The 54,480-nt window shown below is 72.3% G+C and carries 57 protein-coding genes and 1 pseudogene (1 of these 58 cut by a window edge); 27 read left to right on the top strand and 31 right to left on the bottom strand.

The genetic code is table 11. The features are described 5' to 3' along the window. Window positions 1-84 precede the first annotated feature (84 nt). Window positions 85-1,152: a methyltransferase domain-containing protein gene (locus tag ACFZDC_RS28775; RefSeq protein WP_391328481.1), complete on the top strand. Its 1,068-nt coding sequence runs from the start codon at window positions 85-87 to the stop codon at window positions 1,150-1,152. A gap of 7 nt (window positions 1,153-1,159) precedes the next feature. Here the strand turns inward: ACFZDC_RS28775 and ACFZDC_RS28770 are convergent, their stop codons facing one another. Next, window positions 1,160-2,092 (bottom strand): lysylphosphatidylglycerol synthase domain-containing protein, encoded by a 933-nt coding sequence (locus ACFZDC_RS28770; RefSeq protein ID WP_391328479.1) that lies wholly within the window; start codon window positions 2,090-2,092, stop codon window positions 1,160-1,162. 103 nt (window positions 2,093-2,195) lie between these two features. On the opposite strand from ACFZDC_RS28770, the gene ACFZDC_RS28765 reads away from it, so the two are divergent. After that, window positions 2,196-2,396: a hypothetical protein gene (locus tag ACFZDC_RS28765; protein ID WP_391328477.1), complete on the top strand. Its 201-nt coding sequence runs from the start codon at window positions 2,196-2,198 to the stop codon at window positions 2,394-2,396. Window positions 2,397-3,019: 623 nt separating this feature from the next. Beyond that, complete coding sequence (locus tag ACFZDC_RS28760) at window positions 3,020-3,664, top strand: VTT domain-containing protein (RefSeq protein WP_391328475.1); 645 nt, start codon at window positions 3,020-3,022, stop codon at window positions 3,662-3,664. Window positions 3,665-3,744: 80 nt separating this feature from the next. Here the strand turns inward: ACFZDC_RS28760 and ACFZDC_RS28755 are convergent, their stop codons facing one another. Beyond that, window positions 3,745-4,272 carry a DapH/DapD/GlmU-related protein gene (locus tag ACFZDC_RS28755; RefSeq protein WP_391328473.1) on the bottom strand — a complete coding sequence of 176 codons (528 nt, stop codon included), beginning with the start codon at window positions 4,270-4,272 and terminating at the stop codon, window positions 3,745-3,747. Window positions 4,273-4,382: 110 nt separating this feature from the next. On the opposite strand from ACFZDC_RS28755, the gene ACFZDC_RS28750 reads away from it, so the two are divergent. Then, window positions 4,383-5,147, top strand: coding sequence for a DapH/DapD/GlmU-related protein (locus ACFZDC_RS28750; protein WP_391328471.1), 765 nt, complete (start codon window positions 4,383-4,385; stop codon window positions 5,145-5,147). Between the two features lies 1 nt (window position 5,148). Here the strand turns inward: ACFZDC_RS28750 and ACFZDC_RS28745 are convergent, their stop codons facing one another. Beyond that, window positions 5,149-6,006, bottom strand: a complete 858-nt coding sequence (locus tag ACFZDC_RS28745) for an EamA family transporter (RefSeq protein ID WP_391328469.1) — start codon at window positions 6,004-6,006, stop codon at window positions 5,149-5,151. 115 nt (window positions 6,007-6,121) lie between these two features. Here ACFZDC_RS28745 and ACFZDC_RS28740 point away from each other — a divergent pair, with 115 nt between their 5' ends. Further along, window positions 6,122-6,694, top strand: coding sequence for a cupin domain-containing protein (locus tag ACFZDC_RS28740; protein ID WP_391328467.1), 573 nt, complete (start codon window positions 6,122-6,124; stop codon window positions 6,692-6,694). 43 nt (window positions 6,695-6,737) lie between these two features. Continuing rightward, window positions 6,738-7,295: a YbaK/EbsC family protein gene (locus ACFZDC_RS28735; protein WP_391328465.1), complete on the top strand. Its 558-nt coding sequence runs from the start codon at window positions 6,738-6,740 to the stop codon at window positions 7,293-7,295. 2 nt (window positions 7,296-7,297) lie between these two features. Here the strand turns inward: ACFZDC_RS28735 and ACFZDC_RS28730 are convergent, their stop codons facing one another. Further along, the gene (locus tag ACFZDC_RS28730; protein ID WP_391328463.1) at window positions 7,298-8,368 is read right to left on the bottom strand and encodes a cation diffusion facilitator family transporter; all 1,071 of its coding nucleotides are present in this window, start codon (window positions 8,366-8,368) and stop codon (window positions 7,298-7,300) included. Between the two features lie 69 nt (window positions 8,369-8,437). On the opposite strand from ACFZDC_RS28730, the gene ACFZDC_RS28725 reads away from it, so the two are divergent. Continuing rightward, entirely contained in the window at window positions 8,438-8,803 is a 366-nt protein-coding gene (locus ACFZDC_RS28725; protein WP_391328461.1) for a metalloregulator ArsR/SmtB family transcription factor, read from the top strand. Between the two features lie 185 nt (window positions 8,804-8,988). Here ACFZDC_RS28725 and ACFZDC_RS28720 read toward each other — a convergent pair whose 3' ends face one another. The 3 genes from ACFZDC_RS28720 to ACFZDC_RS28710 form a co-directional block, all read right to left on the bottom strand. Continuing rightward, the gene (locus tag ACFZDC_RS28720) at window positions 8,989-10,212 is read right to left on the bottom strand and encodes a 4-hydroxybenzoate 3-monooxygenase (RefSeq protein ID WP_391328459.1); all 1,224 of its coding nucleotides are present in this window, start codon (window positions 10,210-10,212) and stop codon (window positions 8,989-8,991) included. 75 nt (window positions 10,213-10,287) lie between these two features. Next, the gene (locus ACFZDC_RS28715) at window positions 10,288-11,925 is read right to left on the bottom strand and encodes an amino acid permease (RefSeq protein WP_391328458.1); all 1,638 of its coding nucleotides are present in this window, start codon (window positions 11,923-11,925) and stop codon (window positions 10,288-10,290) included. A gap of 203 nt (window positions 11,926-12,128) precedes the next feature. Further along, window positions 12,129-12,536 carry a CoA-binding protein gene (locus ACFZDC_RS28710; RefSeq protein WP_391328455.1) on the bottom strand — a complete coding sequence of 136 codons (408 nt, stop codon included), beginning with the start codon at window positions 12,534-12,536 and terminating at the stop codon, window positions 12,129-12,131. A gap of 144 nt (window positions 12,537-12,680) precedes the next feature. Here ACFZDC_RS28710 and ACFZDC_RS28705 point away from each other — a divergent pair, with 144 nt between their 5' ends. The 5 genes from ACFZDC_RS28705 to ACFZDC_RS28685 all read left to right on the top strand — a co-directional run bounded on the left by ACFZDC_RS28705 (window position 12,681) and on the right by ACFZDC_RS28685 (window position 19,021). After that, window positions 12,681-13,514, top strand: a complete 834-nt coding sequence (locus tag ACFZDC_RS28705) for a hypothetical protein (protein ID WP_391328453.1) — start codon at window positions 12,681-12,683, stop codon at window positions 13,512-13,514. Beyond that, entirely contained in the window at window positions 13,511-14,065 is a 555-nt protein-coding gene (locus tag ACFZDC_RS28700; RefSeq protein ID WP_391328451.1) for a histidine phosphatase family protein, read from the top strand. The genes ACFZDC_RS28705 and ACFZDC_RS28700 overlap by 4 nt, the downstream gene beginning before the upstream one ends. 48 nt (window positions 14,066-14,113) lie before the next feature. After that, window positions 14,114-14,740, top strand: a complete 627-nt coding sequence (locus ACFZDC_RS28695; RefSeq protein ID WP_391328450.1) for a YigZ family protein — start codon at window positions 14,114-14,116, stop codon at window positions 14,738-14,740. Window positions 14,741-14,870: 130 nt separating this feature from the next. Next, entirely contained in the window at window positions 14,871-16,034 is a 1,164-nt protein-coding gene (locus ACFZDC_RS28690) for an exonuclease SbcCD subunit D C-terminal domain-containing protein (protein WP_391328448.1), read from the top strand. Next, window positions 16,031-19,021, top strand: coding sequence for an AAA family ATPase (locus ACFZDC_RS28685; RefSeq protein WP_391328446.1), 2,991 nt, complete (start codon window positions 16,031-16,033; stop codon window positions 19,019-19,021). Before ACFZDC_RS28690 ends, ACFZDC_RS28685 begins: the two co-directional genes overlap by 4 nt. Window positions 19,022-19,026: 5 nt before the next feature. Here ACFZDC_RS28685 and ACFZDC_RS28680 read toward each other — a convergent pair whose 3' ends face one another. After that, a complete protein-coding gene (locus tag ACFZDC_RS28680) occupies window positions 19,027-19,473 on the bottom strand; it encodes an Lrp/AsnC family transcriptional regulator (RefSeq protein ID WP_020938649.1) in 447 nt (148 codons plus the stop codon). Window positions 19,474-19,567: 94 nt separating this feature from the next. Between ACFZDC_RS28680 and ACFZDC_RS28675 the strand changes: the two genes are divergently transcribed. Together ACFZDC_RS28675 and ACFZDC_RS28670 are read left to right on the top strand one after the other, a co-directional pair. Beyond that, window positions 19,568-20,044 carry a rhodanese-like domain-containing protein gene (locus tag ACFZDC_RS28675; RefSeq protein WP_391328443.1) on the top strand — a complete coding sequence of 159 codons (477 nt, stop codon included), beginning with the start codon at window positions 19,568-19,570 and terminating at the stop codon, window positions 20,042-20,044. 24 nt (window positions 20,045-20,068) lie between these two features. Continuing rightward, the gene (locus tag ACFZDC_RS28670; RefSeq protein WP_391328441.1) at window positions 20,069-20,584 is read left to right on the top strand and encodes an Imm21 family immunity protein; all 516 of its coding nucleotides are present in this window, start codon (window positions 20,069-20,071) and stop codon (window positions 20,582-20,584) included. Between the two features lie 18 nt (window positions 20,585-20,602). Here ACFZDC_RS28670 and ACFZDC_RS28665 read toward each other — a convergent pair whose 3' ends face one another. The 4 genes from ACFZDC_RS28665 to ACFZDC_RS28650 form a co-directional block, all read right to left on the bottom strand. Then, window positions 20,603-21,832: a cytochrome P450 gene (locus ACFZDC_RS28665; protein ID WP_391328439.1), complete on the bottom strand. Its 1,230-nt coding sequence runs from the start codon at window positions 21,830-21,832 to the stop codon at window positions 20,603-20,605. 34 nt (window positions 21,833-21,866) lie between these two features. Next, window positions 21,867-23,258: an FAD-dependent oxidoreductase gene (locus ACFZDC_RS28660; protein ID WP_391328437.1), complete on the bottom strand. Its 1,392-nt coding sequence runs from the start codon at window positions 23,256-23,258 to the stop codon at window positions 21,867-21,869. Continuing rightward, complete coding sequence (locus tag ACFZDC_RS28655; protein ID WP_391328435.1) at window positions 23,248-23,490, bottom strand: 4Fe-4S domain-containing protein; 243 nt, start codon at window positions 23,488-23,490, stop codon at window positions 23,248-23,250. Before ACFZDC_RS28655 ends, ACFZDC_RS28660 begins: the two co-directional genes overlap by 11 nt. A 178-nt stretch (window positions 23,491-23,668) precedes the next feature. Further along, complete coding sequence (locus ACFZDC_RS28650; RefSeq protein ID WP_391328433.1) at window positions 23,669-24,346, bottom strand: hypothetical protein; 678 nt, start codon at window positions 24,344-24,346, stop codon at window positions 23,669-23,671. A gap of 161 nt (window positions 24,347-24,507) precedes the next feature. Between ACFZDC_RS28650 and ACFZDC_RS28645 the strand changes: the two genes are divergently transcribed. Next, entirely contained in the window at window positions 24,508-25,350 is an 843-nt protein-coding gene (locus ACFZDC_RS28645) for an SDR family oxidoreductase (RefSeq protein WP_391328431.1), read from the top strand. A gap of 9 nt (window positions 25,351-25,359) precedes the next feature. Here the strand turns inward: ACFZDC_RS28645 and ACFZDC_RS28640 are convergent, their stop codons facing one another. Both ACFZDC_RS28640 and ACFZDC_RS28635 read right to left on the bottom strand, forming a co-directional pair. Continuing rightward, window positions 25,360-27,051: a DUF885 family protein gene (locus ACFZDC_RS28640; protein WP_391328429.1), complete on the bottom strand. Its 1,692-nt coding sequence runs from the start codon at window positions 27,049-27,051 to the stop codon at window positions 25,360-25,362. A 52-nt stretch (window positions 27,052-27,103) separates the two neighbouring features. Next, window positions 27,104-27,586 (bottom strand): AsnC family transcriptional regulator, encoded by a 483-nt coding sequence (locus ACFZDC_RS28635; protein ID WP_391328427.1) that lies wholly within the window; start codon window positions 27,584-27,586, stop codon window positions 27,104-27,106. Between the two features lie 60 nt (window positions 27,587-27,646). Here ACFZDC_RS28635 and ACFZDC_RS28630 point away from each other — a divergent pair, with 60 nt between their 5' ends. Beyond that, window positions 27,647-28,846 carry a PLP-dependent transferase gene (locus ACFZDC_RS28630; RefSeq protein WP_391328425.1) on the top strand — a complete coding sequence of 400 codons (1,200 nt, stop codon included), beginning with the start codon at window positions 27,647-27,649 and terminating at the stop codon, window positions 28,844-28,846. 58 nt (window positions 28,847-28,904) lie between these two features. Here ACFZDC_RS28630 and ACFZDC_RS28625 read toward each other — a convergent pair whose 3' ends face one another. From ACFZDC_RS28625 to ACFZDC_RS28610, 4 genes are all read right to left on the bottom strand, one after another. Then, on the bottom strand, window positions 28,905-30,353 hold the full coding sequence (locus ACFZDC_RS28625) for a GNAT family N-acetyltransferase (RefSeq protein WP_391328423.1): 1,449 nt from the start codon (window positions 30,351-30,353) through the stop codon (window positions 28,905-28,907). Between the two features lie 426 nt (window positions 30,354-30,779). After that, window positions 30,780-30,968, bottom strand: a complete 189-nt coding sequence (locus ACFZDC_RS28620) for a hypothetical protein (RefSeq protein WP_391328421.1) — start codon at window positions 30,966-30,968, stop codon at window positions 30,780-30,782. A gap of 518 nt (window positions 30,969-31,486) precedes the next feature. Further along, a complete protein-coding gene (locus tag ACFZDC_RS28615; protein WP_391328419.1) occupies window positions 31,487-33,073 on the bottom strand; it encodes an alkaline phosphatase D family protein in 1,587 nt (528 codons plus the stop codon). A gap of 108 nt (window positions 33,074-33,181) precedes the next feature. Beyond that, window positions 33,182-34,609, bottom strand: coding sequence for an aminotransferase class I/II-fold pyridoxal phosphate-dependent enzyme (locus ACFZDC_RS28610; protein ID WP_391328417.1), 1,428 nt, complete (start codon window positions 34,607-34,609; stop codon window positions 33,182-33,184). Between the two features lie 47 nt (window positions 34,610-34,656). Here ACFZDC_RS28610 and ACFZDC_RS28605 point away from each other — a divergent pair, with 47 nt between their 5' ends. Further along, a complete protein-coding gene (locus ACFZDC_RS28605) occupies window positions 34,657-35,616 on the top strand; it encodes an EamA family transporter (protein ID WP_391328415.1) in 960 nt (319 codons plus the stop codon). A 64-nt stretch (window positions 35,617-35,680) separates the two neighbouring features. Here ACFZDC_RS28605 and ACFZDC_RS28600 read toward each other — a convergent pair whose 3' ends face one another. Further along, window positions 35,681-36,511 (bottom strand): alpha/beta fold hydrolase, encoded by an 831-nt coding sequence (locus ACFZDC_RS28600; RefSeq protein ID WP_391328413.1) that lies wholly within the window; start codon window positions 36,509-36,511, stop codon window positions 35,681-35,683. Window positions 36,512-36,615: 104 nt separating this feature from the next. Beyond that, entirely contained in the window at window positions 36,616-37,269 is a 654-nt protein-coding gene (locus ACFZDC_RS28595; RefSeq protein WP_391328411.1) for an NAD(P)-binding domain-containing protein, read from the bottom strand. Between the two features lie 120 nt (window positions 37,270-37,389). Here ACFZDC_RS28595 and ACFZDC_RS28590 point away from each other — a divergent pair. Together ACFZDC_RS28590 and ACFZDC_RS28585 are read left to right on the top strand one after the other, a co-directional pair. Continuing rightward, window positions 37,390-38,294 (top strand): annotated as a pseudogene (locus ACFZDC_RS28590) (sigma factor-like helix-turn-helix DNA-binding protein). 239 nt (window positions 38,295-38,533) lie between these two features. Beyond that, window positions 38,534-39,295, top strand: a complete 762-nt coding sequence (locus ACFZDC_RS28585) for a GntR family transcriptional regulator (protein WP_391328409.1) — start codon at window positions 38,534-38,536, stop codon at window positions 39,293-39,295. A 134-nt stretch (window positions 39,296-39,429) separates the two neighbouring features. On the opposite strand, the gene ACFZDC_RS28580 is transcribed toward ACFZDC_RS28585, so the two are convergent. Both ACFZDC_RS28580 and ACFZDC_RS28575 read right to left on the bottom strand, forming a co-directional pair. After that, complete coding sequence (locus ACFZDC_RS28580) at window positions 39,430-40,587, bottom strand: ROK family protein (protein ID WP_391328407.1); 1,158 nt, start codon at window positions 40,585-40,587, stop codon at window positions 39,430-39,432. 98 nt (window positions 40,588-40,685) lie between these two features. Further along, window positions 40,686-41,192, bottom strand: coding sequence for a LuxR C-terminal-related transcriptional regulator (locus tag ACFZDC_RS28575; RefSeq protein WP_391328405.1), 507 nt, complete (start codon window positions 41,190-41,192; stop codon window positions 40,686-40,688). Here ACFZDC_RS28575 and ACFZDC_RS28570 point away from each other — a divergent pair. Both ACFZDC_RS28570 and ACFZDC_RS28565 read left to right on the top strand, forming a co-directional pair. Next, window positions 41,116-41,358 carry a hypothetical protein gene (locus ACFZDC_RS28570; protein WP_391328508.1) on the top strand — a complete coding sequence of 81 codons (243 nt, stop codon included), beginning with the start codon at window positions 41,116-41,118 and terminating at the stop codon, window positions 41,356-41,358. The two genes, ACFZDC_RS28575 and ACFZDC_RS28570, sit on opposite strands and share 77 nt — an antisense overlap. Before the next feature lie 41 nt (window positions 41,359-41,399). Next, window positions 41,400-41,843, top strand: a complete 444-nt coding sequence (locus ACFZDC_RS28565; RefSeq protein WP_391328403.1) for a hypothetical protein — start codon at window positions 41,400-41,402, stop codon at window positions 41,841-41,843. Here the strand turns inward: ACFZDC_RS28565 and mug are convergent. The 3 genes from mug to ACFZDC_RS28550 all read right to left on the bottom strand — a co-directional run bounded on the left by mug (window position 41,804) and on the right by ACFZDC_RS28550 (window position 44,674). Next, entirely contained in the window at window positions 41,804-42,391 is a 588-nt protein-coding gene (mug, locus tag ACFZDC_RS28560; protein WP_391328506.1) for a G/U mismatch-specific DNA glycosylase, read from the bottom strand. The genes ACFZDC_RS28565 and mug overlap by 40 nt on opposite strands. Beyond that, complete coding sequence (purB, locus tag ACFZDC_RS28555; RefSeq protein WP_391328401.1) at window positions 42,388-43,830, bottom strand: adenylosuccinate lyase; 1,443 nt, start codon at window positions 43,828-43,830, stop codon at window positions 42,388-42,390. Before purB ends, mug begins: the two co-directional genes overlap by 4 nt. A gap of 415 nt (window positions 43,831-44,245) precedes the next feature. Beyond that, the gene (locus ACFZDC_RS28550) at window positions 44,246-44,674 is read right to left on the bottom strand and encodes a hypothetical protein (protein ID WP_391328399.1); all 429 of its coding nucleotides are present in this window, start codon (window positions 44,672-44,674) and stop codon (window positions 44,246-44,248) included. Window positions 44,675-45,233: 559 nt separating this feature from the next. Here ACFZDC_RS28550 and ACFZDC_RS28545 point away from each other — a divergent pair. The 3 genes from ACFZDC_RS28545 to ACFZDC_RS28535 all read left to right on the top strand — a co-directional run bounded on the left by ACFZDC_RS28545 (window position 45,234) and on the right by ACFZDC_RS28535 (window position 46,615). Beyond that, window positions 45,234-45,476, top strand: coding sequence for a hypothetical protein (locus tag ACFZDC_RS28545; RefSeq protein WP_391328398.1), 243 nt, complete (start codon window positions 45,234-45,236; stop codon window positions 45,474-45,476). Between the two features lie 97 nt (window positions 45,477-45,573). Continuing rightward, window positions 45,574-45,981: a hypothetical protein gene (locus tag ACFZDC_RS28540; RefSeq protein ID WP_391328504.1), complete on the top strand. Its 408-nt coding sequence runs from the start codon at window positions 45,574-45,576 to the stop codon at window positions 45,979-45,981. Between the two features lie 148 nt (window positions 45,982-46,129). After that, complete coding sequence (locus ACFZDC_RS28535; RefSeq protein ID WP_391328397.1) at window positions 46,130-46,615, top strand: hypothetical protein; 486 nt, start codon at window positions 46,130-46,132, stop codon at window positions 46,613-46,615. 12 nt (window positions 46,616-46,627) lie between these two features. On the opposite strand, the gene ACFZDC_RS28530 is transcribed toward ACFZDC_RS28535, so the two are convergent. Beyond that, window positions 46,628-46,840 carry a helix-turn-helix domain-containing protein gene (locus ACFZDC_RS28530; protein ID WP_391328395.1) on the bottom strand — a complete coding sequence of 71 codons (213 nt, stop codon included), beginning with the start codon at window positions 46,838-46,840 and terminating at the stop codon, window positions 46,628-46,630. A gap of 766 nt (window positions 46,841-47,606) precedes the next feature. Between ACFZDC_RS28530 and ACFZDC_RS28525 the strand changes: the two genes are divergently transcribed. After that, window positions 47,607-48,296 (top strand): acyltransferase family protein, encoded by a 690-nt coding sequence (locus tag ACFZDC_RS28525; RefSeq protein ID WP_391328393.1) that lies wholly within the window; start codon window positions 47,607-47,609, stop codon window positions 48,294-48,296. Between the two features lie 39 nt (window positions 48,297-48,335). Beyond that, window positions 48,336-48,908, top strand: coding sequence for a hypothetical protein (locus ACFZDC_RS28520; protein WP_391328392.1), 573 nt, complete (start codon window positions 48,336-48,338; stop codon window positions 48,906-48,908). Window positions 48,909-49,592: 684 nt separating this feature from the next. Here ACFZDC_RS28520 and ACFZDC_RS28515 read toward each other — a convergent pair. From ACFZDC_RS28515 to ACFZDC_RS28500, 4 genes are all read right to left on the bottom strand, one after another. Beyond that, entirely contained in the window at window positions 49,593-50,381 is a 789-nt protein-coding gene (locus ACFZDC_RS28515; RefSeq protein ID WP_391328391.1) for a GDSL-type esterase/lipase family protein, read from the bottom strand. 67 nt (window positions 50,382-50,448) lie between these two features. Then, on the bottom strand, window positions 50,449-51,462 hold the full coding sequence (locus ACFZDC_RS28510) for a CNNM domain-containing protein (RefSeq protein WP_391328390.1): 1,014 nt from the start codon (window positions 51,460-51,462) through the stop codon (window positions 50,449-50,451). Beyond that, window positions 51,459-52,814, bottom strand: coding sequence for a CNNM domain-containing protein (locus ACFZDC_RS28505; protein WP_391328388.1), 1,356 nt, complete (start codon window positions 52,812-52,814; stop codon window positions 51,459-51,461). The genes ACFZDC_RS28510 and ACFZDC_RS28505 overlap by 4 nt, the downstream gene beginning before the upstream one ends. A 200-nt stretch (window positions 52,815-53,014) precedes the next feature. Next, entirely contained in the window at window positions 53,015-53,434 is a 420-nt protein-coding gene (locus tag ACFZDC_RS28500; protein ID WP_391328386.1) for a GNAT family N-acetyltransferase, read from the bottom strand. A 407-nt stretch (window positions 53,435-53,841) separates the two neighbouring features. Here ACFZDC_RS28500 and ACFZDC_RS28495 point away from each other — a divergent pair, with 407 nt between their 5' ends. After that, window positions 53,842-54,381 carry a manganese efflux pump gene (locus ACFZDC_RS28495; RefSeq protein WP_391328384.1) on the top strand — a complete coding sequence of 180 codons (540 nt, stop codon included), beginning with the start codon at window positions 53,842-53,844 and terminating at the stop codon, window positions 54,379-54,381. A gap of 36 nt (window positions 54,382-54,417) precedes the next feature. Here the strand turns inward: ACFZDC_RS28495 and pqqE are convergent, their stop codons facing one another. Beyond that, window positions 54,418-54,480, bottom strand: the 3' end of a protein-coding gene (pqqE, locus tag ACFZDC_RS28490) for a pyrroloquinoline quinone biosynthesis protein PqqE (RefSeq protein ID WP_391328382.1). It continues 1,071 nt past the right edge of the window; only the last 63 of its 1,134 coding nucleotides appear in the window; its start codon lies beyond the right edge, outside the window; its stop codon occupies window positions 54,418-54,420.

Below are 54,480 nucleotides of genomic sequence, written 5' to 3'. Positions count from 1 at the left end.
GCCACTCCTCGGAAGCCACTGAAGACAAGACCCGATAAGCCACATCCGGCCCTCCCGGGCCGCCTAACAACTTACGGAGACCCGATGAGCGACCCCAGCAAGAACAGCGAGCGGACAGCCGCCCTGCGCTCCGCCTACCAGGCCGACCTGGCCGCCGGCACGGACCGCTTCTTCGCGCCCAGGCGCAGCACCTGCCCCTGGTGCGCCTCCGCCCGGCTGACCACCCGCCTGCGCACCATCGACCTGCTCCAGCACAAACCCGGCCAGTTCACCCTCGACCGCTGCACGGACTGCGGCCACACCTTCCAGAACCCCCGACTCACCGACGAGGGGCTCGAGTTCTACTACCGGGACTTCTACGACGGTCTTGGCGAACAGCGCATGAGCGGCACGTTCGGCGGCCGCACCACGATGTACCGGGGCCGGGCGGAGGCGATGGCACCGCACGACCCGAACCCGAAGAACTGGCTCGACGTCGGCACGGGCCACGGCCACTTCTGCGAGGCCGCCCGGACCGTCCTGCCCGGCACCGCCTTCGACGGGCTCGACTTCACCGACGGCGCCGAACTCGCGGCCCGCGAGGGCCGCGTGGAGCACGCCTACCGCGGCGCCTTCCCCGACCTCGCGCCCGAACTGGCCGCCCGCTACGACGTGGTGAGCATGTTCCACTACCTGGAGCACAGCACCGACCCGGACCGCGAACTCCGCGCCGCCCACGAGGTCGTACGCCCCGGCGGCCATCTGCTCATCGAGGTCCCGGATCCGGAGAGCCGGTACGCACGCCTCCTCGGCCGCTGGTGGCTGCCCTGGCTCCAGCCGCAGCACCTGCACCTCATACCGGTCGGCAACCTGCGGCGCCGGCTCACCGAACTCGGCTTCACGGTGATCGCCGAGCAGCACGCCGAGCCGCACGACCCGGTCGACCTCCTCGCCGCCGTCTGGCTGGCCCTCGACCACACCGCCCCGCGTGACGACGCGCCCTGGTTGCCCGAGCCGCCCGGCGGTTTTCGGCGCGCCCTGCGCACCGCGCTCCTCCTCGCGGGCGTGCCCGCCCTGCTCACGGCCACCCTCCTCGACCGGTTCGCGGTACGCCCGCTGTCCCACCGTCTGGGCCTGTCCAATGCCTACCGCCTGGTCGCCCGGCACGAGTGACCGGCGCTCACAGCACCTCGGCGCGGATCAGCGCCGACAGCACCAGGGCGCCCGGCAGCAGCGGCAGCCAGTCGGTCAGCACCCGGTAGCCGATCACGGTCGCGGTGGCCACGGCCGGCGAGGCTCCGAACGCGACCAGCGTCCACACCAGCGCCGCGTCCACCGCGAGACCACCGGGCGCCGGTACGGCTCCGACCGCGGTGCCCGCCGCCAGATGGGCCAGGACCACGTGCTGCCACGGCAGCCCCAGGCCGAGCGAGACCCCCACACAGACGAGCGCACCCGCCTGTAGCAGGGGCATCGCGGCTGCCCCGCCCCACAGGGCCAGCACCCGGCAGGGCCGGCCGTGCACCACCCGCGCATCGGCGAGGGCGGAGCGCAGCAGCCCCGTCACCGGACGCCGTAAGGGCCGCACGACCGTCAGGAGCACCCCCGCCGCGGTGAGCGCACCACCCGCGACGGCGACGGCGGGCACCAGCGCCCGCCCGTCCTGGAGCAGGTCCCCGAGCCGCCGCCATGTGGGCGAGGACGCCAGGAACACCAGCAGCACCAGCGTCTTCGCAGTGGTCCTCGCCAGGGAGTACAGGCCGATCGAGGCGGCCGCCCGGTTGAGCGGCACCCCTCGGGTACGCAGAAAGCGCAGCGTGACGGCGTGCGCGCCCAGGCCACCCGGCAGCGTGTGGTTCGCGGCACCCGCGGCGAACTGCGAGGCCAGCAGCAGCCCCGGCGGCAGCCGGTCCGGCAGCGCACCCTGCCGGACACAGGAGGCCGCCACCCAGGTCAGACAGGTGAAGCCGGCCCCGGCCAGCAGCCACCAGGGGCCGGCGGCGACGAGCCGCGCGGCACCCTCGTACGCCACGGGCCGGTGGGCCAGGGCCCAGCCGCCGGCGAGCAGCAGGGGCGACAGACACAGGGCGAGCCGGACGGGCCGGCCCACCATGAGGGAGCCGCGCCGCACCGGCGCCCCGGACCCGTGACAGGACGGATCGGAGGCCGGGGGGACCGGCGAGGGCAGGGATGCCGGGGAGGCCACGGAAGCTGCAATGACCGGAGTGGGCGGGGACGCCGAGGAGGCCGAGGAGGCGAGAAAGACCGGCGAGGCGGGGGAGACCGGCGAGGGCGGTGAGACCGCCGAGGCCGCGGAGACCGGCGAGGACGGTGAGACCGACGACGGTCGGGAGGCCGGTGACGCCGACGAGGCGGGGGAGACCGGCGATGGCCGGGAAGCCGGGGACGCCGAGTAGGCCGGGGAGAGCGGCGACGGCGGGGAGGCCGAGGGAGCTGGGGAGAGCGGCGACGGCGGGGAGAGCGGCGACGGCCGGGAAGCCGGGGAAGCCGGGGACGCCGGGTAGGCCGGGGGGAGCGGTGACGGCGGGGAGGCCGAGGGAGCTGGGGAGAGCGGCGACCGCGGGGAGAGCGGGGAGACCGGCGATGGCCGGGAAGCGGGGGACGCCGGGTAGGCCGGGGAGAGCGGTGACGGCGGGGAGGCCGAGGGAGCTGGGGAGAGCGGCGACCGCGGGGAGGGCGAGGAGGCCGGGGACACCGGCGAAGGCGGGGACGCCGAGGAAGCCAGGGACGCCAGGGACGCCGGGGGCGTCGGGGAGAGTGAGGACACGGGGACGTGGTCCTTCCGCATCGGGCCCCGGCAGGGGGACCTTGGGGAGGCGGAGCGGCGAAAGCCTCGGGGAGCCTTCCCCTTCCGCATGACACCGGGATGTCCGAAAACCGAAGGCGCGAGGGCGGGACGGTGCCGTAGGGCGCGTGCGCGGGAGCTGTCGTTCACGGCCGACCAGGTAGCCTTCCCATGGGGCGCGCTGCGCAAGCCACGCCCTGGCAGACAGGAACGCCCTCAGGGGAGGAACCGGCGGTGCACGTCCAGGAATGGCTCGACACGGTGCCCGCGGCCGCCGTCTACGCCGTGGTGGGCCTGGTGATCGGCCTGGAGAGCCTGGGCATCCCGCTGCCGGGCGAGATCATCCTGGTGTCGGCGGCGCTCATGTCCTCCCAGCACTCCGGCATCAACCCGATCGTCCTCGGCGTGTGCGCGACCGCCGGAGCCGTCATCGGCGACTCCATCGGCTACGCGATCGGCCGCAAGGGCGGACGACCGCTGCTGGCCCGGCTGGGCAGGAAGTTTCCGAAGCACTTCGGCGAGGGCCATGTCGCCACCGCCGAGCGGTCCTTCGAGAAGTGGGGCATGTGGGCCGTCTTCTTCGGCCGCTTCGTCGCCCTGCTGCGCATCTTCGCCGGCCCCCTCGCGGGCGTCCTCCACATGCCGTACTGGAAGTTCCTGATCGCCAACGTCCTCGGCGGCATCTGCTGGGCGGGCGGTACCACGGCCGTCATCTACTACGTCGGCATCGTCGCCGAGGACTGGCTCAAGCGCTTCTCGTACCTGGGCCTGGCGGCAGCGGTCCTGATCGGCCTGACGTCCGTGCTGATCATCAAGCGTCGGGCCAAGAAGGCCCAGCTCGAACACCGAGAAGCGGAACCTGTGGGCGCCGGGGACTGAAACCCCCCAGGGCCGTGGGGAACTGCGCGATCAGCCCCACGCACGCGCTCCCGCACGCGCACCCACACCCGCGAACGCCCCTACTCGTGCACATGCTGATGCGCCTTGGCCAACTCCGCATACATCGTGCCGTTGAGGGTGATTCCCTGCCGCTCCTCCGCGGAGAGGGCCCGCTTGACCTTCGCCGGAACGCCCGCGACCAACGACCCCGGCGGCACGACCAGCCCCTGCGGAACCAGCGCCTGAGCGGCAACGAGGGACCCCGCCCCGATCACCGCCCCATTCAGCACGGTCGCTCCCATCCCGATCAGGCAGTCGTCCTCCACGGTCGCTCCGTGCACCACCGCGTTGTGCCCGATGGAAACCCGCTCCCCGACGCTCACCGGAAACCCGGGATCCGCGTGCAAGGTGCAGTTGTCCTGCACGTTGCTGTTCGCGCCGACCTCGATCCCCTCCACATCTCCCCGCAGGACCGCGCCGTACCAGACACTCGTCCCCGAGCGGAGCGAAACGTCCCCGATCACCGAGGCCGTGGGCGCCACGAACGCCTCCGAGTCGATCCGGGGCTCCTTCCCCCCGATTCCCACGATCAGCGCCTTGTGCGTCATCACCGTCTCCTCGCCATGTCAGTGGTACTCGGCACGGTACGTCAGCAGTGGGGCAAAGATCACAGCAGTGTGCCCTCTCGCCGAAGACAACCGCTGAGTAACGTGACCCCGTGCCGAAGCGCAAGAACACGTTCTCGTCCTGGAGACGGGGCCTCGCCCAGCGGGCCGTCCACGCGGCCTGGTCCTGGGCGCAACGCAGGGGCTCCGTCACGGCTGAGCACCCGGCCGGGTTCCGCTTCGGCGCGCTGGGCACCGGTACCAGGCTGGCCTTCCCGCTCGGCACGGTCTTCGGCGAGCCCTGGATCCACCTCGGTGCCCACTGCATCATCGGCGAGCAGGTCACCCTCACCGCCGGTCTGATGCCGGACCTCGACCTCGGGCCGGAGCCCATCCTGCGCGTCGGCGACGGTGTCGTGCTCGGCCGGGGCAGCCATGTCATCGCCGACACCACGGTCACGATCGGCAGCGACTGCTACTTCGGGCCGTACGTCTACGTCACCTCCACCAACCACTCCTACGACGACCCGCACGAGCCCATCGGCAGGCAGTGGCCGCGCATGGAGCCGGTGGAGATCGGCCCGGGCTGCTGGATCGGCACCGGTGCGGTGATCCTGCCGGGGGCGCGGATCGGCCGGAACGTGGTCGTGGCGGCCGGCGCGGTGGTGCGGGGAACCGTGCCCGACCACTCCGTGGTGGCGGGGGCGCCGGCCCGGGTCGTACGGCGCTGGACTCCCGCCGACGGATGGCAGCCGCCGCTGCGGACCCCGGCTCCGGTGCCGCTCCCGGAAGGGATCACGCCGGAGCAGTTGCGCGCGCTGGCCGATCTCGACGAGGAAGGGATGGAGCGGCTGGCCCGCCTCGAGGCCGACGGCTGATTCAGCCGGTCGCCAGCAGCAGCGTCCCCAGCAGGGCGAGCCCGGCGCCCGCGGCCTGGACCGCGCGTAGCCGCTCGCTGAGGAAGCCGCGCGCGGCCAGCGCGGTGACCACCGGGTACAGGGAGGCGAGCACGGCCGCCACGGTGATCGGGCCGTGCTGGGCGGCGACGGCGTAGGTGCCGTTGGCCGCCACGTCCGCGAGGCCGACGAAGGCCAGTGCCGGCAGCGAGGTACGGGCAAGGCCGCCCTCGGGCAGGGCGGGGGTGCCGCGCCGGACGGCGGTGTACAGGGCCGCGCCGCCCGCCGCGACGCTCGTCACCCGCTGGACGAACAGCGACAGGAACAGGCCGGTGACATTCGTCGAGGCCTCCGTGATCAGCGCGAACACCGTGCCGAAACCCAGCGCCGCGATCAGCGTGAGCAGGATCGTCAGCCGTTGCACCGGCGCGCCGCGCAGCTGCGGGCCGCCCGCGAGGACGACCCCGGTGACGGCGACCGCGATGCCCGCCACCTGCAGTGCTCCCGGGCGCTCGCCGAGCACCAGGCCCACACCGACGGGCACGGCCACGCTCAGCGTGGCCAGCGGGGAGACCACGCCCATCGGGCCCAGTGCGAGTGCCTTGTAGAACGAGAACACGGCCACCGGACCGGCCAGACCGGCCGCTACCGCGAACCACAGCCGCGGGCCCGCCTCGCTCCAGCCTCCGGTCGCGACCACGATCGCGGCGAGCACGGCCGCCGCGATCGCCTGGGAGGTGACCACCACCGTCAGTGCGGGCGTGCGTCGGGTCAGCAGCCCGCCGCCGAAGTCGGCCAGGCCCCACAGGAGGCTGGTGGTCAGGGCGAAGAACGCTGTCACTGAGGGCCTCGCAGTACAGTTCGGTGAACAAGCGGGTGCATCCCACCGTAGTTCCTTTCATTGAACTCTGCCATCCAAAATAGTTGACCTCATCTCCCTGGACATTGGACGGAACGTGTCGGACCTCGACCTCCTGACCCAGTCCCTGGCGCGCAACGTCAAGCACTGGCGCGCGGTGCGCGGCTTCACCCTGGACGTGCTCGCCGTCCGGGCCGGTGTCAGCCGCGGCATGCTCATCCAGATCGAGCAGGCCCGCACCAACCCGAGCATCGGCACCGTCGTCAAGATCGGCGACGCGCTGGGCGTCAGCGTGACCACCCTCCTCGACTACGAGCGGGGTCCCAAGGTCCGCGTCGTCCCCGCCGAGCGGGCCGTACGGCTGTGGCACACCGAGGCCGGCAGCTACAACCGGCTCCTCGCCGGCACCGAGGCCCCGGGGCCGCTGGAGATGTGGGACTGGCGGCTGATGCCGGGCGACCGCAGCCCCTCCGAACCGCACCCCGGCGGCACGGTCGAGCTGGTCCATGTCACCGCGGGCGAGCTGACGCTCACCGTGGACGGCGAGGAGTACCGTGTCCCGGCGGGAGCGAGCGCCTCCTTCGAGGCCAACATCCCGCACGTCTACGCCAATACCGGCGACGTCCCGATGGAGATGGTGATGGCGGTCTCGGTGCCGCCCGTGCAATGAGACGCCGGTTCGGCCGCCGGGCGGCCCTTGTTAGCGTGCGGCCATGCGCGCACCCATCGGAGACTTCGACACCGCCACCCCGGCCCCCGACTGCCTGGACGAGCTGACCGCCCCGGTCGCCGACGCCGTACGCCACTGGCGGGGCAGCGTGCCCGCCGACCGGATCGTCTACGTCGACACCGACCCGCGCTGGGCCGACACGGCCGTCTTCGTGGAGCACTACGGCCGCGAACTGCTGGAGCGGTCGGCGAACTGTGTGGTGGTCGCGGGCAAGCGGGGCGGCGAGACCACCCTCGCGGCGTGCGTGGTGCTCTCCACCACCCGGGTCGATGTCAACGGCGTGGTGCGCCGCCAACTCGGGGCGCGCAAGGCCTCGTTCGCCTCGATGGACACGGCGACCGGCGAGAGCGGCATGGAGTACGGCGGTATCACCCCGGTCGGACTGCCCGCCGACTGGCCGCTGCTGGTGGACGCGGCCGTGGCCGACCTGCCCTACGTCCTGGTCGGCAGCGGGCGCCGGCGCGGCAAGCTGCTGGTGCCGGGCAAGGCGCTCGCGGAGCTGCCCGGCGCGGTGGTGCTCGAAGGGCTCGGGGTCGCCTGAGATCAGGCCGTCAGGTGATGGGCCAGCACCAGATGCGGGTCCGTCGCGCCCGGCACGGGTGCCGGATCGGCGTGCACCAGGGCGGCCGTGAGCCTCGGAACGGCGTGCAGCAGGGCGTGTTCGGCCTCGACGGCGATCGCGTGCGCCTGGCGGACCGTCGCCTCGCCGTCCACCACGACGGCCAGCTCGGCCCGCAGCCGGTGCCCGATCCACCTCAGCCGCAGCTCGCCCACCTCGCGCACGCCCGGCACCGCACGCACCACCCGCTCGGCCCGGTCCACCAGCGCCGGGTCGACGGCGTCCATCACCCGCCGGAACACCTCCCGCGCCGCGTCCCGCAGCACCAGCGCGATCGCGGCGGTGATCGCCAGCCCCACGACCGGGTCGGCGAGCCGCCACCCCAGGGCCGCGCCTCCGGCGCCCAGCAGGACGGCGAGTGAGGTGAAGCCGTCCGTCCGGGCGTGCATGCCGTCGGCGACCAGTGCGGCCGAGCCGATCTCCCGGCCGACCCGGATCTGGTACCGGGCCACCCCCTCGTTGCCCAGGAAGCCGACCAGCGCGGCCACCGCGACCGCCGGCACGTGCTCGACCGGGCGCGGGTCCAGCAGCCGCCCGACGGCCGCCCAGGCCGCGAACGCGGCGGAGGCCGCGATGGTCAGCACGATCGCGAGGGCCGCGAGGTCCTCGGCGCGCCCGTAGCCGTAGGTGAACCGCCGGGTCGCCGCCCGTCGGCCCAGCACGAAGGCGATGCCCAGCGGTACGGCCGTCAGCGCGTCCGCCGCGTTGTGCACGGTGTCCCCGAGCAGCGCCACCGATCCGGAGACCACGACCACTATCGCCTGGGCGAGCGCGGTCGCCCCGAGCACGGCCAGGGACACCCACAGCACGCGCATGCCACGCGCCGAGGACTCCAGGGCGGGGTCGAGCTTGTCGGCACTCTCGTGCGAGTGCGGGGTGAGGAGGTGGGCGAGGCGGTGGCGCAGCCCGGGGGAGGTGTGGGCATGGCCGTGGGGTTCCCGGCCGTGCCGGTGCGTCTGCTCGTCGCCGGGGTGGTGCGTGTGCCGGTCGCTCACGTGGATCCCCTTCCGGTGTCCGGTGTCCGGGAATGGACGCGGCGGCGCCCACGGAGCCATTATGTGCGTATGAGCGCACGCATGCACCTATCACCTGCGCATCATGAGCAGCCGCGCGCACCGGGCGACGCGCAGTTCGCGGTCGCCGCCGATCTCCTCGCCCTGCTCGGCGACCGCACCCGCCTCACCCTGCTGCACGCTCTGACCACGGGTGAGGCCGACGTCACCACCCTCACCGAGGCGTGTGGCGCCGCCCGTCCCGCCGTCAGCCAGCACCTGGCCCGGTTGCGCCTCGCGGGTCTGGTGAAGACCCGCAAGGAGGGCCGCCGCGTGGTCTACTCGCTGCGCGACGGCCATCTGCGCCGCCTGGTCGACGAGGCGCTGAAGGTGGCCGACCACCGCCTCGCCGAGCGTGGCACCGAAGCAGAGAGCTGAGCCGCTCCAGCAGCGCCGGCACCTCGTCCGCACCGCTGGTCACCGCCCCGGGTTCTTCGTGACCTCCGGCCGGACCCCCTGCGCCAGGTCCCTCGCGGTCGTCCTGCTCGCCCTCGCGGGCACCGCCCCCTGCCTCACCCGCCCGGGTCCCGAGGCCGTCACCGTCCGAGGCGCGCGGCGCGGGCTCAGAACGCCGCGGCCGCGCCCAGGTACTGCTCGGCGAAGGCCGCCGCCGACGCGGGCGAGGTGAACAGGCGGCGCAGCCGGGCCAGCGTGGTGCCCGCCCGGAACGGATCGCCCGAGGCGACGCCGTGGTAGACGTCCGACAGCCACTGCGAGAACTCCTGGTAGTCCCACACCCGCCGCAGGGACGCGTCGGAGTAGCCGTCCAGGCCGCTGTCGTCGCCCCGGGTGACGTACGCGACGAGCGCGTCACCGAGCAGGAAGGCGTCGTGCAGGGCGAGGTTCATGCCCTTCGCCGCGATCGGCGCCGTGAGATGGCCCGCGTCGCCGGCCAGCAACAGCCGCCCGTGGACGAGGGGCTCGACGACGTAGTGGTGCATGTCCAGCACCCGCTTCTCGATCAGCCGGCCCTCCATGAGCGGCGGCGCGCCGGCCGCGCCGAGCCGGGTCCGCAGCTCGGCCCAGACCCGCTCGTGCGGCCAGTTCTCCGGGTCGTCGCCGGGCGGGCACTGCAGGTAGTAGCGGGTGACCTCGGGGCTGCGGGCCATGTGCCCGGCGAAACCGTGCGGATGGACGCCGAACAGCACACAGTCGGAGGAGGGCGGGGCCTCGGACAGCAGGGCCAGCCAGCCGATGCCGTCGGCCTGCCGGGCGATCCGCGCCCGTCCCGGCGGTATCGCGTCCCGCGTCACCCCGCGCGCCCCGTCGCAGCCCGCGACGAAGTCGCAGCGCAGCACCCGCCGTTCGCCCGTCTCGGGACAGAGGTACGACACCGCGGGCCGGTCCGAGTCCAGGTCGTGCAGCCGCACGTCGCGCACACCGCAACGGATGTCACCGCCGCGTACGTCGGCGTACTCCCGCACCAGGTCCGTGACCAGCAGGGGCTGGGGATACACATAGTGGTGCCGGCCCGACAGCTCGCCGTAGGAGAACCGGTACCGCTCGCCGCCGAAGCGGAACTCGCAGGCGTCGTGCACCTGGGCCCGCTCCAGCAGGTTGCCCGCCAGGCCGCGCTGCCCGAGGGCACGCACCGCCCATTCCTCGATGACGCCGGCTCTCGGCCGGGTCTCGATGAACTGCCTGCTCTCGGTCTCCAGGACCACACAGTCGACGGAAGCCGCCCGCAGGATGTTGCCGACGGTGAGACCGGCGGGTCCGGCGCCCACGACGACGACCCTACGGCGTTCCTCGGGCGCGGAGCCGGGGCGGGGGGAAGGGGAGATCACCCCCGCATTATGACGGTGTCCCGTCAGCCGCGGCGGAGTTGCCGTGGCTGACGGGACACCGGGAGGAGTGCGGGGTCAGTGCGCCGGAGCGTCGGTGACCACGACCTCCTCGATGCTGCGCTCGATCGCCTCGGGCTTCGACGCGGTGGCCTTGGCCCAGTAGTAGATGCCGAGCGAGAACACCGCCACGACCAGGATGTCCCAGTACAGCGGGATGGTGCCGTCGCCGCCGAAGGTGCTCAGGTACGAGATCACGCCGAGGCCGATCAGGTATCCGGGCAGCCACTGCGCGGCCTTGAAGTCCAGCCGGGGCGCGTCGGGCAGGTTCTTGCGGATCGCGTACCAGGCGTAGGAGCCGAGCAGCACGTAGCCGAGCAGGATCGCGAAGCCGAGCCGCCACAGGGTGTCCCAGCCGGACCAGAAGATGATCAGGTTGGCGACCACGAACGACAGCGGCGAGATGACCTTGCCGAAGGGCAGCCGGTACGGGCGCTCGTGGTGCGGCAGCCGGTCGGCGAAGACGCCGTACGCCAGCGGCGCGCCCGCGTACATCAGGACGCTCGCCGAGGTGATGAAGCTGACCAGCTCCTGCCAGCTCGGGAACGGCAGGAAGCAGATCACACCGGTCACGAACGAGACGATGAGACCGAACCACGGCACACCGCGCGAGTCCGTCTTGGCGAACACCTTGGGCGCGTAGCCGTTCTTGGCCAGGCCGTAGGAGATGCGGGAGGTGGCGGTGGTGTAGATCAGGCCGGTGCCGCCGGGGGAGATGATCGCGTCGGCGTACAGGACGAGGCCGAGCCAGCCGAGGCCCACCAGCGTGGCCAGACCCGCCCAGGGACCGCTGATGCCGGGGAAGTCGAGCTTCGCCCAGCCGTGCGCGAAGGAGCTGTGCGGCAGCGCGACGATGAACACGACCTGGAGCAGGATGTAGATCACCGAGCCGATCGCGACCGAGCCGAGGGTCGCGCGCGGCAGGTCCCGCTTCGGGTTGCGGCTCTCACCGGCCAGCTGGATCGCCTGCTCGAAGCCGAGCAGCGCGAAGATGATGCCGCTGGAGCTGATGGCGGCGAGAATGCCCTTGGCGCCGAACGGCGCGAAGCCCTCGGAGGTGAAGTTGCCCGGGTGGAAGTTGCCGATGGCGATCACGAAGATCGCCGCGAGCGGGACGGCGATCTTCCACCAGGTGGCGGCGCTGTTGGTGTGCGCGAGGACACGGACGCCGAGGAAGTTGACCGCCACGAAGACGGCCATGAGGACGACCGCGACGATGATGCCGCTGGCGGTGAGCGTGCCGTTGGCGCGCTGCAGCCCGTCGGCCCACTGCCAGTGCTTGGCATAGCCGATCATGGCCTCGACCTCGATCGGCGCGACGGTGGCCGCCTGGAGCCAGGAGAACCAGCCGAACGACATGCCGGCCAGGCCGCCGAAGGCGTAGTGCGGGTAGCGGGCCGTGCCACCGGCCACCGGGAACATGCCACCGAGTTCGGCGTGCACCAGCGCCAGCAGCACGATGGCCACCGCGCCGATCACCCACGAGATGATCGCCGCGGGTCCGGCCACCACGACCGCCTTCTCGGCGCCGAACAGCCAGCCGGAGCCGATGATGGAGCCCACGGAGGCCCACATCAGTCCGATCAGGCCGACGTCACGGCGCAGGCCGCCCTGGCCCTTCGTGGTTATCGGCGCTGCATGGTCGACTTTCACCATGTCAAGTGGCCTCTCAGATCGTAAACGCAGGATTAACGAGCAAGGACGCCACAGGCTAGGAAAGCTTTCCGCACCGACAAAAGACTGTTTCCCAAATCTTGACCCAAGAACTTGTGTGACTTGCGCACAGTCTCCGCACAGGTCAGACGGTAGGCCAGAATGTCAATATTCAGCGGTGAAATGTGAGAAGAACGAGAGACAGGCTAGCCGAGACGGGGAATTTCGATCGCTGGGCACCGGTCCATGACCATGTCCAGTCCCGCCTCCCGGGCCCGTGCGTAGGCGGCCACGTCGACGACGTTCAGCTGGAACCAGACCGCCTTCGCGCCCTTCGTCACGGCCTCGTCGGCCACCGCGCCCGCGAGATCGCTGTTGACGAAGACGTCGACCACGTCCACCTCGAAGGGGATGTCCGCGAGCGAGGCGTACCCTTGCTCGCCGTGCACCGTCTCCGCTTTGGGGTGCACCGGCACGATCCGCTTGCCGAACCGCTGCAGCACCTGGGCCACCCCGTACGCGGCCCGGCGCCGGTTCGAGGACAGGCCGACCACGGCCCAGGTGTCACCCCGTTCGGTCAGGATCCTGCGGATCGTCGCTTCGTCGCCGTACACGGCCGCCTCCTCGGGCTGCGCGGGAATCTGTCGTCCCGGCAACAGTGTCCGCCAGGTGCTGATTCCCCCGCGGTGGGCCGCCACGGTGACCGGAATCGGCGCAAGGTGCCTGCGTACGGCCGCCGGCACGCCTACGCTCGGGCCGTGCTGCGCATCCTCGACGCCCGAACCGGTGAGCCCGTCGCCGCCGCGCCCGCCCGCCGCGGCCTGACCCGAATCGAGGCCCATGCCGCGGACCTCGACCTGACGGCGCTGCGGGTGCTCCTCACCGCCGACGTCCTGGTCCGTGCCCTGGAACTCGGCGGCACCCCGGTCTGGACGATGCTCACCGCCCCCCGCCGGCACGCCGAGCTCCGTACGGCCGCGACGACCCTGGCCATCCGCCCCTTCGAGGACGGCCGCGACCTCGCGTCGGGCCTGGGGGAGGCGCAGGTGATCCATGTGGTGGGAGAAGACACGGAGGAGCCGCCCGGGGAGGGCCCCCTGCTGACCGTCGCACCGGCGACGGTCGGCAGGGGGCCGGGGGCGGCGGGGCACGGCGAGCCGGGCGCGGCGTCGGACGCCGCACGCGGCGGCGAGCCCGTCACACCCCCCTCGCCGGACGGCGCACCGCCTGTCGACCTCCCGGCCCTCCTGTCCGACCCCACCGCCCTGCGCCTGTCCCTGCTCTCCGTCCCACGGAACACGCCGGTACGCCTTGACCCCGGAGGGCTGGACGAGGCCGCGCGGACCCTCGCCCGCTGGCGGCGCGCCGTCGCCGGGTGGGCGCGGCAGCCGTCGCGTCCGGTACCCGAGGAGGTGCGGGTGCGGTTGCGGGCCGCGTGGGAGGACGATCTCGACCTGCCCGGGGTGCTGGGCGTCCTGCGGGACGTGGAGAGCGCGCCGGGGCTGCCCGACGGGGCCCGGTTCGAGACGTACGTGTACGCGGACCGCCTGCTCGCCCTGGACCTCGCCCGTGACCTCGGGAGCCTCGCGTGATCGAGCGGGCGGGCGCGGGCCCACTGCGCCGGCTGGTCGTGCTGCGGCACGCCAAGTCCGCCTGGCCCGAGGGTGTCGAGGACCACCGGCGTCCGCTCGCGCCGCGCGGCCTGCGGGACGCCCCGGCCGCCGGGCGTGTGCTCGCCGAGGCCGACGTCCTGCCCGACCTCGTCCTGTGCTCCACCGCCGTACGCGCCCGCCGGACCTGGGAGCTGGTCTCCGCGCAGTGGGGCACGCCACCTCCCGTGCGTTTCGACCGGAGGCTGTACGCGGCCGCCGTACCGGGCCTGCTCGAGGCCGTGCACGAGGTGCCGCGGGAAGTGGAGACGCTGCTGCTGGTCGGGCACAACCCGGGGCTGGAGGAACTGGTCCTGGAGCTGGCCGGGGACGGTCTGGACGACACGCTCGCGCAGGTGCGCGTGAAGTTCCCGACCTCCGCGGTCGCCGTGCTGGTCTGGCGCGGCACCGGCTGGCCGGCCCTCGCCCCCGGCACCGCCCTGCTGACGTCGGTCGCCGTGCCACGCGGGAAGAAGAAAGGGGGGGAGTCGTGACGCGCACCGCGATCAAGGGTGACCCCGGCGCTCGCATAGGCTGACGGGATGCAGGACGAGTACCGCACAGTCGCCCGCGCGGGCGTGCACGAGATCGAGATCAACCGCTCCCGTTTCCTGTGCGCCCTCGCCCCGGCGGCCACCGAGCAGGAGGCCCAGGAGTTCGTCGCGGCCGTCCGCAAGGAGCACGCCGACGCCACGCACAACTGCTGGGCGTACGTCATCGGCGCCGACGCGTCCGTCCAGAAGGCCAGCGACGACGGAGAACCGGGTGGCACCGCCGGCGTGCCCATGCTCCAGATGCTGCTGCGCCGCGAGATGCGGTACGTCGTCGCCGTCGTCACCCGCTACTACGGAGGCGTCAAGCTCGGCGCCGGCGGCCTCATCCGGGCCTACGGCGGAGCGGTCGGCGAGGCCCTGGACGCCGTGGGCACCCTCACCCGGCGCCGCTTCCGACTGGCCACGGTGACCGTCGACCACCAGCGCGCGGGCAAGGTCGAGAACGACCTGAGGTCCACCGGACGCGAGGTCCGGGACGTCCGCTACGGCGAGGCCGTCACGATCGAGATCGGGCTGCCGGACGCCGACGTGGACGCCTTCCGCGCCTGGCTCGCCGATGTGACGGCGGGCACGGCCGGGTTCGAACTGGGCGGAGAGGCCTACGGAGACGCGTGAGGTTCGCTTCACTTGAAGGGTGACGTTAACCCTGAATCGGGCATAACGGTCAGTTGTGGGACGGGTCATGACGGTCTGATACGGGAGTAACCGCCCGTGATGTCGGACCCGGCCGTTAGTCTCGGGGATCATGAGACTCCTGCACACGTCCGACTGGCATCTCGGCCGGGCCTTCCACCGGGTGAACATGCTCGGGGCCCAGGCCGGGTTCATCGGTCACCTCGTCACCACTGTGCGCGAGCACGCGGTCGACGCGGTGGTCGTGTCCGGGGACGTGTACGACCGGGCGGTGCCCCCGCTCGCCGCGGTCGAGCTGTTCGACGACGCCCTGCACCGCCTGGCAGACCTCGGCGTGCCCACGGTCATGATCTCCGGCAACCACGACTCGGCCCGCCGGCTCGGCGTCGGCGCCGGACTCATCGACCGCGCGGGCATCCATCTGCGCACCGAGCCGTCCGCCGCCGGCGTCCCGGTCGTGCTGCGGGACGCCCACGGCGACGTCGCCTTCTACGGGCTGCCCTACCTCGAACCGGCATTGGTCAAGGACGAGTTCGCGGTGGAGAAGGCCGGCCACGAGGCCGTGCTCGCCGCCGCCATGGACCGCATCCGCGCCGACCTCGCCACGCGCGCGCCGGGCACCCGTTCCGTCGTCCTCGCCCACGCCTTCGTCACCGGCGGCCGGCCCAGCGACAGCGAGCGGGACATCACCGTCGGCGGAGTCGCCGCCGTACCGGCCGGGGTCTTCGACGGCGTCGACTACGTGGCACTCGGGCATCTGCACGGCTGCCAGACCCTCACCGAGCGCGTGCGCTACTCGGGCTCCCCGCTCGCCTACTCCTTCTCCGAGGCCGACCACCGCAAGAGCATGTGGCTCGTCGACCTGGCCGCCGACGGCTCGGTCACCGCCGAGCGCGTCGACTGCCCGGTGCCGCGCCCGCTGGCCCGTATCCACGGCACCCTGGACGGACTGCTCGCGGACCCCGGGCTGGCCCGCCACGAGGACGCCTGGGTCGAGGCCACCCTCACCGACCCGGTTCGTCCGGCCGACCCCATGGCCCGCCTCACCGAGCGCTTCCCGCACACGCTCAGCCTGGTCTTCGCCCCGCAACGGGCACCGGACGACCGCGAGGCGTCCTACGCCCGGCGGCTCGCGGGCCGCGGCGACCAGCAGATCGCCCAGGACTTCGTGGCCCATGTGCGCGGCGCCGGACCCGACGCGCAGGAGGCGGCCGTGCTGCGGGAGGCCTTCGACGCCGTGCGCGCCGGCGACGCCGTGCGGGAGGTCGCACGGTGAGGCTGCACCGGCTCGACATCACCGCCTTCGGCCCCTTCGGCGCCTCCCGGACCGTCGACTTCGACGCGCTGTCCGCCGCCGGCCTCTTCCTGCTGCACGGCCCCACCGGCGCGGGCAAGACCTCCGTCCTGGACGCCGTCTGCTACGCGCTCTACGGCTCCGTGCCCGGCGCCCGGCAGAGCGGCCAGGGCATGAACCTGCGCAGCGACCACGCCGAAGCCGGCACCCGCACCGAGGTCCGCCTCGAACTCACCGTGGCGGGGCGCCGGTTGGAGATAACCCGGCAGCCGCCCTGGGAGCGCCGCAAGCTGCGCGGCAAGGGCACGACGGTCGACAAGGCCCAGACCTGGCTGCGCGAGTACGACGCCCAGGCCCGCGCCTGGAAGGACCTCAGCCGTTCCCACCAGGAGATCGGCGAGGAGATCACCCAGCTGCTCGGCATGAGCCGTGAGCAGTTCTGCCAGGTCGTCCTGCTGCCCCAGGGCGACTTCGCCCGCTTCCTGCGCGCCGACGCCGAAGCCCGCGGCCGCCTCCTGGGCCGCCTCTTCGACACCCAGCGCTTCGCCGACGTGGAGAAGCGGCTCGCCGAACGCCGGCGCGCCGCCGAGGCCCGGGTACGGGAAGCCGACGCCATGCTCCTCGCCGACGCGCACCGCATGCAGCAGGAGGCGGGCGACGCCATGGAGCTGCCCGAGCTGAGCCCCGGCGAGCCCGGCCTGGCCGAGGTCGTCCTCGGTGCCGCCGCCGTGGCCCGCAGCACCGCGCGGGAGCGTCTCACCGTCGCCCACTGCCGCCTCACCGCCGCCGAGTCCGGCCACGCCGCGGCCCGGCGAGCCCTGGAGGAGATACGCGAACTCGCCCGGCTGCAGAGCCGGTTCGCCGAGGCGCGGCGGCGGGCGGAGCTTGTGCAGGAGCGGGCCGGCGCCCACCGCGAGGCGCAGGAGCGCATGGAGCGCGCCCGCAAGGCGGAGGCGGTGGCGCCCGCGCTGGAGCTGCGGGAGGCCGCCGAGGCCGAGCACCACGGGGCCTGCGAGACCGAGACACGGGCACGCGAAGCGCTCCCCGACTCCTACGCCGACGCGGGCCCCGCGGGCCTCGCGGCCGCCGCCCGCCGCGCCACCGAGGAGCTGGGCGGCCTGGAGTCGGCCCGGCGCGCGGAACAGCGGCTCACCGAACTGGCCGAGGAATGGGCCGGGTCGGACCGGCAGGAGCGCGCCGACGAGGAGGTCCTGCGCGAGGCCGACGCCTGGCTCGCCGACTGGGACGCCATGCGCGCGGCCCTGCAGTCCCGCATCGACTCCGCCCAGGAGGCGGCCACCCGCGCCGAACAGCTCGCCGTCCAGCGCGAACCCGCACGGCGACGCCTCAACGCGGCACGCACCCGGGACGAGCTGGCCGCGGATCTGCAGGAGGCACAGCGCCGGGCCCTCGCCTCCGGACAACGCGCCCTGGACACCCGCGCCCACTGGCTCGACCTCAAGGAACAGCGCCTGAACGGCATCGCCGCCGAGCTGGCCGCGCACCTCACCGACGGCGAGCCGTGTGCCGTCTGCGGAGCCACCGAACACCCCGCACCGGCCCGCAAGGTCGCCGGGCACGTCGACCGCGAGGCCGAGGAGCGCGCCCTCGCCGCCCACCAGCGGGCCGGCGAGCAGCACACCGAGGACGAGCGGCGCCTCGGCGTCGTACGCGAGGCCCTGGCCGCGGCCACCGCCGAGGCCGGCGACACCCCCACCGCCCGGCTCGCCACCGAGGCGGACGAGCTGGAACAGGAGTACGCGCGCGCCCGCCGGGCCGCCGCGGCCCTGCACGCCGCCCACGAGGGGCTGCGGCGCGCCGAGCACGAGCGCGAGCGGCGCCTGACCGACCGCCAGCGGGCCGCCGTACGGACCGCCTCCCGGCTCACCCGGCGCGAGGCCCTCGAGCGCGAACAAACGGCGCTGGAGGAGGAGTTGACGCAGGCGCGCGGAGCCGCGGCCAGCGTGGCCGCCCGCGCCGCGCAGCTGGAGCGGCTGGCGGGGCTGCTCACCGCCGCCGCCGACGCCGCGCGCGCCGCCGGGGACGCCGCCCAGCGCCTCAAGGACGCCGACGCCCGCCTCGCCGACGCCGCCTACCGCGCCGGATTCGACACCCCGCAGGCCGCGGCCGCCGCCCTCCTGGACGACGCGGCCCACCGCGAACTGCAACACCGGCTGGACGCCTGGCAGTCGGAGGAGGCGGCCGTGCGCGCCGTGCTGGCCGAGGCCGACACCGCGGCCGCCGCCGAGCAGCCGCCCGCCGACCTCGCCGCGGCGGAGCGGACGGCGGCCGAGGCGGAACGGCGGCTGCGCGCCGCCGCTTCCGCACGCGACGCGGCGGCCCGCTGCAGCACCGAGCTGGACCGCCTCTCCGCCCGCGCCACCGAGGGCGTGCGCCGGCTCGCCCCGCTGCGCGAGGAGTACGACCGGGTGGCCCGCCTGGCCGCCCTCACGGCGGGCACCTCCGCCGACAACGAACGCAGGATGCGCCTGGAGTCCTACGTGCTGGCGGCACGGCTGGAACAGGTCGCCGCCGCCGCGACCGTACGGCTGCAGCGCATGTCGTCCGGCCGCTACACCCTCGTCCACTCCGACGACCGCACCGGACGCGGCCGCAGCGGGCTCGGGCTGCACGTCGTGGACGCCTGGACCGGCCGCGAGCGGGACACGGCCACCCTGTCCGGCGGCGAGACCTTCTTCGCCTCCCTCGCCCTCGCCCTCGGCCTCGCCGACGTCGTCACCGACGAGGCCGGAGGCGTCCGCCTCGACACCCTCTTCATCGACGAGGGCTTCGGCAGCCTCGACGACCAGACCCTGGACGAGGTTCTCGACGTCCTCGACTCCCTGCGCGAACGCGACCGCAGCGTCGGCATCGTCAGCCACGTCCCCGACCTGCGCCGCCGCATCCACGCCCAGCTGGAGGTCGTCAAGGGCAGATCGGGGTCCACGCTGCGGCAGCGGGGCGTGTGACGAGATCAGCGGCCGAGCGGACGCCGGGGCAGGGGCGAGGAGTACACCACGCTCGTCGTCACCGAACCCAGCGCACCGATCCTCCCCGAGACCTCCTCCAGATGGGACATGGAGCGCGCGGCGACCTTGATGACGAAACAGTCGTCGCCCGTCACATGGTGCGCCTCCAGGATCTCGGGCGTCGCGGCCACCAGGTCGTGGAACGGCTTGTAGTTGCCGTTCGGGTACCTCAGCCGCACGAACGCCATGATCGCCAGGCCGAGCCGCTCGGGATCGACGACCGCCGCGTACCCCTGGATCACGCCCGCCTCCTCCAGCCGCCGGACCCGTTCGGTGACGGCGCTCGGCGACATGGAGACCTCACGCGCCAGCTCGGCGTAGCTGGCCCGTCCGTCGCGCTGGAGGACGTCGAGAATGCGCCAGTCGGTGGCGTCCGGGGAATACGCGGTCATCCGGGAGGGATAGCAGGGCAATCCCCGGCACGGCAAGGGCAACCCCGTGGATCCCCACTTCAGGGAGCCGGTCACGGGCCATAGATTCTCAGGCATGATCACTGAGACCTCCGTGAACCCCGTCCTGCGCACGGCCCCCGCCGCCCCCGCCGAGGCCGCCGCCTACTTCCGGGCGATCCTCGCCCTGCACGCCGACGTCTCCGACGTGGCCGCCGCGCTCGCGGCCGGCGGTGACCCCGGCTTCGTCGTGGTCGACTCCCGCTCCACCGAGTCCTGGGACCAGGGGCACGTCCCGGGCGCCGTCCACCTGCCGACCGCGCTCATCCCCGAGCAGGCCGAGCAGCTCCTCGACAGGTCCGTGCCCGTGGTGACGTACTGCTGGGGACCCGGCTGCAACGGGGCCACCAGCGCCGCCCTCGCCCTGGCCGAACTCGGCTACCGGGTCAAGGAGATGCTCGGCGGCTTCGAGTACTGGGCGCGTGAGGGCTTCGCGTACGAGACCCGGCAGGGTCCCGCACGCCGGGACGCCGACCCGCTGACGGCCCCGGCGGCAGGCGAGTGCGGCTGCTGAGACCCACCCGTGTAGGTTCTGCCCATGGCTCGATACGCGGATCCAGGCGCTCTGGAGTGGGTGGAGTCGGGCGGCGGCCCGCTGATAGCCGTACCGGAGACGGTGCTGCCGTTCTGGGCGGGCGCCGACAGCGAGGAACTCGCCACGGACTACGACCGCGCGTGCGAGGTCGACGGCTACGTCGGCCTGCTCCCGGTCGGCGACAGCGCGGCCCTCGTCCTCGGCGACGAACCCGCCTCCACCTCCTACTTGCCCGACCACGGCACCTTTGTGCGCTGGTCCGCCGCGAACTCCGAGAACGAGCTGCTGACCCAGATCCCCGCCGCGCTCGACGCGGCCGTGTGGGGGGACGAGATCCGCTGGAACGTGCCCGGCCCGGTGGTGCTGTTCGACTCGGCCTGGCCGGGCGGTGCGGCTCAGGGCGAGGAGCACCTGCGGGTCCCGCTCGAACCGGGTCCGTACGCCGTGCGCGCTGCCTACGCCCAGCCGGGACCGGAGACCTGGGTCGGCCTGGTCCGGCTCAGCCGGCTCGCGCACTGACCCGGCCGCCGCCGGCCGTCAACGCAGGTCGTCGAAGGCGATGTTCAGATGGCTCGGGCCACGGAGCACGGCGTTCTGCCGGTAGGGCGGCGGATCCTCGACGAGACGGGGGTTGTCCAGCCGGCGGGCCAGTTCGGACAGCGCGATCTGCGCCTCGAGACGGGCCAGCGGAGCGCCGAAGCAGGTGTGGATGCCGCTGCCGAAGCCGAGGTGCTGGATGTCCTCGCGGTCCGGGTCGAAGCGATCGGGCTCCTTGAACCGCTCCGGGTCACGGTTGCCCGCCGCGAGCACGAGCCAGATCCGTGAGCCCTTCGGGATGGTCACCCCGCGCACCTCGATGTCCGCGATGCAGGTGCGCTGCGGCACGAGCTGCACCGGCGGCTCGTAGCGCAGGAGCTCTTCGACGATCTTCACGGACAGGCCCGGATCGTCGCGCAGCCGCTGGAGGTACTTCGGGTGGCGCAGCAGGGTGAGCATGCCGTTGGCGATCAGGTTGACGGTCGTCTCGTGGCCGGCGATGAGCAGCAGCACCGCGGTGCTGAGCACTTCCATCGTGGTCATGGCACCGTCGGGGCCGTGACTGTTCACCAGGTCGGACAGCATGTCGTCGCGCGGTTCCCTGGCGCGCTGCTCCACCAGCCCGTTCAGGTACATGCCGAGCTGCAGCCGTGCCTCCTGCGCGGTGCGCTCGGATTCGGCGCTCGTGCGGGTGTCGGGGTCCAGGCCGGCGACGATCGGGTCGACCCAGGCACGGAAGCGGGGCTCGTCCTCGCGCGGCACGCCGAGCAGCCGGCAGATCACGGTCACCGGGAAGGGGTACGCGAACTGGTCGACCAGGTCGATCTGCCGCGCGTCCCCGAACCCGTCGATCAAGTCGGCGACGATCCGAGCGAGTTCGCCCCGCATGGAGTCGATGCGGGTGGGCTGGTGCGGGGGACCGAAGGAGCTGTTGGCGATCCGCCGCAGCCGGTCGTGCTCCGGTGGGTCGAGCCGGATGAAGCTCGGCGGCAGCCCCGTGGCCTCCGGCCCCGACAGCTCGTCGTCGCCCGAGGCGACCAGGTTGGTGAAGTCGGAGCTGATCCGGGGGTCGTGGAGCAGGCTCTCGATGTCCCAGTACGAGCTGATGACGTAGGGGCCACCCTCCTCCTCGTGCAGCACCGGTTTCTTGCGGAGCTCTTCGTACAGCGGATACGGGTTGGCACGGTTGGCGAAGTCGGTGATCTGGCGCAACAGCGAGGCGTGCGTCATGGCAGGTCCTTGGAGCGTCGGCGCCGGGCGGCGGTCAGTGGCGGGCGGGGTGGAAGACCAACTGCTGGTCGGCAGGCGAGTAGCCGCTCAGGGTGACGGTGGGGCCGTGGGTCGGCAGGGACGGGTCGGGGAAGTCGGCCGAGACCGGCTGCCGGCCCTCGGGACGCCGGTCCACCGTCGGGAACTCCACCGGGAACGGAGCGCCCCGCTCGATCTGCCGCTGGTAGAACTCCAGCCACCGGGTGTTGTCGAAGCTGACGGCGGCGATCATCCGGCCCTGGTAGCCGTAGACGCCGACGAACCTGCGCTCCGCCAGGGAACCCTGCGTGATCATGATCTGGTCGGCCATGGGCGGCACACCGACGGACTTGACGTTCACCCGGAACTGCGAGGACCAGAAGGCGGGCATCCACAGGTGCGGACGCCGGTCGGCGCCCCGGCAGATCATGTTGTGCGCGGCCGTCTCCGCCTGGGTGACGGCGTTGCCCCAGTGTTCGAGCGAGAGGAACTGGTAGCCGAACAGCGCGTGCGGGGACCGTGCCACGTCGCCCGCGACGAAGACGTCGTCGGTGACGATGCCCCGGAAGTCGAAGGCCCGGCAGCCCGCGTCGCAGGCGATGCCCCGGGGGCCCGCGCCCAGTCCCGACCCGGTCAGCCACTCGGTGTTGCGCTGCGAACCGAGCGAGACGACCACCACGTCCGCCTCGACGGTGCTCTCGTCGGACAGATGGACGGCCCGCACCCGGCCGGCCGAGTCGCCCTCCAGCGCCGTCACCGTGACATGGGTGCGCAGGTCCACGCCGTTGTCGAGCTGCAGGCCGGCGGCGACCGCGCCGATGACTCCACCGAGGGCGCCCACCAGCGGCGCGCCGGCGCGCTCCGCGACGGTGACGGCGATGCCCATCTCCCGGCAGCCGGAGGCGATCTCGGAGCCGGTGAACCCGGCGCCGATGACGAACACCCGGCGCGCCCCGGCCTTCAGCCGCTGGTACAGCCCGGTCGCGTCGTCGCGCGTGCGCAGTACGCAGACGCCGTCCAGGCGGGCCTCCTCCTCCTTCGGCCAGGGCCGGGCCCGGACGCCGGTCGCGATGAGCAGCCGGTCGTACTCCACCTCGTCCCCGTCGGCCAGCCGTACCCGCTTGGCCGTCAGGTCGAGTCCGGTCGCGGGGACGCCGAGCCGCCACTTCGCGTCGATCTCCCGGCGGTGGGGCAGCTCGGTGTGGCGCGGTGACGCCTTGCCCAGCAGGACGGCCTTGGACAGCGGCGGCCGGTCGTACGGCTCGTAGGGCTCGTCACCGATCAGGGTGAGCTCACCGGTGAAGCCCTCGGCGCGCAGGGTCTCGGCGGCCCGCAGGCCGGCCAGTGAGGCGCCCACGATCACGATCCGGCCCTCGCGCCTGAGCCAGTCCACGTAGTCAGTGGCCATCGGACACCTCCCGGCCGGACGTGGCGCTCGCACCCGGGGCGTCCAGACCGTCGGTCGTGATCGCCTGCACCGGGCAGGCGGCGACGGCGCGCGCCAGCCGCTCGCGCTGCTCCTCGTCCGCCCGCGGGTTGTAGACCAGCGACTCCTCACCGTGCATGGCGAAGACGTCGGGCGCGAGGAACGCGCACTGCGCGTACCCCTGACACTTGTTGAGATCGACGACGAGCCTCATCGACGCTCCGCCCTTCCGGTGGCCAGGTCCGGTGCGCACCACCGCGTCTCGCGCGGGCATCGCCGGACGGCGGTCATGTCCCGCTCGCCAGCATGGGAGCCGCACTGGGGGCCTCGCCCGCTGGAGTGAGCCGTTCGAGTGAACGGCCGCGGGATGCGGCGATGCCACCCCCGCCAGGTCACGCGGAGGGAGCGCCACGGGACCCTGCGCGACCGCTCGCCACCAGGATGTAGACGCTGATCACCAGCGACCAGGCGGGGAAGACCAGTTCCGCCCAGGGGACGTTCGAGGAGAGGAAGAGCAGGATCAGGGCGGTCAGGAAGCCCAGCGCCGAGAGCCGGCGCGGCAGGACGCCGAGACGGTGTCCGATCACCGACAGGGAACAGACGAAGACGGCCGCCATCCGCATCGCGTACCCCGTCATCAGCGTGTACGCGAAATGACGGCCGAAGTCCCAGGCGGTCAGCCCGGGCGCGGTACCGGAAGGGTGCGCGACAGCCAGCACGGCTCCGGCCGCCGCGGCGGCGCCGAACATCGTGGCGGTGAAGACCAGCCCGCTGCCCAGCAGGACGGTGGCGAGGAACTTGTCCTCAGCGGCCCCGACGTGGGCCCGTACGGCCCCCAAGAACCACAGGAAGAAGATGCCGGCGAACGGCACGAGCGCCAGGGCCGTGCGCACCGCGTCGCGCCGCCCGGAGTCCGTGAACCCCTGGGGGGCGACCGCGTCGGCGCCTTCGGGAATCCCCAGCCGGATCAGCACGATCGCCGCCGCGAGCAGCAGCGCGAACACGACTCCGGCCAACCCGGCGGCCCGCGGGGTCTGCAGCGCCTGCCGCCCCGGCCCCTTTGCCTGCATGCCCGGTCCGCCTCTCCGCGTCGGCCCCGGACACCAGCAAGCCGCCTGCGGACCACCCGCGCCACCGGGAGGCGGCCGTACGGCCGAGCGGTGCCGACACCCGTCCCTGCCGTTCTTATTCGCTCGCGCGCCGCCCGGCACCCTCCGTACCGTGATCGTCCATGCCCACTCCTGGCCACCCCACGCCCGACGACCTGCGCCGCGACCCCCTGCCGCTGCGTGGCCGTACGGCCCTGGTCACCGGGGCCGGCAGGCGAGCCGGGATCGGGCACGCGGTGGCCCGGCGGCTGGCCGCGTACGGAGCGAGTGTCCATCTGCATCACCATGTGCCGCACGACGCCGCGATGCCCTGGGGCGCCGACAGCCCCGAGGCCGTCGCCGACTCGGTGCGCGAGGTGCTCGGCGACCCCGGGGCGCGGGTCACCTCCGGACCCGGTGATCTGTCCGTTGCGGCGGCACCGGCCCGGCTGGTCGAGGGCGTCGTACGGGAGTTCGGCCGGCTCGACATCCTCGTGGCCAACCACGCGCTGAGCGGGTCCGACGGCACCCTGGACGAGATCGACGCCGCGATGCTGGACGCCCACTGGGCGGTGGACACCCGCTCGGTCCTGCTGCTCGTCCAGGCGTACGCCCGCTCGCGCGCCCGGCTCCCGAAGGGCACGCCCGGCGGGCGCGTCGTGATGATGACCTCCGGACAGGACATTGCGGGCGGGATGCCCGGCGAGATCGCCTACGCCCTGCAAAAGGGCGCCCTCGCCTCGATCACCCGCTCCCTGTCAACCACCCTCGCCGAGCACGGCATCACCGTGAACACCGTCAACCCCGGTCCCGTGGACACCGGTTACGCCACCGGCGAGGCCCACGCGGCGGTTGCCGCCCGGTTCCCCGCCGGACGCTGGGGCCTGCCCGACGACCCGGCCCGGCTCATCGCGTGGCTGGCCACGGACGAGGCGGACCGGGTCACCGGTGAGGTCGTCAACTCCGAGGGCGGCTTCCGGCGTTGAGGCGGGACGTCAGAGCCGGGACAGCTCGTCCACCAGGTCGTCCAGGCCCAGCGAACCCTGGGACAGGGCCGCCATGTGCCAGGCCTTCAGGTCGAAGGCGTCGCCGTGCCGCTTGCGGGCGTTCTCGCGGCCCAGCAGCCACGCCCGCTCGCCCAGCTTGTAGCCGATCGCCTGGCCCGGAATCGTCAGGTACCGGGTCAGCTCGCTCTCCACGAAGTCCGCGGGCCGGCTGCTGTGCGCGCCGAAGAACTCCTGCGCCAGCTCCGGCGTCCAGCGCTCACCGGGACGGAACGGCGAGTCCGCCGGGATCTCCAGCTCCAGGTGCATGCCGATGTCGACGATCACCCGGGCCGCCCGCATCATCTGCGCGTCCAGGTAGCCGAGCCGCTCCTCCGGGTCCGTGAGGTAGCCCAGCTCGTCCATCAGACGCTCCGCGTACAGCGCCCAGCCCTCGGCGTTGGCGCTGACCCCGCCGACCGTGGCCTGGTAGCGGGAGAGGTCCTCGGCCACGTGCGCCCACTGCGCGAGCTGCAGATGATGTCCGGGCACCCCCTCGTGGTACCAGGTCGACACCAGGTCGTAGACCGGGAACCGGGTCTGCCCCATGGTCGGCAGCCAGGTCCGGCCGGGACGTGAGAAGTCCTCCGACGGGGCCGTGTAGTACGGGGCGGCGGCACCGCCGGGCGGGGCGATCCGGGACTCCACCTTCCGCACCCGCTCGGCCAGTTCGAAGTGGGTGCCGTCCAGATCCTCGATGGCCCGGTCCATCAGGCCCTGCAGCCACTCCCGGACCTCGTCGACCCCCTCGATGTGCCGGCCGTGCTCGTCCAGATGCGCGAGCGCCACCCACGGCGTCGCGGCGCCGGGCAGGATCTTCTCCGCCTCCTGCTTCATCTCGCCGAGGATGCGGTGGAACTCCGACCAGCCGTACGCGTACGCCTCGTCCAGGTCCAGGTCGGTGCCGTTGAAGTAGCGGGCCCAGCGCGCGTACCGCTCACGGCCCACCGTGTTCGGGGCGCCCTCGACGGCCGGCGCGTACACGTCCCGCATCCAGTCGCGCAGCTCCACCACGGCGGCGGTCGCCGTACGGGCCGCCTTGTCCAGCTCGGCGCGCAGCGCGTCCGGGCCGGCGGCCGCGAAGTCCTCGTACCAGCCGCGGCCGTCGCCGTCGGTGTCCGACCACTCGGTGAGCTGCTCGATGAAGGTCGCGGTCGGCCGCGGCGCCGCGTACAGCTTGCGTTCCAGACCGACCTCCAGGGACTGGCGGTAGCCCGCGAGCGCGGCCGGCACCGCGCGCAGCCGCTCGGCGATCGCCGTCCAGTCCTCCTCGGTCTGCGCCGGAGTCACCGTGAAGATGTCCCGCACCGAGTGGCCGGGCGTGCTCATGTTGCCGACCGCGCGCAGGTGCTCGTCGGCCTCGTGCACGGCCAGCTCGGCGGTCAACCGCTCCCGCAGCAGCCGGGCACAGCGACGCTCGACGTCCCTGTCCGCGCCGGGCTGCCGCTCGGCCTCGTCGAGCCGGACGAGGGTGGCCCGCGCCAGCTCCGCGAGGGCCTCCTGGCCCTGTGGGGAGTAGTCGGGCAGCCTGCTCGAACTCTCCTTCACGCCGAGGTAGGTACCGGTGACGGGGTCGAGGGCGATGAGGTCGTCCACGTACGCGTCGGCGACCTGGCGGGGCAGCTGGCTCTGGATCTCAGACATGCCGTCCATCCTCGTACGGGGAGTACGCCTGCGTCACCCACGCCTCCCTGATTCAGCTCTGGGCGTGCGGAGGCAGCAGCGGCCCGCAGTCCCACTGCTGGAAGATCAACCGGGTCTCCACCCGGGCCACTTCCCGATGCGCGGTGAACTCGTCCAGCACCAGCCGCTGCAGATCGGTCATGTCCGCCACGGCCACATGCACCAGGTAGTCGTCCGGTCCGGTCAGATGGAACACGGTCCGCGACTCCGGCAGCGCGCGGATCCGTTCCACGAAGGGGCCAACCAGCTCCCTTCGATGCGGCCGGACCTGCACCGACAGCAAGGCTTCCAGACCGCGCCCCAGCTTCGCCGGATCCAGCCGCAGCTGGTGGCCGAGGATCACGCCCGAGCGGCGCAGCCGGGTCACCCGGTCCAGGCAGGTCGACGGTGCCACGCCCACCTGCGCGGCGAGATCGCGGTAGGTGGTCCGGGCGTCGTTCTGCAACAGGCGCAGCAGATGGAGGTCCACCGGATCCAGTACGACAGATTCGGCCATAGGCCGAACGTAGCACGGTGTTCGATGTCAGAGAACCGTTCACTGTTCACTCTTCCGCCCATGGACACAGCGAGCACGGGTGCCTACGACGCCGTACGCCCCGCATCGAGAGCACTGGCCACCGAGGCCGTGCACGCCGGCCGTGACGATCTCGCCCGCCAGGGCCTGCACGCCCCGCCCATCGACCTGTCCACCACCTACCCCTCCTACGACAGCCGCGTCGAGGCCGGCCGCATCGACGCCTTCGCCGCCGACGGCGCCGACCCGGCCGGCCCGCCGATCTACGGCCGCCTCGGCAATCCGACCGTCGCCCGCTTCGAGACCGCCCTGGCCCGGCTGGAGGGCACCGAGTCCGCCGTCGCCTTCGCCAGCGGGATGGCGGCGCTCAGCGCGGTCCTCCTGGCCCGCTCGGCCATGGGCCTGCGCCACGTCGTCGCGGTGCGGCCCCTGTACGGCTGCAGCGATCATCTGCTGACCGCCGGGCTCCTCGGTACGGAGGTGACCTGGACGGACCCGGCCGGCATCGCCGACGCGCTGCGCCCCGACACCGGCCTGGTGATGGTCGAGTCGCCGGCCAATCCCACCCTCGCCGAGGTCGACCTGCGGGCCGTCGCCCACGCCTGCGGCTCGGTCCCGCTGCTCGCCGACAACACCTTCGCCACGCCCGTCCTGCAACGCCCCGCCGAACAGGGCGCACGACTGGTGCTGCACAGCGCCACCAAGTACCTCGGCGGTCACGGCGACGTCCTGGCCGGTGTGGTCGCCTGCGACGAGGAGTTCGCCGGACGACTTCGGCAGATACGTTTCGCCACTGGTGGCGTCCTGCATCCGCTGGCCGGCTATCTGCTGCTCAGGGGCCTGTCCACGCTGCCGGTGCGGGTCCGGGCCGCCTCCGCGAGCGCCGCGGAACTGGCCCACCGGCTCGCCGCCGACCCGCGCGTGGCCCGTGTCCGCTATCCGCGCCTGGGCGGCGCGATGGTCGCCTTCGAGGTGCACGGCGACCCGCACGAGGTGATCTCCCGGGTCCGGTTGATCACCCCGGCGGTGAGTCTGGGCAGCGTGGACACCCTCATCCAGCACCCCGCGTCCATCAGCCACCGCATCGTGGACGCCGACGACCGGCGCGGGGCCGGGGTGAGCGACCGGCTGCTGCGGATGTCGGTGGGCCTGGAGGACGTCGACGACCTGTGGGCGGACCTGGACCACGCCCTGGGGGAGCGGACCCGGACGCCGGTACCGCTGCAGGAAACCGTGCGCTGACGGGGTTGCGCACGACGACGGCCCGGCGGGAAACCGCCGGGCCGTCCGCCGAGCCGGTTCAGTCGCGGCGCGCCGCACCGCCGAGCCGCTGCTCACTCACGTCGTACGGTGGCCGTGCGGCGGCCGGGGCGGCGTCCAGGCGGGCCGTGATGACGAGCGTGCCCTCCTCGATCTGGTAGTCCAGGGGCAGCCCGAGGCCGCGCATCGCGGCCACCATCCCGGTGTTGGAGGCCTGCGTCACGGCGTACACGCTCTCGCAGCCCGCCTCCACCGCCATCGTCACCAGGCGGCCGAGCAGTTCGGCGCCGATCCCGCGCCGCTGCCAGTCGTCCTCGATCAGCAGGGCGACCTCGGTCTCGTCGCCGTCCCACAGCAGATGCCCGAGGCCGACGATGCGCCCCGAGGGGGTCTGCGCGGCCAGTGTCCGTCCGAAGCGGGGGCTGAGCAGGTGCTTCAGATAGCGGTCGGCGTCGCCCACGGGCCCGTGGTACCGCATGCCGAGGGTGCGCTTCGAGCACCGCTCGTGCATGGCCCTCGCCTCCGCCAGGTCGCCGGTGTCCACCCGGCGCACGGCGATGTCGTTCCCCTCGGGCAGCGTCAGCACGTCGTGGCCGCGCGGAATCCGCGGTCCGAGCCGGCTGTCCAGCTCCACGAGGGCCCGGGCCCGCGCGAACTCGGTCGGCGTGAACGGCAGGTACGGCCGCTCCACGGTGAGCACGCCGCCCTCCGGCGCCCGCAGCCGCATGACGGTGTCCTCGAGGACCCCCTCGACCGGCACGGGCTCCGGCCCACGGCCCCCGCCGACCGGCCTCGCGGGCAGCGAGCGGATCGTGCACCGGCCCAGCAACTGCCGCAGCGCCAGCGGCAGCTCCGCCGTGTCCAGCGCGGTGCGCGCCGCGAGACCGAGGACCCGGGTGGGGGCGTCCACCAGATCGTGGGCGTCGGCCCGCTCGATCCAGGTGGACGCGCCTCCGGCCAGCGAGACCGCCCGGGTGATCTCGGCCGCCGCCAGCGCCCGCGGCGCCCGCAGGAGGAACTCGTCGACCGTGCCGTCGGCCAGCGGGTGCGTCTGCAGGCTGAGGATGTCGACCCGCCGCCCGGCCAGCGCCATGCACAGCGCGGCCAGCGAACCCGGCTCGTCCCTCACCGTCGTCCGCATCCGCCACAGCGTGCTCGCCGCGTCCACCTCCTGATCGGAGGGGTCCGTTTCCGGCGAGGGCCCGGACGACCGCGGCTCGGCGGCCGGCCGGGCACCGGTATGCTCGGCCGGCGGTGCGTGCCCGTGCCGCCGGGCCCACCAGGTGTGGAAGCCTGCCGTCGCGGCCAGCACGATCGCCGAGATCACCAGCAGCGCCGGACCGTCGGGCCCATGCCCGATCAGGTTCGCCACTCCGTCGGCCGCCGCAACGGCCGTGAACAGGGCGGCGAGTTCGACGAGGTCCCGCCGCCAGTGGTGCACGGGCCGTCCGTGCTTGGCCCGGTTCACTTGAGAGATGTCTGGAGTCATGCAACCACTGTGAAGGAACGGTGTTGCGTGATCACGAACGCTTTGTGACCGATGGGTAAAGTATGCTTCCGCCCTTTTTGTCGCGATCTCTACCGTTGAGGTATACGCCGTAGGACGGGGGAGTCGGGCGGCCACCTCCTCGGCCGGCGCGTCCCGTAGCCGTCGCGCCTGGGTGGCCGGGCGGGAGGAGCCGCCGCGGGCGGCCGTCGCCGCCAGGTGCGGCACCTCCCCGCCTGCCCGGACCGCTCGGCGCACTCCGCCGCCACGGCCATCAGCTCCCCGAGGCCCCGCGCCGCCACCGCCGCCTCCGGCCGGGCGGCCGCGAGGGCGGCCGGCGGAACGGGCAGGGCGTGCCGGAGCACCTGCCCTGTCGTCGCGTTGGCTCCCGTGGCCGTCGCCGTCCGGGCGCGGCCGGCCGTTTCGGCTTCACCGCGCCGCGCCCCACCGGCTCGCCCGGATCCGAGTCCGGCCGCGCGGCATCCAGCTCTCCCCGGGCGGCGAGGACCAGCAGGGCGTCCACTGGGCGAGCAGGTGCCGCACCACACCGTCCAGTGCCCGCTCGAAGGCGGCCACGTCGCCCTTGGCGGCCGGCAGCGTGCCCACCTCTTCGGCCACTTGCCGCTGTCAGCGGCATGGGCGCCGGCCGTACCGGCTGTGGGGCGGCCCGCAGCGCCTCCTCGTACACCTCTTCGGAGCCGGTCGCCGCGACGCCCAGCGTGGCGACGGCCAGCGCACAGCGCCGGGGTCAACCGCTCGGCTGCGCAGGCACGTTCTTCACACACCTCGCCGGAGCCGATCTTCTCCACGTGACGCTCGACGAGCCTGAGCGCCCGCTCCTGCACCTGCGATGTCCTCGTGCCCGAACGCCTGAGCCACGACCGGGAGCAGCTGCAAGGCCGTGCCGGACCCGCGGGAGAGCGCCTTGCCGGGCAGCACGAGCTGGGCCCGCACCAGTTTCTTCTCGTCCCGGAACAGAAGCCCCTCGGAGGCCTCAGCCGGAGGCGACCACTGACAATCATCCTGACCTGCGAAAACGCCTGATCGGCGGGAGAGCTGGCCGTGCCGCGCTCCGGGGGATGACGCCGGTGCGCGGCACGGCTCAGAACGTACGGGACCCGGCGGCCGCCGGTGCCCTACTGGCCGACCCGGCCCGGCTGCAGCGTCTGCGTGAACAGCACCGTGCCGTCCTGCTCGCGCAGCCGTACCGTCAGCTCGCCGCTGCCGCCGTCGATGTCGACCTCGCCGAAGAACTGGTACCCGTCGGCGGGCGAGACGTTCGACACGGTCGGCGCCTTCACGAACACCCGCTCAGGCCCGAACGTGTCGTCCAGCGTGTTGGCCGGGAACGCGCCGGCGTTCAGCGGTCCGGAGACGAACTCCCAGAACGGCTCGAAGTCGGTGAACGCGGCCCGCGACGGCTGGTAGTGCTGGGCCGAGGTGTGGTGCACGTCGGCCGTCAGCCACAGCGTGCCGGTGATCCGCCGGTGCTTGACGAAGCGCAGCAGCTCGGCGATCTGCAGCTCACGGCCGAGCGGGGCGCCCGGATCGCCCTGCGCCACCGCCTCGAAGTTCGGCTCGCTCTCCATCGGGTCGGGCACCACCAGGCCGAGCGGCATGTCGGCGGCGATCACCTTCCACACCGCCCGTGACCGGGACAGCTCCCGCTTGAGCCACTCCAGCTGCTCCCGGCCGAGGATGCCCTGCGGGTCCAAGGTCTGGTCGTCGGGCGAGTTGGCGTTGCGGTAGGTCCGCATGTCCAGCACGAACACATCCAGCAGCGGGCCCTGGCGCAGCACGCGGTAGACGCGGCCCTCCTGCGTGCCCGGCCGCAGTGTCGGGACGGGGAAGTACTCGCTGAACGCCCGCCGGGCGCGCGCCGTCAGCACGTCGACGCTCTTCTCGGTGTACCGGGTGTCGGTGGAGGCGATCATCTCGCCCGGGTACCAGTTGTTGCGCACCTCGTGGTCGTCCCACTGGACGACGGACGGCACCTGGGCGTTGAACCGCCTGAGGTTCTCGTCGAGCAGGTTGTAGCGGAAGTTGCCGCGGTACTCCGCGAGGGTCTCGGCGACCTTCGCCTTCTCCTCGGTGGTGATGTTCCGCCAGGTGCTGCCGTCGGGCAGGGCCTGGGTGGCGGCGATCGGACCGTCGGCGTAGATGTTGTCGCCGCTGCACAGGAAGAAGTCCGGGTCCAGCTTCGCCATGGCGTCGTAGATCCGGTAGCCGCCGCGGTCGGGGTTGATGCCCCAGCCCTGGCCGGCCAGATCGCCCGACCACAGGAACCGCACGCCGTCCCGGCGGTGCCGGGAGACGGTGCGGAAGGTGCCGGTCACGGGCTCGCCCGTGCGGCGCGGGTCGTCCGGATCCGCGAGCAGCACGCGGTAGTGGACCTGCTCCCCCGAGGGCAGACCGTGCAGTCGGGTGGTGCCGGTGAAGTCGGTGTCGGCACCCAGCAGCGGACCCTGCCATCTGCGCGGGTTGCGGAACGACTCGGTGGCCGACGTCTCCACGATCATCCGGGCCGGCCGGTCCGAACGCACCCACACCAGGCCCGAGTCGGCGGTCACGTCGCCCGTCTGCACGCCCCAGCCCGCCTTGGGGCGGCCGGAGAGGGCGAACGCCGGTGCCGCGCCGAGCCCCGCGGGCAGGGTCAGGGCCGCCGACGCGGCGAGAGAGCCGCGCAGAACGCTGCGGCGGCCGGGGAACGGACGGTGTGACATGGCTGCGCCTCCGGGGACGGGATCCGGCCAGTGTGCACAGCCACACCTACTGGTGCGCCGAGGCGCGCGCGCAAACCCCGAGTGAACAACGGGCTGTCCGGCCGGGGCTCAGCCGGCGAGCGCCTGCGCCATCAGCCGTACGCCGGCCCGGATCCGGGCCGGCGGCAGATGCGCGTACCCGAGCACCAGCCGGACACCACCGTCACCGGTAGGCGCGTGCGTGCAGGCACTGAGCGGGCGTACGGCGATCCCGGCGTCGGCGACCCGTTCCAGGAAGACGTCCTGCGGACCGTACCGGTCGGGGAGTTCCGCGATGGCGTGCAGGCCCGCGGCGATCCCGGACACCCGTGCCTCGGGGAAGTGCTCGGACAGGGCCGCGACCAGGGCGTCGCGCCTCTCCCGGTAGGCCCGCTGACAGCGGCGCAGCTGACGGTCGTAGTCACCGCGCTCCAGGAAGCGTGCGAACAGGGCCTGGTCGAGCGAGGGATGGCCGAGGTCCATGGTCCGCTTGCGCTCCACGACCTCCTCCGACAGGGCGTCGGGTGCGAGCAGCCAGCCCAGGCGCAGCCCGGGGGCGAGGGACTTGCTGACCGACCCCATGTAGGCGACGCGTTCCGGATCGAGGCCCTGGAGCGCGCCCACGGGTGCCCGGTCGTAGCGGAAGTCCCCGTCGTAGTCGTCCTCCAGCACCAGGCCGTCCACCGACCGGGCCCAGTCGAGCAGTTCGGCGCGCCGCTCCGCTGTACAGGCGATCCCGGTCGGGTACTGGTGGGCGGGCGTCGTCACCACGGCCCGTACACCGGACGCGAGCAGCGGTCCGAGGGCCAGTCCGTCCTCGTCCAGCGGCAGCGGTACGGTGCCCAGGCCGGTCGCGGCGTAGAGGGCCCCGTGCTGCGGACTGCCCGGGTCCTCGACACCGATCGTGCGCATCCCGCGCGCGTGGAGCACGGTTCCGAGCAGTGTGGTGGCCTGTGTGACCCCGGAGACGACGACGATCCGCTCGGGGTCGGCCACCACGCCCCGACGGCGGGCCAGCAGTCCGGCCAGCGCGGTGCGCAGCCGGGGCAGTCCGCGCGGGTCCGGGTAGCCGAGGTCGTGGTGCGGCAGTTCGGCCAGCACGGCGCGTTGCACGGCGGCCCAGGCGGCCCGCGGGAACAGCGACAGGTCCGGCGTACCCGGGACGAAGTCGACCCGGGCCGGGGAGCGGGGAGCGAGGTCACGCGCGCGTGACCGGGCCGCCCGTACCGCCTCGCCCACCCACGTCCCGGCGCCCCGGCCGCTGCGCAGATACCCTTCGGCGACCAGCTGTTCGTACGCCTCGGTGACCAGGCCCCGTGACACGCCGAGGTCGGTGGCGAGGTCCCGGCTGGACGGCAGGCGCGTACCGGACGCGAGCCGGCCCGAACGGATCGCCTCGCGCAGCGCCGCCTGGAGGGCACGGCCACGCGCGCGTGCCGGTGCGGAGGCGGCCGGCAGCAGCAGCTCCCACGCGGCGGAGCCCGCGAGGCCGGCCGTATTGGTCCCCGATGACGTCATGGAAGTGGACCTTAAACCGGACCGCACGGCTTCCTAGCGTCACGGTCATGAAAGCCACCGCGCCACGCACGAAGCCGACCGCCGCGCCCAGGAAGGCCACGGCGACCCACGGAGCGCTCCTGGCCGCCCTCGCCTGTGTGCTGGTAGGCGGGTCCTTCACCGCCAACAGCGTCCTGGGCCACTACCCGTACGCCGGCGGCCAGTTCCTGCGCTACGCCCTGGCCGGTCTGCTGCTGGCCCCGCTCGCCGGACGGGCCGGGGCCCCGCGGCTGCGCGCGCTCGGCACCCTCCAGTGGGTCCGGCTCGTGCTGCTGGCGGCCATCGGCATGGTCGGGTTCAACCTGGCCGTCATCGCCGCCGAACGCGGCGCGGAACCCGCGGTCCCCGGTGTCTTCGTCGGCTGCGCACCGGTCGTGGTGGCCGTCCTCGTCCCGCTTCTCGGCGGGCGCCGCCCCCAGCGGGCGGTGTTCCACGGTGCGTTGCTCGTCGCCGTCGGTGCCTTCACCGTGCAGGGCTGGGGCCGTACGGACGGGCCCGGGATCGCCTTCTCGGCATGCGCGCTGGGCGGTGAGGTGGGGTTCGCGGTGCTCGCCGCTCCGGTGCTGCGGCCGCTCGGGCCGCGGCTGCTGTCCGCGACGGTGTGTGCCGTCGCCGCCGTCGAGGCCGCGCTCGCCGGTGTTGTCCTGGACGGCGGCGCATGGCTGCGCCGTCCCGACGCCACGGAGGCCGCCGCGCTGCTGTGGCAGGCGGCGGTCGTCACCGTCGTCGGCTTCGTGTGCTGGTACATGGGGATGCAGCGGCTCGGCGCGGAGCGCGCCACGCTCTTCTCCGGGCTCATCCCGGTGGCCGCCGCCTGTACCGCCCCGCTCGTCGGCACCGGCGCCTACGGGCCCGTACAGGCCGTTGGCAGCGCCCTGGTGGGCGCCGGGGTCGCCCTCGGCTCAGGTGCGCTGGGCCCTGTCGGCACACTCCGCCGGCCCACCGCGCGACGCCATGCACGCCCCTGACGCCGCAGGGGGCGCCCTCCGGCGGACGACGGAAGGTCGACGCCAGGACCGGGGCCCGGGCCGGTCAGTGGCTGCCGTCGAGGAGGACGCGTGCCACCAGCGCCGGGTCGTCGCTCATCGGGCAGTGCCCGCAGCCGGGCAGCCGCACCAGCCGGGCGTGCGGGATGATCGTCTTGGCGCGGATGCCCTGGCGGCGCACCAGGAGCCGGTCGCGGGTGCCCCAGGCGACGGTGACCGGCAGGCCCGGCAGACCGTCGGTGAAGCGGACGGTGGTGCCGGCCCGCAGGGTCGCGTCGAAGCCGGTGGCCCCAGCGAGCGCCAGCGTCTCGGCGACCACGGCCTCGGGCGAACGGCGGGCGGGGCGGCCGTAGATGGTGCTGGTCAGCGCGGTACGCCCGGCCGCGGTCCGCGACAGCCGCTCCACCAGGGGCAGCGGGAGCCGCTGGGCGATGCCGCGCATGGTGAGCAGCAGCGCGAAGGCGTAACGCCGCTCGGCCTCCGTCCAGAAGCCGGCCGGGGAGAGGACCGTGACGGACCGTGCGAGCCTCTCGCGGCCCAGCTCCAGGGCCAGCAGGCCGCCCAGCGAGTTTCCGGCCACGTGCGGGCGGTCCAGGTCCAGGGCCTCGAACAGGGCGCCGAGCACGGAGTTGGTCGTGGGGAGGTCGTAGGCCAGGCCGCGCGGCAGGCCCGGGGACGCGCCGAAGCCCGGCAGGTCCACGGCGATCACCTCGCGCTCGGTCGCGAGGATGTCCACCACCGGGTCCCAGGCCTGCCGGTGGTGGCCGATGCCGTGCAGCAGGACCAGGGGTTCGCCGCGTCCCACGCGCGCGTAGGAGACGGTCACGTCCTTCGGGCCGTGCGGAGTGGGGACCTTGAAGGAGACGGTGGCGGACATGGGGGTGCTCCTCGTCTGGGCTGCTGACGGACGCCGTAGACAGCTTGTCAGCAATTGCTACCGGCGGGTAGCCCCCTGGGGATGCGCGTGCGCCCGTGCCGTCCTCAACGCCCTCGGCGTACCTCGAAGTTGAAATCCCCGTGCCCGAACTTCTCGAAGAGGCCCAGCCACAACGGCAGCAGCATCTCCATGCCCCGCGCCGACCGGATGCCGCCCAGGTCCAGTACCCGCTCGGCCGGCCAGCCGAACTCCCCGAGCAACTCGGTCACCTGCCGCTTGGCGTCGGCGTCCTCGCCGCACACGAACAGGTTGTGCTCGCCCGGCACCCGCCCGGGATCCACCATCACCTGGCAGTTGACGGTGTTCAGCGCCTTCACCACGCGCGCGTCGGGGAAGGCCCGCTGGATCCGCTCGGCCACGCTGTCCGACTCCACCGGATCCAGTCGCAGCTGCCCGTCCTCGAACGCCAGAGGATTGCAGACGTCCACCACCACCTTGCCGTCCAGGTGGTCCGCCCCCGCCGACCGAAGGGCGTCGAGCGCCACCTGGCCACCCACCGCGTTCACGACCACCTCGGCCGCCGCGGCCGCCTCCGCGAACGTGCCGGCGTGCGCCCTGCCCCCCGCGGCCGTGGCCCACTCCAGCCCGACCGGATTGTCCTTCGAACGCGACCCGAGGGTCACCTCGTACCCCAGCTCCACCAGCCTGCCGCCCAGTGTGCGGCCCACCTCGCCCGTGCCCAGCACCGCGTAGCGCATCGGTCACCTCCGGACCCCGGCCGCCGGCCACCGACGGTCCGCGGACATTGTGGGCCGGGCCGGTCCCGGACGGGCCGATTCCGCCTCGACACCGGCGGGTGTGTCGGCCGGGATGGAGCCGTGAACGCCGACACCGTGACCGACGTCTTCCAAGAGCACCGGTCCCTCCGCATGGAAGTCGCCCACCGCATGCTCGGCCGTGTCGCCGCCGCGCAGGACGTGGTCCAGGGCGCCTGGCTGCGCGGGTCACGCGCCGACCGCGCGGAGGTCCGCGAACCACGCGGCTACCTCGTGCGCATCACCACCCGGCCGGCCATCGACCGGCTGTGCCGGGTGAAGACGCGCGGCGAGGCCTGCACCGGCCCCTGGCTGCCCGAACCGTACGTGACCGAGTCCGGCGACACCCTCCCGGACCGCGCGGACCGCGCGCACCGTCCCGGACCGCGCGGACCGCGCCCTGCTCGCCGACTCCGTCTCCCTCGCCGTGCTGGTCGTCCTGGAGTCGCTGTCGCCGCTGGAGCGGGCCGTCTTCGTCCTCCGGGAGGCGTTCGGCTACCCGTACGCCGAGATCGCCGCCCTGCTCGACCGGGGTGAGGCGGCGGTACGGCAAGCTCGCCGGGCGGCCCCATCGGCACGTCGAGGAGCGGCGGCCGCGCTACGAGGTCGACCCCGCCCGGCGCCGGGACCTGACCGAACGGTTCCTCGCAGCCGCGACCGAGGGGGACCTCCAGGGGCTGATGTCCCTGCTCGCCCCGGAGGCCCGGCTGGTCGCCGACAGCGGCGGCAGGGCGAAGGCGCCGGTGCGGATCCTGCACTCCGCGGACAAGGTGGGCCGCTTCCTCGCCGGCGTCGCCGCCAAGAACGCGACCCACCTGTCCTTCCGGCTCATCGAGGTCAACGGCGGTCCCGCGGTGCTGACCCTGTCCGGGGGCAAGCCCGGCACCGTGCTCCAGGTGGACGTCGCAGACGGTGTCGTCACCACGGTGTACACCATCCGCAACTTGCGGTCCCTGGCCGGCCACTGAGCCGTACGGCCCCGAAAGCCCCCCTCGTACGGCGGGGGCTTTGCCGGAATGTCACATGTGCGGTGGCGTGCGAACGCCTCATGAACGCTGCACGGCGCAGCGCCCGTGCAGCGCCCCAGGGATCGAGGATTGGTCTTGACCAAGGGTGACGGTCGCCCTATGGTCGCAGATAAGTGCAACAACCTTTAATAAACAAGGGCGCTAAAAACCGCCGGACCACGGCTCTTGCGGAGGACAGGGTGGGGACCACGCAGCTGGAAACGGTGCCGGAACCGAAGTACTGGCATCTGAAGACCGTGCTCAGTGAGGCACTGGACTCCGAGTTCTCGGTCGGTGAGATTCTGCCCAACGAGCGTGATCTCGCCGCCCGCTTCGGCGTGGCCCGTGCCACGCTCCGCCAGGCCCTCGAACAGCTGGAGCTGGAAGGCCGGCTGCAGCGCCGCCGCGGTGTCGGTACGACCGTCGCGCCCCCGCGCATGGGCGTGGCCGTCGGCACCGAGCAGCACACCTGGCCGGGGACCGGCGACGACGCCTGGCAGCCCGTCGACTGTGTCCAGTCCGCTCCGCCGCCGGCCGTCGCCGCGGCCCTGGAGACCGGCTCCGGCGAAGCCGTGCACATCGTGCGCCGCTCCCGGATGTCCCACGGCCAGCGAGTCGCCACCGAGCTGCTCCACATCCCGGCCGCATCGGTGCCCGACCTCACCGCGATCGACGCCCCGTCCGGCCCGGCACGCGCGCGTACGGTGCTGCGCGAGCTGCAGCGCCTGGAGCTCGAGGGCCAGGACCGTGCCGTCGAGCTGGGCTCGGCCCGCGCGGACGACGCCAAGGACCTCGACCGGCTGCCCGGCTCGCCCGTCCTGGTCGTCACCACCCGCTTCTTCACCGAGGGCCGTACCGCGGCGCTCTCCGTGGCGACCTACCGCGCCGACACCTGCCGGCTCACCTTCGGCGACTCGCCCGGCGTCGAGATACACCACGACCCCGAGCAGCGGGCCTCCTGAGTCTGCGCACCTCCCGCCGCGCCCCGGAACTCCGCCGGGGCGCTAGGCGTTTCACAGGGGCTGGGGCTGGGGCTGGGGCTGGGGCTGGGGCTGGGCGCTGGTGAGCGTCGCAGCGACAGCCTGAGCGACGAACCTCAGCGCCGCGCCGTCACGGTCCCCTCCACCGCGAACAGCTGTTTCTCGACGTGGTCGAGGGCCAGCCGCAGCGCTCCCGCGGCCACGGCCGCCTCACCGAGCAGGGACAGCGCCACCCGGGGCGGGCGCAGGCAGTAACGGGCGAGTTCGCGGCGCAGCGGATCGAGCACGCCGTCCAGCCCGGCCGCCCAGCCGCCGATCACGACCAGCTCCGGGTCGAGGGCCAGCACCAGCGCGGCCACGTCGTGGACGAGCCGTTGGATGAACCGCTCGACGGCCGCCCGCGCCCGCTGATCACCCTGTCGGGCCAGCGCGAACACCTCGGCTACCGCCTGCTCGTCCAGCGGATGCAAAGGTTCGTCGGTGGTGGACAGCAGCGTCTCGGGGGTCGCCTCCCGGCCCAGCAGATGCAGCGCGCCGATCTCCCCGGCCGCACCGCCGTACCCCCGGTGCAGCCGCCCGCCGATCAGCGAACCGGCGCCCGGGCTGAGCCCGGCGAGGACGAACACCACGTCGTCCGTCTCCGTCGCCGCACCCTTCCAGTGCTCGGCGACGGCCGCCGCGTTGGCGTCGTTCTCCACCAGCACCGGGCACTTGAAGGAGCGGCTGAGCCGCTCACCGAGCCTCAGGCCCGTCCACTGCGGCAGCGCCGTGCCCAGCCGTACCGTTCCATCGGCCTCCACGATGCCCGGAGTCCCCACACCCACCGCCCGCAGCGAGCCGCGTGCCACCCCGGCCCGGCGCAGCAACTCGGCGACCGCGCCGCGCAGCCGGTCCAGCCTTTCGTCCGCCGGGGCCGACTCGTCGACCTCCTTGGCCTGTGCGCCCAGCACCCGTCCGTCCAGGTCCGACAGGAGCGCGGCGACCCGGTGGGCGCCGATCTCCAGGCCCAGCAGATGACCGGCCTCGGCCCGGAACCGGAACCGGCGTGCGGGCCGCCCCTGGCGGCGCACGGTGCCCTCCTCGGCCGCCTTCTCGACCACGAGCCCCGCCTCGATGAGCCCTTCCACCACCCCCTCGACCGTCGGCCGGGACAGCCCGGTGACCCGGGTGATCTCGGTGAGCGTCGCGCACTCCGAGGCACGCAACGCGTGCAGCACCACCGCGGAATTGATCCTTCGCAGCAGCGAGGGATCGCCGCCGGTCAGCTGCCCCACCGTCCGTCCTTCCCGCTCGCGCGCGTGTTGGGCGGATCGTACTCGGCCCGGCGCACCCCGGCGAGTGTCGGGCTCCCCGGCCCGGCGGACCTCGCGCCTCAGCCCGGCGCGACGAACCCCGACTCGTAGGCGGCGATCACCGCCTGGGTGCGGTCGCGCGCCCCGAGCTTGGCCAGCACGGCACTCACGTGCGACTTCACCGTCTCGGTGCCGACGATCAGCCGGGCGGCGATCTCCGCGTTCGACAGACCCCGCGCCATGAGCCGCAGCACCTCCGCCTCCCGTTCCGTCAGCCCCGTCTCCGAAAGCGGGGCACGTGGCGCGTGGTTGCCGCCGTACCGAGTCGCGAGTTGTCGTACGGACACCGGGAACAGCAGCGACTCGCCCTCCGCCACCAGCCGCACCGCGTGGACGATCTCGGCGGGCCGGGCCCGCTTCAACAGGAACCCGTCGGCTCCCGCGCGCAGTGCCGTCGGCTGCGGCCTCCACCTCACGCTGACGGCACTGTTCGCCGCCGGACTCACGGCCGTGCTGCGCAGTGGCGTCGCGACCCTCTCCATCCTGATCCCGTTCCTGCTGATCGTGTCCTTCGTCATCGGTGACATGTCCTCTGGCGTCGCCGACTTCCTGCCCGACCGGGCCGGCCAAGTCATCCTGCACAGCACCTGGGACGGCGCCCTCGGCCCCTGGACCGGGCTCGCGGTCACCGCACCGTGGGCGGCGGCCGCCCTGCTCGCCGGGGCGTGGAGCGTGCACCGCAGGGACGCCTGACGGCACGCCAATTGTCAGTGCTGCCCGCTTTACTGGATCACATGGACATCGCGACGTGCCTGACCCGCATAGACCTGCTGTGCGCCCGGGAGTTCCCGGCGGCGCACGGCAGGTCGGAGCACGGCGAGAGCGGGCCCGGTTATCACATAGCCGTATTACAGACGAGTGGTGACTTCTGGGAGGACGACGGCACGGAGTGGGAGGAGACGGCGGCTCAGTACGAGGCCGACCTGGACGGCCTGGCGGAGCGGCTGACGGAGCGGTGGGGGCCACCGCAGCGCTTCAGCCTGCGCAGCGTCTTCGCCCGGGCGGCGGACGGCGAGGATGTCGAGGAGCCGTGGGCGGGCCTCAGCGAGCACGTGCCGGACGTCCACCTGTGGGAGGCGGCCGGCTCGGGCCGGTGGGTCGCCCTCGGCCTGTCCCACTGGGACAAGGAACTGCCCCTTCAGCTCCTCGGCGTGGTGACCGAAACGGATCCTCCCTGATCCGTCGCGCGCGCCGCCTCCCGCAGCCGCGCGAACTCCTCCGCCATCGTCGCCGCCGTCCAGTGCGCGTTCAGCCCGCTGGGGTTGGGCAGCACCCACACCCGGGAGCCGCCGACGGTCCGCTCCTGCGGCCCCACCTGAGCCCGGCGGTCCCCGAAGGCGGCCCGGTACGCGGTCACTCCGACCACGGCCAGCCACGTCGGCCTCCGCCGTGCCACCTTGGCGGTCAGCAGCCGGCCGCCCTCGACGTACTCCTCGGCACTCAGTTCGTCGGCCCGCGCGGTCGCCCGCGCCACCACGTTCGTGATGCCCAGCCCGTACGTCAGCAGCTCCTGCTGCTCGGCGGGCTTCAGCAGCCTCGGGGTGAAGCCGGACAGGTGCAGCACCGGCCAGAAACGGTTGCCGGGACGGGCGAAGTGATGGCCCGTGGCCGCCGTCATCAGGCCCGGGTTGATGCCGCAGAACAGCACATGGAGACCGTCCGCGACCACGTCCGGGACGAGACGGTCGCGGGCGGCCTCCAGTTCCGCCTGGGTGAAGCGGGTCAGAGGATCGCTCCGGGGGTGTAGCCGGCGGCCTCCGGGTGCTGCTTGACGATCTCCCCGACGCGGCCGACGACCACGCCGACCTGGTCGGCCGCGGCGCCGGTGAAGGACAGCTTGTCGGCCATCAGCGCCGCAAGCTGCTCGCGGTCGAGCGGCAGCCGCTCGTCGGCGGCGAGCTTGTCGAGCAGCTCGTTGCGCTCGGCGCCCTGCTCGCGCATCGCGAGCGCGGTGGCGACGGCGTTCTCCTTGATCGCCTCGTGCGCGACCTCGCGGCCGACCCCGGCGCGCACGGCGCCCATGAGGACCTTGGTGGTGGCGAGGAACGGCAGGTAGCGGTCCAGTTCTCGGGCGACCACCGCCGGGAAGGCCCCGAACTCGTCGAGGACGGTCAGGAACGTCTCCAGCAGGCCGTCGAGGGCGAAGAAAGCGTCCGGCAGCGCGACCCGGCGCACCACCGAGCAGGACACGTCGCCCTCGTTCCACTGGTCGCCCGCCAGCTCACCGGTCATCGAGGCGTAGCCGCGCAGGATCACCATCAGGCCGTTGACGCGCTCGCAGGAGCGTGTGTTCATCTTGTGCGGCATCGCGGAGGAGCCGACCTGGCCCGGCTTGAAGCCCTCGGTGACCAGCTCGTGGCCGGCCATCAGCCGGATCGTCTTGGCCAGCGACGACGGCGCCGCCGCCAGTTGCACCAACGCGGTGACGACCTCGTAGTCCAGCGAGCGCGGGTAGACCTGGCCGACCGAGGTGAACGCCTGCGAGAAGCCCAGGTGCCGCGCGATCCGGTCCTCCAGCTCGGCGAGCTTGCCGGCGTCCCCGCCCAGCAGGTCCAGCATGTCCTGCGCGGTGCCGACCGGGCCCTTGATGCCGCGCAGCGGGTAGCGGGCGAGGAGCTCCTCGACACGGCCGTAGGCGACCAGCAGCTCGTCGGCGGCGGTCGCGAACCGCTTGCCGAGGGTCGTGGCCTGCGCGGCCACGTTGTGCGAACGGCCCGCCATGACCAGCTCGGCGTACTCGCCCGCCAGCTTGCCCAGACGTGCCAGGACACCCACCGTGCGGTCGCGCATCAGCTCCAGCGACAGCCGGATCTGCAGCTGCTCGACGTTCTCGGTGAGGTCACGGGAGGTCATGCCCTTGTGCACGTGCTCGTGCCCGGCGAGGTCGTTGAACTCCTCGATCCGCGCCTTGACATCGTGCCGGGTGACCTTCTCGCGCTCGGCGATCGAGGCCAGGTCGACGGTGTCGAGGACACGCTCGTAGTCGGCGATCGCCTCGTCCGGCACCTCGATGCCGAGGTCCTTCTGAGCCCGCAGCACGGCGAGCCAGAGCTGCCGCTCCAGCTTCACCTTCTGCTCGGGGGACCAGAGCGTGGCGAGCTCGGCGGAGGCGTAGCGTCCGGCGAGGACGTTGGGGATGCGGGGCTTGGCGGGCGCTGAAGTCACGTAAACGGAGTTTACCCACCGTCCACCGTGGTCCGTAACCGTCCACACAGAGTGAGAACGTCCAGGTCAGAGGTTCCCAGTCCGCCGACTCGCACACAGCCCGTGAGATAGCCGTGAGACGGCGGCGGCCCGGACGGTGGGGCCGTCACCGCCCGAGGCCTTGATCCGGACCCTTCCGATCAGGGAACCGGACACCCCGCCCTGCGGGGCGGGTATGTGCTGAGCGCACCGTGTCGTCGCCAGAACGTGACGATGATCTGGATGATCGAGGGCCCCCGAGTGGCACAGTCACCTGCCGTGGACTTGGCGACATGGGGCGCCCTCATCGGCACCACGGCCTTACCCGCGGTCTTGGTATGCGGAGCCTGGGTCAGCACCCTCACCACAGGGGTGATGCGGCCCCCGGGACAGCGGCTTACACGGTGTTGATCCGCCAGGCGATCATTCCGGTTGCCTCAGCCTTGCCCTGAACGTCGATTCGTAGGGACTTACTGCTCGTGAAACGCTCGAAGACTACGGAGCGATCGCAGGGTACGGCTTTCTTTGCCGCAGCCTTGCTCGGGGTGAACACGATTTCCGCATTTCCCTTTCCGGCGCATACCACCGTCAGCTTGTAGGGGCGTCCCATCGAAAGGTCGGGCCGGGTGTGGATCCCGTCCGAGACGCGTTCCACCCCCGACTCAATCATCGACTTACCTTGCTCAGTGACGGCATCGAGTGCCGACTGCGCCTGTGCAGTGAGCTTCTTCTGCGCCGAGGGATCTGCGCCTGGGTGAGGGGACGATGCCGTGGAGCGGTCGGGCGCAGGGTCTTTGTCGGATGTGCAGGCCGTCAGGCAGAGCATCGGGAGCAGTGCGGTGCCAAGTAGCCACAGAGGCGTCGGCCTCATGAGGAGGTCTCCAAATGCTTCCAGCCCGTTTCCATCGTCGGGAGTGTAGCGGTGACCCACGGCTGAGGTCCGGGCGACCGGCCAGGACCTCAGCGAGGTCGGCATCCGCGTTCGAGATCAGCCGGTCGACCGCGTCGGGCGGCAGCGAGGGTTGGCGGCCCATCCGCGCAGGACGTGGTTCACAGGGCGCCATCGTGCCGCACCACACCCGCCGGTCCGGCAGCGCCCGGCTCGCCGAGCGGACACGGCCCACAAGACCGATCCATCTCCTTGAGCCAGCCGTTGTTACCGTCCTGGGCCGGGCCGCCTTCCGGGCCGCGCCACACAGACGACACCGCCCGGAACGCTTACCGCCGGCGATCAGGGATTGAACAGGGCCCAGCCCTGGTCGGCCGACCCGTCACACCACGATTTCTTATTTTCACGCTCAGTTGAGAGTTCTGGGCTGTTCGATGGCGGTGATCCCGCCTCGCGCCGATACTGACGACCCTGTACGTCATCAAGGGGAGGGACCATGGCGCAGGACCCCGTGCCGAAGCACATGACGATCACGCTCGACTTCGATCTTCAGACCGCCGGGTCGACAGTGGGCGAGGCCCGAATCAGAACCGCCTACAACGCTGCCGTCGAAGCGGCCCTGGAAGCTGCCAGGGAACATCTGCCGGAATGCAGCGTCAAGAAGATCACGGCGGCGCTGGACTGGTCGTACCGCTGGATCGGCGAGAACGAGGTCCGTTACTCGCGAGACGAGGGCTGACGACGAGAGCCCCGGCCGTCCTCGGACGGTCGGGGCTCGTCTCACCTCACGGGGCTGGGGGAGCCGTCAGGACATGACCCCGTGAGGGAGCGCGGGGATAGGCGGCCTCGTCCTGCTCTCCGGCGTGGGCATGGCGATCTTCAAGACGGAGACCACCGGAGATCAGTACGCCTCCGTCACCGCGAGCGTCGCGGGTCTCGTGATGACGGTCATCGGGACCTTGTTCCACCTGCGGGCGGATCTGGCGCTGAAGCACATGGAGTCGCAGACTCAGTCGCTCCGACAGGACATGAAGGTCGAACGGGACGCCGGTCAGGCGATCCGGCTTCTGGAGGACGTCGATGACCCGGCCCTCAAGGCCCATCTCCAGGCCGCGCTGATCCTTAAGTTCTCCGCGGCGAAGCTCCCGGAGTCGGATGGAGTGCTCAAACCAGCCGATCCTCTTCCGCAGGCGAGGGTCAACGGCAGTGTCCCGCAACAGCAGTCGGAGAGCCCCGCGTCATGACGCCCTGACCCTGGCGGCCGTCAGTAGTTCACGGCTGGATCACGACCCGGACCTTTGTGTAGATCCCATGTATGTCTCATGCGTACTCTGTGCCGCCCGACTCCTCGTGCACGACCTAGTTGCCGGTCAGGGCTCCAAGGAGGCTGTCGTGGAAAACCCGTCGCCACTTCCCCCGAACGTTCCCCCGCGCCCGTCCGACGCTCCTACAACGCACACCACGGCTAAGCCGACGGACTCACCGGACGGCTGGCGGGACGAGTACGACCCGGAGTATCAGGCCATCCTGGCGGGGATGGAGACGCCTTGGTGGAAGCGGCCGGTGGTCTTGGCGGGAGGCGTCGTCGCCATCGCCGTGGCTTCATTCTTCCTGGGCGGTGCGGTCCTGGGCTCCGATGGCGGCTCGGGTGCCTCTTCCCCGGATCCCTGGGTGCAGGGCCAGGTGGACGACCAGTCGCAGAACAACCAGCAGCAGAACAACCAACCTGCCGGGGTATCCGCTGCGCAGAAATCCCAGATCCTGACCAAGTTCTGCAAGCAACAGGCCGGCGGTCCGTATGACGTGTCGGAAGCTGCGCTTCTGGAGTGCCTACAGAACTACGAGGTGACGGACCAGGGCATGGTCATGCCGAAGTAGTTGGCTCCCAGTTCAGGCGGTTGGGACCCATGCGCGCTTGGCCTTCGCCCGGGTGGCCTTCTCGGCCTGGGCGACGGCGATGTGCCGGAAGAGCTTCCGGCCTCGGTGATCGAGGCCCGCGACTTTCAGGTGGCCTCGGCGGACCCACGAGTAGACAGTCACGATGCTCACGCCCGTCAGATCGGCGGCCTCGCGGGCCGTCATCCAGACCTCGTTGTCCTCCACTGAAGCCTTCCCGGACATGCGAAAGGCCCCGGTCCGCCAGCTCGGGTTCCAGGAGTCGTTGCAACACCCCAGTTCAGGGGGTGCTATGGACTTCGAGATCCGGGAGAACCGGGGTCAGGCTCAGGGCCGCAGGACTCTGGTCCGTGAGCGAGAGGAATACTTCCGGACCATGGATCAGGGCCTGAGCAGCGCCGAAGCTTGCCAACGCGTCGGGATCAACTACCGGATGGCCGTGACGATGAACATCAGGAAGGGCACGGTGCGGACGAAGCCCCAGAGCAGCGCCACGCCGCCCAGGAGGAACAGGAGGCGGACACACGAGGATCATGGCGCCTTGGTTTTTGAACTGCCCGACCGGACGCCACGTACCAGTCACTGCGGGCGGCACCGTGCCGCCTGGCGTACTGCCAGGGAAACGGGTCGGCGGGCACGCGCCGGTCGCGGGTTGCATCGTGCGGCGACCGCCGGGACGTCGGTGGTGTGTGGTACACGGTGCCCATAGAAAGGGTCGAACGATTTCAGTGGATTTGCGCCGTCCAGCCAGCAGTGCTCTCGACGGAGCCGCCCCAGCGGGGCAGGAGGAGAGGACGAGCCGGGCACGCGTCCGTCGGCAAGTACCGGGTCTGGACGGTCTCCGCGGACTGGCGGCACTTTATGTGGTCCTGTTCCACTGCTGGTTGTACACCTGCCCGGCTTTCCCAACAGTTCGGCGCCTGCGTGGCTGGACGGGCTGAAGTTCGGGCGCCTCGCCGTCGTCTTATTTCTGGTGCTGTCCGGCTTCTCCCTGGCGATCTCCCCGGCGCGTCACGACTGGCGGTCGGGTGGCGTCGGCGAGTTCCTGCGCCGGCGCGCCTGGCGCATCCTGCCTCCGTATTGGGCAGCGCTGGCCATGAGCCTGATCATTTCCTGGTTCGTGGTGTCGGCTTCGCACTACGGACGACCGACCGGCGCGTCAATCCTGGTGTACGGCTTCGTTGCTCAGGACATGTTCAGCGCTCCTACTCCGAACGGCGCGTTCTGGTCGATCGGAGTGGAGGCCGAACTCTATCTCCTCTTTCCGCTTTTCCTGTTCGTGCGGCGGCGGTTGAGCGCGACGGTACTGATCGCCTGTGTGACACTCCCGGTGATCGCCCGTGGGCTGATGGCGGCTGACGCATCTCCCGTGGAGGGCAACAACTGGCTCGCTCCTCATCGCGCTCCCGTGTTCGTTGCGGGCATGATCGGCGCAGGAGTCGTCGTTGCGTCGGAACGAGTTCAACGCCTGCCGTGGGGATGGTTCGCCGGACTGGCCGCCACGCCCGTCCTGGCTCTCGGCCTCATCCAGGGTTCCGTTTGGACCGTGAACCACTACTTCTGCTCGCCCGACAGGCCACCGTCCGCATGTGGGTGGGCGTCTGCCCTCCGTCGAGCGAACACGGTGATGGTCAAAACCGCGTCATGTGACATCAGCGGCTGAGAGCCCGGTGAGCCACCCACGTAACAAGGGAGTACGTAGATGCGACTCCCGACGAAGGGTGAGCCCTTGATCCCGCAACGCATCGTCCTTGCCTCGGCCGCGGGGCTCGTCTCCGCTCTCCTGCTGGGAGCGTGCGGCTCTTCGAACGACAACGCGTCCGGCACCAGTCCCGGCAGCGCCGCCCCGGCCGCGTCGGATCCCGCGACCTCCGCACCGGCCGCCGGTGGCAACTCCTCGAGCGGAAACATGGCCGTGACCGCCATGGTGAGGGCCAAGGCGATGAAGGGCATGGGCAGTGTGGTCACCGACGACAAGGGGATGACCCTCTACCGCTATGGCAAGGACCGGCCGGCTCCCTCCAAGTGGACGTGCGCCGGTTCGTGCACGCAGACGTGGATGCCCGTCATCGTGGACGACTCCGTACAGGCCTCGGGGGTTGAGAAGAGCCTTCTCGGCACGGTCCACCGGAACGGCATGAAGCAGCTCGCCCTCGCCGGCTGGCCGCTGTACCGGTACGTGGGCGACACGAAGGCCGGCCTGATGAACGGCCAGGACAAGGACAAAGAGTGGTACGCCATCACTCCGTCGGGCAATTCCGTGATGACGGACTGACGCCCACCCGCCCGGTCATCGGTGGGAGACCAGCCGCTTGTCGTGCGGCGGGCCACTGTCCGGCTCGCCGAGGCGACGGGTGCCCGTCGTGCTGCGGATCCCGCACCAGGCGGACGAGGCCCGCGATCCGCATGATCGGCACGTCCGGGCAGGTGTCGAGCGGGTCGGCGAGCGCGGCGGACTCAGCGGCGTCGATACTCAGTCCCCAGCGGGTTTCGTCGGCGATCCAGTCGGTGGCGTCCTGGCAGCGGTACCCGGCGGCCGGCGGCAGCCACGTGGACGGGTCTTGGCCGGCCTTGGAGCGGTTGGAGGCGGCCGACACTGCGATCAGCGCGCGGTCGTCGCCTTGTTCCGGCCTCGCCCGACGCGCTGCCGAGGGCCGCTCACCCTGAACCCCACGAGATGGCCCTCCGCGACACTGATGCGGCTCATGACACAGCCACTGAAACCGGTTCATGACAAGAGGCCCGGGCCACCCTCACGTTCGGCAACCCAGCCGAAGGTCGGCAAGCCCCGGTGGGTGACCGTGGGCTTCTTCCCTTCCGGGTGATGCCGAGGAGTTGCTGTTCCCACCGGTCCAGCGCCGGCCGGCGTGGACGACGTCCGAGGGGCGCGTTCCGGCCGGGGGGTGAACTCGTGGATCCGGCCCCAGACGTTGATCACCCCGTGATCACGCCAGGAGCGCTACGCCTGAGCCTCGTACGGCAGGAGCTCCGGCCGCTTCGGGGGGCGGCCGTCCCCGGAGGAGCGGCCGGTCAGACGTCGTCCTATCCACGGCAGCAGGTGCTGCCGGGCGAACCGTGCGTCCGCCGCCCGGCGTGTCACCCAGCCCGGCGGCAGCGTGGCGGGCATCGGCGTGCGCCAGTCGGTGTCCTCGGGCTCGTAGCCGAGCGTCTGCCACACCGCCTCGGCGACCCGGCGGTGCCCCTCGGCCGTCAGATGCAGCCGGTCCACGTCCCACAGCCGCGGGTCGGCCAGCGACGGCGCCCCGTACAGGTCGACCACCAGGGCGCCGTGCTTCCCGGCGAGCTCGTCGACGCAGGCGAACAGCTCCTCCATGCGCGGCCGGAACCGCTCCAGTACCGGTCCCTGGCGGCCCGGGCTGCGCATCAGCACCAGTTGCTTGCACGAAGGGGCCAGCCGTTCCACCGCTTCCGTGAGCAGAGCGCGCACTTGGCCCATGTCGCACTTGGGGCGCAGCGTGTCGTTGAGCCCGCCGACGAGCGTGACGACGTCCGCGTTCATCGCCGCCGCCACGCCCACCTGCTCGTCGACGATCTGCTTGATCAGCTTCCCGCGCACGGCGAGGTTGGCGTACCGGAACCCGGGGGTGCGGATGGCCATTCGTGTGGCGAGGAGGTCGGCCCAGCCCCGGTAGGAGCCGTCGGGGAGCAGGTCCGACATGCCCTCGGTGAAGGAGTCGCCGACCGCGACCAGGCTGGAGTGCGAAGATGGTATGGGATTCGTCTGCATGGCGCCAGTGATGGTATCCCGGCGACATACCCGTCGGTCGGTCGCCCCCGCTCGACCGGCGACAGCCTCACGCGGGCTGGCCGAACAGCTCCCGCAGCACGTCCTCCATGGTCACCAGGCCGGCCAGCCGCCCGTCGGCGCCGAGCACGGCCGCGAGGTGTGTACGGCTGCCGCGCATCGCGGTGAGCACGTCGTCCAGCGGGGTGCTCTCGCGCACGCGCGGGATGGGCCGCATGTCGCGCAGCCGGAACGGCACGTCCCGGGGCGTGGCGTCCAGCGCGTCCTTGACGTGCAGGTAGCCGACGATCCGGCGGCCCTCGTCGACCACCGGGAAGCGGGAGAAGCCCGACGCGGCCGACAGCCGCTCCAGCTGTTCCGGGGTGACGCCCACACGCGCGTAGACCACCCGCTCCAGCGGCACCACGACGTCGCGCACCGGACGGCTGCCCAGTTCCAGGGCGTCGTGCAGCCGTTCCTGCGCCCGGTCGTCGATCAGGCCCGCCTCGCTGGCGTCCTTGACGATCTCGGCGAGTTCGGTGTCCGTGAAGGTCGCCGCGACCTCGCCCTTGGCCTCCACCCTGAGCAGTTTCAGCAGCCCGTTCGCGAAGGCGTTGATCGTGAAGATCACCGGACGCAGCGCCCGGGACAGCGCGACCAGCGGAGGGCCGAGCAGCAGCGCGCTGCGCACCGGCTCGGCGAGCGCGATGTTCTTCGGCACCATCTCGCCCAGCAGCATGTGCAGGTAGGTCGCCAGGGCCAGCGCGATCACGAAGGACACGGCGTGGCCCGCGTCCTTGGACACGCCGACCGCGTGGAACACCGGCTCCAGCAGATGCGCGATCGTCGGCTCGGCGACCACACCGAGGACCAGCGTGCACAAGGTGATGCCCAGCTGGGCGGCGGCCAGCAGCGCGGACACGTGCTCCAGGCCCCACAGCACGCTCTTGGCCCGCCGGTCGCCCTTCTGGGCGAGCGGCTCGACCTGCGAGCGGCGCACCGAGATCAGCGCGAACTCGGCGCCCACGAAGAAGGCGTTGACGACCAGCGTCGTCAGACCGATGAGCAGCTGTACGGCGGTCATCGCGCCCCCTCCGTCGTCCCGTCGCCCTGCGCGGCGACCTTCTCGTCGTCCAGCGGCGCGTGCAGCAGCACCCGGGCAGCCCGGCGCCCCGAGGCGTCGACCACGTCCAGCCGCCAGCCGGCCACCTCGACGGTGTCCCCGACCGCGGGTATGCGGCCCAGCTTGGTGGCGACGAGACCGGCCAGGGTCTCGTACGGCCCCTCGGGCACCCGCAGACCGACGCGCGCGAGCTGGTCGGTGCGGGCGGCGCCGTCCGCCGAGTACAGGGCGCGCCCCTGCTCGTCGGCCCCGGCGGGGGCGAGGTCGGGCGTCTCGTGCGGGTCGTGTTCGTCCCGGACCTCGCCGACGACCTCCTCGACGATGTCCTCCAGCGTTGCCACACCCGCCGTACCGCCGTACTCGTCGATGACGACGGCCATGGTGCGCTTGCCGGAGAGACGGTCCAGCAGCCGGTCGACGGTGAGGGACTCGGGCACCAGCAGGACCTCGCGCATCACGTGGGTGACGGAGCGGTGGCGCCGCTCATCGGCGGGCAGGGCCAGGACGTCCTTGATGTGGGCGATGCCGACGACCGAGTCGAGGCTGCCGCGGTAGACGGGGAACCGGGACAGGCCCGTCGCCCTGGTCGCGTTGGCCACGTCCTCGCAGGTCGCCTGGGCTTCGAGGGCGACGACCTGGACGCGCGGGGTCATCACGTTCTCCGCGGTGAGGTCGGCCAGGTTCAGCGTCCGGACGAACAGCTCGGCGGTGTCCGCCTCCAGCGCGCCCTTCTTGGCGGAGTGCCGGGCGAGGGCCGCCAGCTCCTGGGGCCCGCGCGCGGACGCCAGCTCCTCGGCGGGCTCGATGCCGATGCGGCGCACGCAACGGTTGGCCATGTTGTTCAGGTGGGTGATGAAGGGGCCGAAGGCGGCGCTGAACCAGCGCTGCGGATTGCCCACCCGCTTGGCCACGGCCAGCGGTGCGGAGATGGCCCAGTTCTTCGGCACCAGCTCGCCGACGACCATCAGGAACACCGTCGACAACGCCGTGCCCAGCACCAGCGCGACGGAACTCGCCGTGGTGGGCGAAAGACCCATCGCCCGGAACGGCCCGGCGAGCAGCGTGGCGATCGACGGCTCGGCGAGCATGCCGACCACCAGGTTGGTGACGGTGATGCCGAGCTGTGCGCCGGAGAGCTGGAACGTCAGGTTCCGTACGGCCTTGAGGGCGCCCGACGCGCCGCGCTCGCCGCGTCGGGCGGCCCGCTCCAGCTCGCCGCGCTCGACCGTGGTCAGCGAGAACTCGGCCGCCACGAAGGCGCCGCAGGCGAGCGAGAGCAGGATCGCCACCAGAAGGAGCAGCACTTCGGTCATCGGGTCACCCCCGTCCCATGGTCGGACAGGGCGGGGTGGTTCGCGCGGTGTCGCGGACGGGGAGGATCGCCCATGGGCGGACGCTCACAACCTTTCATGCGGGCCGAGTGCTCCCTCGATGGTAAAGGATGAGCAAAGATTCCTGGGGATTCGCCGGTGAGGTCCTCGGGGGCCGGCAGGCCAGGGGGCACGAACATGCGCTACAGGGGCTTGACCCAGCGCCGCCAACGGTCCTCGCGACCGTAGCCGGCCGCGGCCCAGGTGCGGTGTGCTCGTTCGTTGGCTTCCAGGACCATGGCGTCGACGCGTCGCCCGCCCAGGGCCGCGAATCGCTGTTCCGCCGCTTCCAGCAGGGCGGTGGCGATGCCTTGCCGGCGGTGGTCCGGGTGTACGGCCAGCCGGTAGGCGGAGCATCGCCATCCGTCGAAGCCGGCTATGACGGTTCCCACAAGGAGACTGTCCCGCTCTGCGAGGAGCAGGGCTTCGGGGTCTCGTGTGATGAGTCGGGCCACTCCGTCATGGTCGTCGCTGATGCTCGTTCCTTCCGCGGCTTCGCGCCAGAACCGCAGCACGGCGTCGGTGTCCGAGAGGGTGGCGCAGCGGATGCGCAGATCACTCATGGGGCGAGCCAAGCAGAGCGCCGGCGTTTCTGGCGACCGGTTTCCGCGCGGACCGGATGGAGCGTCCGGTGGACCTTGAGCCGCGCGCGTCGTCGCCCTTTTACCCGGAAGCGTGACCGTGCGGTGCGGCGTGACCGTGCGCTGCGGATTTGCATGCGGAATGGGCTTTCCTGGCGCCGTGCCTCAGCTGATTACTCGCAAGCTCCCGCCCGGTGATCGCCTTGGCCGAATTCCCGCCATTGTCGTTCGCCTTTTCAACATCCGACCAGCGTCGAGAACCTGCCGAAAATCAACATACCGGGTTTATCCCGCGGACCATCTGAGATATCATCTTTGACTATGGCGGATGTTAGCCGAGGCGCGGTCGTTCCCGCCGACGTCGGACGTCATCGGGCGGGGTCGTCGCCATGATCTGGGAAGTACTGGTCCTCGGATTTGTACTCAGCCTCGACAATTTCCGGGTGTCGATCGCGCTTGGCACCGTCCCATTCGGGCTGAAGCGCGCGGTACAGGTCGCGCTGACCTTCGGCCTGTGGGACGCGATTATGCCCCTGGTCGGGCTGCTGATCGGTCGCCAGATCGGGGAGTCCGTCGGGAACGTCGCCGATTTGCTGGGCGCGGCCGCGCTCGGTGGGTACGGGATCTACCTCGTGATTTCGGCCCTTCGGAACCCCGAGCCGGACGAGCTGGACCACCCGTGGGCCCTGTTCGGCATCCCCTTGACGCTGAGCCTGGACAACCTGTTCGCCGGGGCGAGCCTGGGGATGCTCGGGCTCTCCCCGTGGCTCTCGGCCGCCGTGTTCGGTCTCATGACGGCGGTGTTGTCGCTGATCGGGCTGCAGCTCGGGCGGGCCGCGGCGCGCCTCATCCGGATCCGCTCGGACCTGCTGAGCGGGGTCACCCTGATCATCGCCGCCGCGGCGCTGCCGTTGGTGTTCGGCGGCTAGGCCGCTCACTCAACCCCGCCGGCCCTCCCACTCAACTCACTCACCGGGAGCGGGTCGGCCCGCTCCACCCGGGAGGCGGGCCGGCCGGCGAGCCCGGTG

Origin of the sequence: Streptomyces sp. NPDC007905 (genome assembly GCF_042959345.1) — a bacterium.
Classification (GTDB): domain Bacteria; phylum Actinomycetota; class Actinomycetes; order Streptomycetales; family Streptomycetaceae; genus Streptomyces.
Note: the sequence above shows the minus strand (reverse complement) of the source record. Positions and strands in the feature narration are given on the sequence as shown.

Coding starts and splice junctions, on each gene's coding strand:
- ACFZDC_RS28735 (WP_391328465.1), top strand. CDS start 6,738: ATGCGCGCACCCATCGGAGACTTCGACACCGCCACCCCGGCCCCCGAC.
- ACFZDC_RS28680 (WP_020938649.1), bottom strand. CDS start 19,473: ATGACCGCGTATTCCCCGGACGCCACCGACTGGCGCATTCTCGACGTC.
- ACFZDC_RS28625 (WP_391328423.1), bottom strand. CDS start 30,353: ATGACTCCAGACATCTCTCAAGTGAACCGGGCCAAGCACGGACGGCCC.
- ACFZDC_RS28670 (WP_391328441.1), top strand. CDS start 20,069: ATGGCTCGATACGCGGATCCAGGCGCTCTGGAGTGGGTGGAGTCGGGC.
- ACFZDC_RS28770 (WP_391328479.1), bottom strand. CDS start 2,092: ATGGTGGGCCGGCCCGTCCGGCTCGCCCTGTGTCTGTCGCCCCTGCTG.
- ACFZDC_RS28755 (WP_391328473.1), bottom strand. CDS start 4,272: ATGACGCACAAGGCGCTGATCGTGGGAATCGGGGGGAAGGAGCCCCGG.
- ACFZDC_RS28645 (WP_391328431.1), top strand. CDS start 24,508: ATGCCCACTCCTGGCCACCCCACGCCCGACGACCTGCGCCGCGACCCC.
- ACFZDC_RS28635 (WP_391328427.1), bottom strand. CDS start 27,586: ATGGCCGAATCTGTCGTACTGGATCCGGTGGACCTCCATCTGCTGCGC.
- ACFZDC_RS28575 (WP_391328405.1), bottom strand. CDS start 41,192: ATGTCACCGATGACGAAGGACACGATCAGCAGGAACGGGATCAGGATG.
- ACFZDC_RS28515 (WP_391328391.1), bottom strand. CDS start 50,381: ATGCAGACGAATCCCATACCATCTTCGCACTCCAGCCTGGTCGCGGTC.
- ACFZDC_RS28495 (WP_391328384.1), top strand. CDS start 53,842: ATGATCTGGGAAGTACTGGTCCTCGGATTTGTACTCAGCCTCGACAAT.
- ACFZDC_RS28565 (WP_391328403.1), top strand. CDS start 41,400: ATGGACATCGCGACGTGCCTGACCCGCATAGACCTGCTGTGCGCCCGG.
- ACFZDC_RS28650 (WP_391328433.1), bottom strand. CDS start 24,346: ATGCAGGCAAAGGGGCCGGGGCGGCAGGCGCTGCAGACCCCGCGGGCC.
- ACFZDC_RS28655 (WP_391328435.1), bottom strand. CDS start 23,490: ATGAGGCTCGTCGTCGATCTCAACAAGTGTCAGGGGTACGCGCAGTGC.
- ACFZDC_RS28630 (WP_391328425.1), top strand. CDS start 27,647: ATGGACACAGCGAGCACGGGTGCCTACGACGCCGTACGCCCCGCATCG.
- ACFZDC_RS28520 (WP_391328392.1), top strand. CDS start 48,336: ATGCGACTCCCGACGAAGGGTGAGCCCTTGATCCCGCAACGCATCGTC.
- ACFZDC_RS28605 (WP_391328415.1), top strand. CDS start 34,657: ATGAAAGCCACCGCGCCACGCACGAAGCCGACCGCCGCGCCCAGGAAG.
- ACFZDC_RS28505 (WP_391328388.1), bottom strand. CDS start 52,814: ATGACCGAAGTGCTGCTCCTTCTGGTGGCGATCCTGCTCTCGCTCGCC.
- ACFZDC_RS28765 (WP_391328477.1), top strand. CDS start 2,196: ATGACCGGAGTGGGCGGGGACGCCGAGGAGGCCGAGGAGGCGAGAAAG.
- ACFZDC_RS28500 (WP_391328386.1), bottom strand. CDS start 53,434: ATGAGTGATCTGCGCATCCGCTGCGCCACCCTCTCGGACACCGACGCC.
- ACFZDC_RS28715 (WP_391328458.1), bottom strand. CDS start 11,925: ATGGTGAAAGTCGACCATGCAGCGCCGATAACCACGAAGGGCCAGGGC.
- ACFZDC_RS28615 (WP_391328419.1), bottom strand. CDS start 33,073: ATGTCACACCGTCCGTTCCCCGGCCGCCGCAGCGTTCTGCGCGGCTCT.
- ACFZDC_RS28775 (WP_391328481.1), top strand. CDS start 85: ATGAGCGACCCCAGCAAGAACAGCGAGCGGACAGCCGCCCTGCGCTCC.
- ACFZDC_RS28690 (WP_391328448.1), top strand. CDS start 14,871: ATGAGACTCCTGCACACGTCCGACTGGCATCTCGGCCGGGCCTTCCAC.
- ACFZDC_RS28550 (WP_391328399.1), bottom strand. CDS start 44,674: ATGCTCTGCCTGACGGCCTGCACATCCGACAAAGACCCTGCGCCCGAC.
- ACFZDC_RS28660 (WP_391328437.1), bottom strand. CDS start 23,258: ATGGCCACTGACTACGTGGACTGGCTCAGGCGCGAGGGCCGGATCGTG.
- ACFZDC_RS28545 (WP_391328398.1), top strand. CDS start 45,234: ATGGCGCAGGACCCCGTGCCGAAGCACATGACGATCACGCTCGACTTC.
- ACFZDC_RS28600 (WP_391328413.1), bottom strand. CDS start 36,511: ATGTCCGCCACCGTCTCCTTCAAGGTCCCCACTCCGCACGGCCCGAAG.
- ACFZDC_RS28610 (WP_391328417.1), bottom strand. CDS start 34,609: ATGACGTCATCGGGGACCAATACGGCCGGCCTCGCGGGCTCCGCCGCG.
- ACFZDC_RS28640 (WP_391328429.1), bottom strand. CDS start 27,051: ATGTCTGAGATCCAGAGCCAGCTGCCCCGCCAGGTCGCCGACGCGTAC.
- ACFZDC_RS28595 (WP_391328411.1), bottom strand. CDS start 37,269: ATGCGCTACGCGGTGCTGGGCACGGGCGAGGTGGGCCGCACACTGGGC.
- ACFZDC_RS28510 (WP_391328390.1), bottom strand. CDS start 51,462: ATGACCGCCGTACAGCTGCTCATCGGTCTGACGACGCTGGTCGTCAAC.
- ACFZDC_RS28665 (WP_391328439.1), bottom strand. CDS start 21,832: ATGACGCACGCCTCGCTGTTGCGCCAGATCACCGACTTCGCCAACCGT.
- ACFZDC_RS28695 (WP_391328450.1), top strand. CDS start 14,114: ATGCAGGACGAGTACCGCACAGTCGCCCGCGCGGGCGTGCACGAGATC.
- ACFZDC_RS28675 (WP_391328443.1), top strand. CDS start 19,568: ATGATCACTGAGACCTCCGTGAACCCCGTCCTGCGCACGGCCCCCGCC.
- ACFZDC_RS28725 (WP_391328461.1), top strand. CDS start 8,438: ATGAGCGCACGCATGCACCTATCACCTGCGCATCATGAGCAGCCGCGC.